Source organism: Streptomyces alboniger, from assembly GCF_008704395.1.
In the GTDB taxonomy this organism is placed as follows: Bacteria; Actinomycetota; Actinomycetes; order Streptomycetales; family Streptomycetaceae; genus Streptomyces; species Streptomyces alboniger.
In genome coordinates, this window is sequence record NZ_CP023695.1 from 3,244,651 (window position 1) to 3,301,964 (window position 57,314).

Below are 57,314 nucleotides of genomic sequence, written 5' to 3' on the forward strand. Positions count from 1 at the left end.
GCCACGGGTAGGGGTCCTGCTCGGCGAGGTGGTCGCCGAGGTCCGCGCCGTCGACGTACTGCATGACGAGGAAGAGGGCCCCGTCCTCGGAGGGCTCGCTGCCCGCGTCGTGCACGGTGACCAGGCCCGGGTGGTCGACCTGCGCGGTGACGCGGCACTCGCGTACGAAGCGGCGGCGCAGCTCCTCGGCCTCGGCGCCCGCGACCCGGTCGGGACGGAGCAGTTTCACGGCGACGCGGCGGTCCAGTCGCTGGTCGTAGGCCGTCCAGACCTGGCCCATGCCGCCCTGGCCGATGAGCGTGGACAGTTCGTAGCGTCCGGCGACGATCCGGCCGCCGGTTCCGTTCCCCGGTACCACGGTCAGCCGCCGCCCTGCTGCTTGCGCAGGTAGTCGCTCAGCTCGTCGAGTTCGGCGCGGACCTGGTGGATGCGGGCGGGCGCGGGGGGCGCGGACGGGGGCGGGGTCTGGTGGACGGGAGGCTGCTGGGCGGGGGGCTGCTGGGCGGGGGGCTCCGGTGCGGTCGGCTGCTGCGGCTGCGGCTGCGGCTGCGGCTGCGGGTAGCCGTACGCAGGCCGCGTCTGCTGGGTCGCGTACCCGTGGAAGGACGGCTGCGGGAGGCGGCTGAAGTGGCGTATCTCCGCGAAGAGGTAGTAGGCGACGGCGGCCATCAGCGTGCAGAGCAGGACCACCATGCCCGCGTTGCCGGGCCCTTGGAACTCCTCCTCGCCCGGGTCCACGCCGATCAGTACGAGCCCCGTGATGTCGAGCGCCGTCACGACGCCGAGGACGATCCAGTCGTGTGCCTTGCGGGTCACGATCGCGAGCCGCACAAGCGGCGCCCACGCGAGCAGGCCGCAGGTCACGACGGCGAGCACTACGAACATCACGCGCAGCGTCACCAGGGTGCCCCCCGGCGGGGGCGGCGGTTGCGGCTGCGCGTAGCCGTGGCCGTGCATGGCTGCTCCTGGTACCTGAAGGACGAACGAATCCGGATCGAGCGTATAGGCCGACCACCGGAAGCGATCCCGGGTTGTACGGAACCGTTGCCGTACTGGTCACGCCGCCGCGGCGGGCCCGCTCGCGTCACCGCGGCGGAAGCGTGCCCTCCGTCAGTCCGTCGTGCATGCCGCGCACCAACTGCTCGCCGAGCCTGCCCGCGAGCCGCAGCGCGTCCTCGAAGGCGGCCAGTTCACGGAACCGCTCGCTGTAGCCGCGCTGCCCGGCAAGCGGCAGCCGGGGCAGCCGGAGCCGGCGGACGTCGAGCCGGGCGGAGGTGGAGGCGTAGCTGCTGGCCCTGCGGTGGCCCGCGGTGCCGCGCAGGAAGCCCGCGACGAACCACGGGTCGAGCGCGGCCGGGTCGGGGCGCAGCAGGGTCAGACCGCGGCCGAGCGCGGCGCCCGCGGTGGCCTCGTCGATCACGCGGGCGGCGGCGCCGCCGCCGAAGACGGGCACGACGACGTCGCCTGGTTCGGTGCGCACGACGGCCTCGTCCGGGGTGCTTTCGTGGGCGCTTCCGGAGGGTGCGCCGCCGTTCAGGACGTCGTGGTCGGTGAGGACGGGCACGCCGGGGCCCCCGGCGCCGGTTCCGGTGTGCAGGGTGAGGGCGCCCGCCCTGGCCAGTTCGCCGACGGTGGTGGAGGGCGGGTGCGGGGTGTCCGCGGGCTCCCGCTCCGGGCAGGCCGTGAGGGGCGGGGTCAGGTCCGCGGCCCGGCGCAGCGCCTCGCCCAGGTCCTCCCGTACGGTCGCCAGCTCGGTGCCGCCGCCCGGGGCCGGGGGCGGCAGCCTGCGGGCGGGGGCCAGGTCGACCTCGTCGTCGAGGAGTTCGAGGACCGGCACCGAGCGGGCGAGGCCGGGGCGCTCCTCGGCCGTGCCGTGCCGGTCGAAGGAGCGCCAGGCGTCGAGGACGGTGTCCTGGACGGCGGGCCACAGCTGCTTGTCGCGGCCGTCGGCGGCGAGGATCCCGGCCGCCTCCACGAGGAGCAGTTCGGGCGCGGGCGGGGTGGCCGGGCCCGGCCTGCGCAGCACCCAGACGTGCAGGGGCAGGTTGTAGGGGGGTGCGGCGCCGGCCGGCAGGGCGATCACCGCGCGCAGGGCGCCGCGGCGCAGCAGGTCGGCGCGGATGCGGCGGCCCGAGCGGCGGGAGGCGGCGGCGGGCGGCATCAGCAGGACGGCGGTGCCGCCGTCGACGAGCCGGGCCAACGCGTGCTGGACCCAGGCCAGTTCGGACTCGGCGCGGGCCGGGAAGCCGTACTCCCAGCGGGTGTCGTAGGCCAGTTCGTCATGGCCCCAGTTGCGTTCGTTGAACGGCGGGTGGCAGAGCACGGCGTCGGCCCTGCGGTCGGCGTAGGCGTCGGCACGCAGGGTGTCGGCGGCCATGGTGCGCACGGTCGCGTCGGAGTGCAGGGCGAGGCGCAGCGCGGTGAGGGCGGCCAACTCGGGTGCGCTGTCCTGGCCGTACAGGTGCCGGCCGGGGCGCGGTGGCACGGCGCGCAGCAGGGCGCCGGTGCCGCAGGCGGGGTCGAGGACGGTGCGGGCGGGGGCCCCGCTCACGGCCAGCTCGGCCATGAGCGCCGCGGGGCCCGCCGGGGTGAGCGTGTACTGGCGGGGGTTGGCGTCGGTGTGCCGGCCGAGCAGGAACTCGTACGTCTGCTTGGCGCCCAGCTCGGCCGCCAGCTCCGCGACGCCGCGCAACAGCGGTACGGACGGCAGGAGTTCGGCGGGCTCGGGGAGGTGGACGGCGCGCTCGCCCCGCGCCCCGAAGCGCATCGCGACGACCTCGTCGAGCCGGTCGGGCAGGAGCTGGGCCATCCGCTCGTCCGAGACGGCGCTCACCGCGAGCCAGGCGGGCGGCCTGTCGCGGAGCAGGAGCAGGGCGCAGCCCGTGTGCAGGAGGGCGGTGACGGGCCCGGCGGGATGTCCGGCGAGCTGCTGCCAGACGCGTTCGCGCAGGGGGACCTCGACGAGCTTGCCCTGGGCGCGCAGCCAGCGTTCGACGTCGGCGAGCGCGAAGGAGGGGCTGGTCTCCGTGCCGCCGACGGGCCTCGGGAAGTCCCCATGCCTGCGGCGCCAGTTGCTGACGGCGGCCCGGCCCACCCCGGCCAGCCTGGCGATTCCGGCGGCGGTCACCTCGGTCGCGTCGTCCCGCGGCTTCATTGCAGCAGCTCCCCTCGTCGCGCGGGGTCAGTCGCGCGGAGTCGAGCATACCCAGAGCGCCCGCCGCACGGAGGGCTTCACGCGTGTTAACAACTGTTTCACATAGCGTCAGGTTGACTCGGTTCACAGCATTCTGCTGTGATGACTCCACCGAACGACTTCTCTGGGGGGTCCCCATGCGTCACCACCTGCGTCACCCGCGTCTGCGCCGTACCGCGATCGCCGCCGTCTGTCTCGCCACCGCCGCCACGGCGGGCCTCACGGCCTGCGGCAGCGAGGGCGGATCCGCGAAGAAGGCGGAGAAGGGCCCCTTCGCCGGCATGTCCGGCGGCGAGATCGCCGAGAAGGCCGTCGAGACGACCTCGGACGCCAAGTCCCTGCGCATCAAGGGCGATGTCCCGGACGGCGAGGGCGGGATGCTCGCGCTGGACATGGCCATGGACACCAAGGGCAAGTGCGCGGGCACCATGGGCATGAACAAGGAGGGGTCGATCGAGCTGATCGTCCCGGGCAAGACCGTCTACATGAAGTACGACGAGAAGTTCCTGCGCGCGCAGAGCAAGGGCGAGCCCGAGGCCGACGTGCAGGCCACCGTGGACATGCTCGCGGACCGCTGGGCGAAGACGAAGGCGACGAGCGCCGACGCGAAGGAGATCGCCGCGTTCTGCGACCTCGACACCGTGCTCGCCGACTTCAAGGGCGTCAGCTCCGTGGCCCGCAGGGGTGGGACGACCAAGGTCGACGGCACCCCCGCGATCAAGCTCACGGAGACCGACGGCAAGGAGAAGTACACCCTCTACGTCGCCACCGAGGGCAAGCCGTACCTGCTGCGGGTCGACACGGAGAAGGGCGCGAAGGTCGACACCCTGAACTTCCGTGACTACGACAAGCCGGTCAAGGCGACGGCGCCGACCGGTGACGTCCTCGACCTGGACAAGCTGTAAGGCTGACGCGCCTCGCTCACAGCGTGTACGGGGCCCCTTCGGGGCCTCGGGTATGCGCCCCGAAGGGGCGCGGGGAACTGCGCGATCAGCCCCACACGCCCGCAGAAATCGCCTCAGTCGGCACGGAAGCGTGGCGGCGCGCTCGTCGGGGCGGCGCCGGTTGGAAGCTTCCTGTCAGGGCAAGCCGACAGCACCTTCTTCATCGCGTCCCGTTCCGCCGCCGTCACCCACACCCCGTACTTCTTCTTCACCCCGACCTGCCCGGCCACGTACGCGCAGCGGTACGCCTTGTTCGGCGGCAGCCAGGTCGCCGTGTCGCCGTCGCCCTTGCTGCGGTTGGGGCCCGCGTCGACGGCGAGGAGGTTCAGGGGGTCGTTGGCGAAGGCGATGCGCTTGCCCGGCTCCCACCGGGCGGCGCCCTTCTGCCAGGCGTCCGAGAGCGCGACCAGGTGGTCGATGTCGACCTGGCTGCGACCGCGCCGGAACGTCACGTCCTTGCCGGAGTAGGGGTCGGGCGCCAGCCTGCCCGCGGCGACCTGGCAGTCCCCGCTCCGGTACGTGACGCCCTTCAGGTCCCGCTTGAGTATGTCGTCCCGGGTGGGGCAGCCGTTGGAGTCCGTGTCGGCCCAGGCGCTGCCGAACCGCGCCCGGTCGTAACCGGTCTTGGGCGCGCGGCCCTTGACGGTGAGCGTGTCGACGGCCGCCAGCGCGGACCCCGCCTTCGCGTCGGGCCCACCGGCGCCGCCCCCGCCCTCTTTGCCGGTGTCCAGCTCGCAGCCCGTGAGCAGCGCGGGCACGGCGACGAGCGCCAGCAGCGCGGACGTGGTGCGGCGGTTCACCGGGCCACCACCGTCGCGCCGAGGGCGAGCGGGGCGGGCGTGACGACCTCCGCGTAGACCCCGACGCACATGTCGCGGTCGGCGGTGAGGGTCTTCAGGACGCGGCTGTCCGCGGGCAGTTCGAGCTGCGCCTGGGTGGTCATCACACAGCGCTTGATCCGCTTGCCGACCCGCAGCCGCAGCGGATCCCCCGTGCCGGCGGCGCCGAAGGTGATCTCGCCGCCGACCCAGCTCTCCTCGATCCAGGGTTCGTCGGTCTCGACGACGATGTTCTTGCGCAGCCGCCGTACGTCCACGGGGTCGGCGTCGCCGAGCAGTTCGCCGAGCGCGCGGAGCGAGGCGGTGCCGACGAGGGAGACACCGGCGGCGTCCTGGTGACCGACCTCGCCCTCGCGCGCCAGCTCGGTGCCCTCGCCGAGGAGTTCGGGGATACGGGGGTCGCCGGGGCGCAGGGTCGTGCCGTCCGGCGCGGTGACGACGGGGATGCCGTCATCGTCGTACGCGGCGCGGTACTCCAAGAGGCCCGGGATGCGGCGGAAGCGGCGGCTGTTCTTGCCGCTGCCGAGCTTGCCGTCCGCGTGCCGCACGGCCCACAGCCGGTCGCCGACGGCGCCGCGAGTGTCGAAGACGAGGCGCTCGTGGTCCATACCGAGCATCGACTTCACCGGATAGCTGGCCAGACCGACGACCGTGAGCGGCACGGCGCTCCCCCTCCCCCGGGCGGAATCTCCCCCGGCCACCACCGTAACGGGCGGCCGGCCCGGACCGTTCGAGGGGCCCGGCCTCTTTACCCGCCGGGTAATCGACCGTCCCCCTCCTCCCCCGGCAGGATCAGGCACACCGCCTCAGCAGCCCACTTCCGAGGAGAGCGCCATGTCCGCCACGCCCACCGCCGCCAACGGCCCCGCCGACCGGGCGGACGCCACCCGCGCCACCGTCCAGGAGTTCCTCGCCGCCCGCATCGCCGGGGACACGGCGCGCATGACCGCCCTCTTCGCCGACGAGGTCGACTGGCTGCTCGCCGAGAACCCCGGCGTGCCGTGGATACGGCCGCGCTCCACGGCCGCCGAGTGCGCCGCCCAGTTCACGGAGTTGATGGCACACACCGTGCCCGAGGACGCCCGCGCCGACGTCGACACCTTCCTGGTGGACGGCGCCGACGCGGTCCTGATGGGCCACGTCTCGGGCACCGTACGCGCCACGGGCAAGTCCTTCGCGGGCCCCTTCGCGCTGCGGCTCACCGTGCAGGAGGGCCGGATCACCCGGCACCACCTCTACGAGAACAGCCTGTCGATCGCGCAGGCCTGCACCCCCGCGACCTGACGGCTACGACCCCAGGATCGACGTGAGGAACTCCCCGGTCCAGCCCAGCAGTTCGCGCCCGACCAGCGGCTTGCCGCCCACCTTCGCGGTCTTGGGACGCGGCACCAGGATCTGCTGGGCGTTCGCCTTGATGACCGTGCCGGGGTAGAGCCGCTTGAGCCGCAGCTCCTGCGACTCCCGCAGCTCCACCGGCGCGAAGCGGATGTTGTTGCCCTGGAGGACGATCTCTCCCACCTCGCAGGCGCGGGCGAGCATCCGCAGGCCCGCCACCAGCAGGAGGTTCTCCACCGGCTCGGGCAGCTTGCCGTAGCGGTCGGTCAGTTCCTCGCGTACCGCCCTGATGTCCTCCTCCGTGTTGGCGGAGGCGATGGCGCGGTAGGCCTGGAGGCGCAGCCGCTCGCCGGGGGCGTAGTCGTGCGGGACGTGCGCGTCCACCGGCAGCTCGATCTTGACCTCCAGGGGCGGCTCCTCCTCGACCCCGCCCTCCAGGGACGCGCGGTAGTCGGCGACGGCCTCGCCGACCATGCGTACGTACAGGTCGAAGCCGACGCCCGCGATGTGCCCGGACTGCTCGCCGCCGAGGAGGTTTCCGGCGCCGCGGATCTCCAGGTCCTTCATCGCCACGTACATGCCCGCGCCCATCTCCGTGTGCTGGGCGATGGTCGCCAGACGCTCGTGGGCGGTCTCGGTGAGCGGCTTCTCCGGGGGGTAGAGGAAGTAGGCGTAACCGCGGTCGCGGCCACGGCCGACGCGGCCGCGCAGCTGGTGCAGCTGGGAGAGGCCGAAGTTGTCGCCGCGCTCGACGATCAGGGTGTTGGCGTTGGAGATGTCGATGCCGGACTCGACGATCGTCGTCGAGACGAGCACGTCGAACTTCTTCTCCCAGAAGTCGACGACGACCTGTTCGAGGGCCTGTTCGGACATCTGGCCGTGGGCGGTCGCGATGCGGGCCTCGGGGACGATGTCCCGCAGCCTCGCCGCGGCGCGGTCGATGGACTCGACGCGGTTGTGGATGTAGAAGACCTGGCCCTCGCGCAGCAGTTCGCGGCGGATCGCGGCGCCGATCTGCTTCTCCTCGTACGGCCCGACGAAGGTCAGGACCGGGTGGCGCTCCTCGGGCGGGGTGGTGATCGTGGACATCTCGCGGATGCCGGTCACGGCCATCTCCAGCGTACGGGGGATGGGGGTGGCCGACATGGTCAGCACGTCCACGTTCGCGCGGAGCTTCTTCAACTGCTCCTTGTGCTCGACGCCGAAGCGCTGCTCCTCGTCGACGATGACCAGACCGAGGTCCTTGAACTTGGTCTCGGAGGAGAACAGGCGGTGCGTGCCGATGACGATGTCGACCGAGCCGTCGCGCAGGCCTTCGAGCGTCGCCTTGGACTCGGTCTCCGTCTGGAAGCGGCTCAGCGCCCGTACGTTGACCGGGAACTGGGAGTAGCGCTCGGAGAACGTGCCGAAGTGCTGCTGGACCAGGAGGGTGGTCGGGACGAGGACGGCGACCTGCTTGCCGTCCTGCACCGCCTTGAAGGCCGCGCGGACCGCGATCTCCGTCTTGCCGTAGCCGACGTCGCCGCAGATCAGGCGGTCCATCGGGACCGTCTTCTCCATGTCCTCCTTGACCTCGGCGATCGTGGTGAGCTGGTCGGGCGTCTCCGCGTAGGGGAAGGCGTCCTCCAGCTCGCGCTGCCAGGGCGTGTCGGGGGCGAAGGCGTGGCCGGGCGCGGCCATGCGGGCGGAGTAGAGCTTGATGAGGTCGGCGGCGATCTCCTTGACCGCCTTCTTCGCGCGCGCCTTGGTCTTCGTCCAGTCGGCACCGCCGAGGCGGTGCAGCGTCGGGGCCTCGCCTCCGACGTACTTGGTGATCTGCTCCAGCTGGTCGGTGGGGATGTAGAGGCGGTCGCCGGGCTGACCGCGCTTGGCCGGGGCGTACTCCACGACCAGGTACTCACGGGTGGCGCCCTGGACGGTGCGCTGCACCATCTCGATGTAGCGGCCGACGCCGTGCTGCTCGTGGACGATGTAGTCGCCGGCCTCCAGGGTCAGCGGGTCGATCGTCTTGCGGCGCCGCGCGGGCATGCGCTGGCCGTCCTTGCCGGCCGCCTTCTGACCGGACAGGTCGGTCTCGGTGAGGACGGCGAGCTTCAGCGCCGGGTCGACGAAGCCGTAGTCGATCGAGCCGCAGGAGACGTGCACCAGCGACGGCGTCAGCTCGGTGAGGTCGCCGTCCAGGCGGGCCGCGATGCCCTCGCCGCCGAGGACCTCGACGGTGCGGGCGGCGGGGCCGTGGCCCTCGGTGACGTAGACGGTGCGCCAGCCGTCGGCGAGCCAGCCCTTGGTGTCGGCGAGGGCCTTCGCGGTGTCGCCGCGGTAGGTCTCCGGGGCGTGCATGCCCAGCTTGAGGGTGTTCTCGTCCAGGCCCTCGTCGGCGGCGAAGGGGCTCACCGACCACCACATCATGCCGAGGTCGCGCGCGTGGTCCCGGACGTCCGCGATGCCCCACAGGGAGGCGGCGCCCACGTCGATCGGGGCCTCGCCGCCACCGGCCGTCGCCGCCCAGCTGGCCTGGAGGAACTCCTGCGAGGTCGCCACCAGGTCGGCCGCGCGCGTGCGCACCCGCTCCGGATCGCAGACCACGGCCATGCTGTTCCTCGGCATGACGTCGAGCAGCAGCTCCATGTCGTCCACCAGGACCGGCGCGAGGGACTCCATGCCCTCGACGGCGATGCCCTCGGCGATCTTCCCGAGCAGCTCGCCCAGCTCCGGGTGCTGTTCGGCGAGGGCCGCGGCCCGCTCCCGCACTTCGTCGGTGAGCAGCAGCTCACGGCAGGGCGGCGCCCACAGGCCGTGCTCGGCGACTTCGAGGGAACGCTGGTCGGCGACCTTGAAGTAGCGGATCTCCTCGACGTCGTCGCCCCAGAACTCGACGCGCAGCGGGTGTTCCTCCGTTGGCGGGAACACGTCGAGGATGCCGCCGCGGACAGCGAACTCGCCGCGCTTCTCGACCAGTTCCACCCGGGAGTACGCCGCTGCCGCCAGCGCCTGCACGATCTCGTTCAGGTCGGTGGTCTGACCGGAGCGCAGGGCCACGGGCTCCAGGTCGCCGAGGCCCTTGACCTGCGGCTGGAGCACCGAGCGGACCGGCGCGACGACGACGGAGACCGGGCCGGTCTCCGGGTCGTCCGGGCGGGGGTGCGCGAGGCGCCGCAGGACGGCGAGGCGGCGGCCGACCGTGTCGGAGCGGGGCGAGAGGCGTTCGTGCGGCAGCGTCTCCCACGAGGGGTAGTCGACGACGCCGTCCGGCGGCAGGATCGTGCGCAGCGCCGCGGCCAGGTCCTCCGCCTCGCGGCCCGTGGCCGTCACGGCGAGGACGGGGCGGCCGGAGTCGCGGGCCAGGGCGGCGACGACGAAGGGGCGGGCCGCGGGCGGTCCGACCAGGTCGACGTGCGCGCGGTGGCCGTCGGTGGCGGTCTTGACCGCCTCGGCGAGTGCGGAGTCCTTGACGACAGCGTCGAGCAGACCGTGCAGGCTCATGGAAGGCTTTCTCTCGGGCCGGGGGGCCTCCAGCCTACGACTCCGGGTCGGCCGGTGCGGGTCCTCCACTCGGGGCGCCTGGCGGGGGTGGGCTTTGCCTGACGCACAATGTTCCGACGGCGGGACTGTCGTCCTGCCGCGGGGCTCCGCCCCGGACCCCGCTCCTCCATCTCCCCCAGACTCCGTCCGGGGGGACCCCCAGGGGCTGAATTCTGCTCCCCTCTCCGACCAGAAAGCGCACCCCATGCCCGGAGCCAAGTCCGACGCCCCCGCCCCGGTGTGCGGCGACGGGCTCATACCGTCGCGGGACCAGACCTCTCCCGGCCCTCGCAAGGGGGCCCGCTCCGTCTGGGACCGCGTCCCGTATCTTCTCGCCGCCGCGCTGTTCCTCGCGTACGCCGCGGTGTCCGTCGGGCGCTACCGGCGCATGGAGAGCCGCTCCTGGGACCTCGGGATCTTCGAGCAGGCCGTGCGGGCCTACGCGCACCTCCAGGTGCCGGTCGCCGACCTCAAGGGGCCCGGCGCCAACATCCTCGGCGACCACTTCAGCCCCGTCACCGCACTCCTCGCGCCCGCCTACCGGCTCTTCCCCTCGCCCCTCACACTGCTCGTCGCGCAGGCGCTGCTCCTCGCCGTCTCCGCGATTCCCGTCACCCGCGCGGCGACGCGGCTGCTCGGGCGCGGCTCGGGGCTCGCCGTGGGCATCGCGTACGGGCTTTCCTGGGGGATCCAGCGCGCCGCCGACTTCGACTTCCACGAGATCTGCTTCGCCGTACCGCTCATCGCGTTCTCCCTCGAAGCCCTGCTGCGCAGGCGCTGGCGGGCCGCGCTGCTGTGGGCGCTGCCGCTGGTCCTCGTCAAGGAGGACCTGGGGGTGACGCTCGCCGCGATCGCGCTCGTCGTGGCGGTCCGGGCCCACCGCGGCGGCCACTCCCGGGCCGTGCCCTACGCCCTGGCCGTGCTGGCCTTCGGCGCCGTCGCGACGCTCGTCACGCTCACCCTGATCATTCCGGCGTTCAACTCGGGGGGCGCGTACGACTACTGGGACAAGGTCGGCGAGGGCGGCGCGGCCGCGGGGGCGTTCGGCGGGCTCGACACCAAGCTGCGCACGCTCGCCTGGCTGCTGATCCCCACCACCGGGCTGCTGGCCCTGCGCTCACCGCTGCTGCTCGTCGCGCTGCCCACGCTCGGCTGGCGCTTCCTCTCCGCCGACGACCACTACTGGGGAACCGACTGGCACTACAGCGCCGTCCTGATGCCGGTGGTCCTGCTCGCCCTCGTCGACGCCGTCGACATCCTCCGCCGAAGTGAGCGGCCGTGGCTGCGCCAGTACGCCGACCGGCTGCCGGCCTGCGCGGCCGCCGCCGCGCTGGCCCTGACGACGTCCCTGCCGCTCGCGGGCCTCACCGAGGCGAAGACGTACGAGAAGAGCGAGCGCGTCGTCGCGGTGGAGAAGATGCTCGACCGGGTGCCGGACGGCGCCACGGTCGAGGCGAACATAGGGCCCATCAGCAGGCTCACCTCCCGCGCCCGCGTCTTCTGGGTGGGCGCGGCCCGCCCGGTCGTCCCCCAGTACGTCGCCCTCGACGTGCGGTCCGGCTGGACGAAGGACCCGGTCGCCTACGCCGAGAAGCTGCACCCGGGCACCGAGTACGTGCCCGCGGACACCGCCTACGGATACGTCCTGCTGCGCCGGGACCGAGAGCCCGGCACCCGCTCCTGACCGGCGCACCGGCCCCGGTGGACGCGACTCGCGCGCCCGCCGGGGCCGGTGCTCCCCCGCACCCCCGTGGCGGTGGCTACTCGGTGGCGATCGCGTTCAGGACGTTCATCCGGCCCGCCCGGAAGGCCGGGACGAGCGCCGCGAACAGGCCCACGAACGCGGATCCGACGAAGACCGCGATGATCGTCGGCCAGGGGATCTCCAGGATCTTCAGCCCCTCCAGGGCGAGGAGCTGCTGCGCCGTCGCCCCCCAGCCCATGCCGAGGCCGAGGCCGAGCAGCGCGCCGAAGAGGGCGATGACCACCGACTCCATGCGGATCATGCGGCGCAGCTGGCGGCGCGAGAGGCCGATGGCCCGCATCAGGCCGATCTCGCGGGTGCGCTCGACCACCGAGAGGGCGAGGGTGTTCACCACCCCGAGGATCGCGACGATGATCGCGAGGCCGAGCAGGCCGTAGACCACGTTCAGCAACTGGCCGACCTGGTCCTTCAGGGTCTGCTTGAAGTCGGTCTGGTCCATGACCTTGTACTGCGGGTACGCGGCCAGGGCGTCCTTCAGCGACTGGTACGCGGCGTCCTCCTGGCCCTTGGCGGCCGTGGCGAACATGATGTCGTTCTGCGGCATCCGGTCCGCGGGGACGTACTCCTTGAGCGTCGCGATGTTCATGTACATCGCGCCCTTGTCGACGGAGCTGTCGTCCGAGGTGATCGCCGCGAGCCTCAGCTCGGCCGTCCTGCCGTGCTCGAAGGCGACCTTCAGCTTGTCGCCGACCTTCAGGCCGTGCTTCTTGGCGAACTCGTCGCCGGTCGACATGGCGTTCTTGCCGTACGCGGCGGACAGTTCACCCGCGACCGTCTCGCGCCGCAGGTCCTTGGCGTACGTCGGGTCGGCGGCGCTCAGGCCGACGCCGTCGACGGTCTTGCCGTCGGGGGTCGTCATGTCCGCGTTGATCTGCTTGTAGTGGGTGATGTGGCCGACGTGGTCGGCCTTCTCCAGCGCCTTGGCCGCCTTCTCCGTGATGGCGACGCCGGGCTGGGTGGGCTGGACGATGAAGTCCGCGCCGACCGACTTGTCGAGTTCGTCGGTGGCGGAGGCGACCATCGAGGAGCCGACCACGGAGAGGCAGGCGACGAGCGCGAGGCCGATCATCAGGGCCGCGCCGGTGGCGCCGGTGCGGCGCGGGTTGCGCAGGGCGTTGCGCTCGGCCATCCGCCCGACCGGGCCGAACGCGCGCAGCAGGACCACGCTGATCACACGGACCACGCCGGAGGCGAGCACCGGGCCGATGACGACGAAGCCGATGAGGGTGAGCACGACACCGCCGCCGAGGAGGAGCGAGCCCTCCTTGGCCTCGTCGGCCCGCGAGGCGGCGTACAGGCCGAGGCCGCCGACGCCGGTGAGGACCAGGCCGATCACGGCGCGCAGCACGCTCGCCCTGCCGTCGGCCGGGGTTCCCGCGTCGCGCAGGGCGGCCATCGGGGAGACCTTGGCGGCCCGTCGTGCGGGGAGGTAGGCGGCGAGGACGGTGACGACGACGCCGAGGACCATGCCGACCACGGGGGTCGTCCAGTTGACGGTGAGGTCGCCGGTGGACAGCTTCATGCCGATGCCGGACATGAGCTTCATCAGGCCGACGGCGAGACCGACGCCCGCGCCGACGCCGAGGACGGATCCGACCACGCCGAGCAGCAGCGCCTCGACGAGCACGGAGCGGTTGACCTGCTTGCGGCTGGAGCCGATGGCGCGCATCAGGCCGATCTCGCGGGTGCGCTGGGCGACCAGCATCGAGAAGGTGTTGATGATCAGGAAGATGCCGACGAGGAAGGCGATCCCGGCGAAGCCGAGCATCGCGTACTTCATGACGTTCAGGAAGCTGCTGACGTCCTTGCGGTTGTCGTCCGCGGTCTCCTTCTGCGTCTTGATGTCGTACGAGGCCTTGTCCAGGGTGCTCGCGACGTTCCGCTTCAGCGCCGTGTCGCTGACGCCGGCGTCCGCGGTGACGTTGATGTGCGTGAACCGGCCGGTGGCGCCGAGGAGTTCACGCTGGGCGGTGGCGGTGTCGAAGTACACGATCGCGGCGCCGGGGTTGGTCACCTTGAAGGTGGCGATGCCGCTGATCCTCGCGGTGTGGTCGCCGGTGGCGGCGATGGTCCGCAGCTTGTCGCCGATCTCCAGGTGGTGCTTGTCGGCGGTGTCGGCGTCGATCATCACCTCGGTGGGGCCGCGCGGGGAGTGGCCGGTGGTGATGTCCATCGAACGCAGGTCGTTGCGCGTCCAGTTGCCGGCGATGGTCGGGCCGCCGTTGCTCGGGCCCAGGTTCTTGTTGTCGGAGTCGACGACCGTCACGCTCTGGCTGGCGACCGCGCCCTCGGCGTCCTTGGCGCCGTCGGCCTTCCTCGCCTCGGCGACGACGGAGGCGGGCATCGATTCCGGCTTGCCGCTGCGCGGCGCGTCGTCGGAGTCCTCGGCGGACTTGGGGGAGACCGTGACGTCGGCGGAGGTCGCCGCGAAGAGCTTGTCGAAGGTGGTGTTCATCGTGTCGGAGAAGACGAGCGTGCCGCACACGAACGCCACCGACAGGACCACGGCCACGGCGGACAGCGCCATGCGGCCCTTGTGCGCGAGGAAGTTGCGCATCGAGGTCTTGAGGACGGTCATGAGGTGCGCCCCCGCGCGTCGAAGGACTTCATGCGGTCGAGGACCTGGTCGGCGGTCGGGTGGTACATCTCGTCGACGATCCGGCCGTCGGCGAGGTACAGGACGCGGTCCGCGTACGAGGCGGCGACCGGGTCGTGCGTGACCATCACGATGGTCTGGCCGAGGTCGGTCACCGAGCGGCGCAGGAAGCCCAGCACCTCCGCCCCCGCACGGGAGTCGAGGTTTCCGGTCGGCTCGTCACCGAAGATGATCTCGGGCTGCGAAGCGAGGGCGCGGGCCACGGCGACGCGCTGCTGCTGGCCCCCGGACAGCTCGGTGGGACGGTGCTTGAGGCGCCCGGCGAGGCCGACGGTCTCCACGACCTGGTCGAGCCAGGCACGGTCGGGCCTGCGGCCCGCGATGTCCATCGGCAGCGTGATGTTCTCCAGGGCGTTCAGCGTCGGGAGCAGGTTGAACGCCTGGAAGATGAAGCCGATCCGGTCCCGGCGCAGCCGCGTGAGCTTCTTGTCCTTCAGGCCCGTTATCTCGGTCTCGTCCAGGTGGATCCGGCCGGACGTGACGGTGTCGAGGCCCGCGAGGCAGTGCATCAGGGTGGACTTGCCGGAGCCGGAGGGGCCCATGATCGCGGTGAACTGCCCGCGGGCGATGTCCACGTCGATGTGGTCGAGCGCGACGACCCGGGTCTCCCCCGAGCCGTACGCCTTCACGACCTGGCGCGCCCGTGCCGCCACGGCCGTACGCCCTCCAGTGCCCCCGTGCCTGGGTGTGGTCACAGCCGTTGTCACGGTAAGTCTCCTATGTCGGTCATGCGGTGAGCCGGGTGTCTGCGCTGCGCGCTTCAGTCTGGTGTCCCGACGGGCCCCGGCGCGCTGGTGCTCAGCGCAGTCTCTTCCGGGGGTAAACCCCACCTTCCGAGGTGCGGTACGCCCGCCGCTCGGCCCCCGGGTGCGTCGTAAGGACAATCTAAGGACCGCCACCGGGACCTCTCATCCTCCAGTGGTACGAGCCCTCCCCCGGCCGTTCTACGGACTTCCCCCTAGGGGATCTCCCCCTCGCCCACGGAGATCTCTCAGGGTTGCCGCGACCCCTGCCCCGCAGCCCCACCGGATGGGAAGGTGGCCCGCAGCAACTGGTGCAGGGGGAAGGGATCGTCGTGGGCACACAGGACGCGATACGGACCGGTGGCGGGGGCGGCGGCCGGGGCGCGGTCGTCGCCGCGCTGATGCTGTCCATGGCGCTGGTCGCCGTCGACGCCACGATCGTGTCGACCGCGGTCCCGCAGATCGTGGGCTCCCTCGGCGGCTTCCCGATCTTCTCCTGGCTCTTCTCCGGGTACCTCCTCGCGGCCACCGTCACCCTGCCCGTCTACGGCAAGCTCTCCGACACCTTCGGCCGCAAGCCCGTGCTCATCGCGGGCAGCGTGCTGTTCCTGCTCGGCTCGGCGCTGTGCGCGCTCGCCTGGAACATGGAGTCGCTGATCGCCTTCCGCGTCGTCCAGGGCCTGGGCGGCGGCGCCCTCCAGGGCACCGTGCAGACGCTCGCCGCCGACCTGTACCCGCTCAAGGAACGGCCCAGGATCCAGGCGAGGCTGTCGACGGTGTGGGCCGCCTCGGCCGTCGCGGGCCCCGCGCTCGGCGGCCTCATCGCCTCCTGCGCCGACTGGCGCTGGATCTTCCTCATCAACCTGCCGATCGGTGCGCTCGCCCTCTGGCTGATCGTGCGCCACCTCCACGAGCCGGACCGCGAGAAGGTCCCGCGGGGCCGCGTCGACTGGCCCGGCGCGCTCACCGTCTTCGCCTGCGGCGGCGTCCTGCTGACCGCGCTCGTCCAGGGCGGCGTCGCCTGGCCCTGGCTCTCCGCGCCCTCGCTCGCGCTGTTCGCCGCCGGATTCGCGCTGGTGGCCCTCGTCGTCCTCGTCGAACGGCGGGCCGCGGAGCCGATCATCCCCGGCTGGGTGTGGCGGCGGCGCACCATCGCCGCGGTGAACCTCGCGCTCGGCGCGCTCGGGCTGCTGATGGTCGCCCCGACGGTCTTTTTGCCCACCTACGCCCAGTCCGTGCTCGGACTCGCCCCGGTCGCCGCCGGTTTCGTACTCTCCGTCATGACCCTGAGCTGGCCCGTCTCGGCCGCGCTCAGCCAGCACGTCTACCGCAGGATCGGCTTCCGGAACGCCGCGGTCGTCGGCAGCTCGGCGGCGGCCCTCATCCTGTTCGCCTTCCCCCTGCTGCCCTACCCCGGCTCGGCCTGGCAGCCCGCCCTGATCATGCTGCTCCTCGGCGCGGCACTCGGCGTCTTCCAGCTCCCGCTGGTCGTCGGCGTCCAGTCCACCGTCGACTGGGCCGAACGCGGCACGGCCACCGCGTCCATCCTCTTCTGCCGCCAGATCGGCCAGACGCTGGGCGCCGCGCTCTTCGGAGCGGTGGCCAACGGCGTCCTGAGCGCGCGGCTCGGCGGCTCCGGCTCCCTCGACTCGGTCGCGCGCGTCCTTGACGACCCCGGGTCCGTCTCCGGCCCGGACCGCGAGCGCTTGCGGCGAGCGGTGGACGGGGCGGTCGACGCGGTGTTCCTTGGGGCGGGGGCTGCGGCGTGCCTGGCCCTGCTTGTTCTCCTCGCCCTGGCGCCGAGACGCTTTCCGCTCCTTCCGGAGCAGCGGCGGACCCCTTCTGACCAGGTGTCCCCTGCGCGGCGGCCTGAATAGGCCCGGGGGGTGGGTCGTTGCCTGGTGCCGACTGCGGGGAACTGCGCGACCAGCCCGGCACGACCCGCACGTTGCCACGCCCACCCGGGAGGACCGGGACCTCGGCTAGGGGGCCTCTTCGGCGGGGGCGCGGCCGGTCAGGGCGGCCAGGCTGGAGCGCACGTGGTCCATGTGGGCCCGTACCTCGTCCCACCGCTCCCCGTGCTCCCGAAGGAGCCGCTCCGTCTCCCGGGTGATCCGATCCTCCCGCACCCTCGCCTCCGCGATGACCTCCGCGCCCCGCGCCGCCGCGTCCTCCTGGCCGTGCCGGGCGGACTCCTCCACCTCCGCGAAGGCCCGCTTGGCCTCGGACAGGCGGGCCTCCGCCGCGGCGATCAGCTCCGCGTCCCGCGCGTCGGACGCCGCCTCGCGCTCGGCGATCTCCCGCTCGGCCGCCTCCCACCGCTCGGCCTGCTCCTTCTGCTGCTCGGCGAGCAGACCCTCGCAGCGCTGCCGCATCTCCCGCAGCGCGGCCAGCGCCTCGCCGCGCCACTCCTTCACGTCCCGCCGCGCGGAGATCCGGGCGGCGTCGGCCGTGGCCCGGTCGTCCAGCAACCGCCGCCTGACCCATTCGTCGGCATCCGCGCCCACCTCATCGGCGTACGCGCGAGCCGCCTCCCGCACCCCGCGCGCCCCGGCCTCGGCCTCTCCGGTCACGGCCTGCGCCTGCGCGCGAGCCGCCTCGCGCACGGCGGCCGCCTCCGCCTCGGCGAGCGCGAGGATCCGCTGGGGCCGCTCCCCCAGCGTCTCGTACGTCTGGGGGGCGAGCCGCGACACCGCGTCCCGCAGATGCTCGGCCTGGACCTCCATGTCCTTGGCCAGGACGGTCAGCCGGGCGGCACGCTCCCACGCCCCGTCCCGCTCCTCGGAAAGTCCGGCGGCGTACGCCTCCACCTGCTGGGGACGGTAGCCGCGCCCACGCACGGTGGTGAAGCCGTGCGGCGACGACGATGCACCGCTGCTGCTCATCCTGGGAACCCCTCTCCGACGTACCTCGCACGTACAGCGCGATTGGCGCACATCTTGATGGATCAAGCGGAAGCGCTCATAACGCGACACTCCGCCCACTCCACCCGGTCAAGGATGCGGCAATCGCCGCCGGAAGCCGGAACCGGGATGGCGGAAGGCGCCCGCCCCGTCACGCGGGCCGAGCGCCTTCCGCGTACGTCCGTACGTACGCCCGTACTTCACACCCCCGCTACAGGAGCCCGTCCCACATCTGCTCCAGCAGCACCGACCACCAGCCCTCCGGCGACGCGAGCGCCGCCGGGTCGAGGGCGGCCAGCTGGTTCTGGAAGTCGACGGTCCAGCGGCCCGCCTGCTCCTGGTTGAGCCCGAACCGCAGCCGCCACATCCGGCCGAGCAGCGCCAGGCAGCGCGCGAACTCGGGCAGCCCCGTGTTCACGAACTGCGGCGGCACGGGAGCACCGCCGGGCCCCGCCTCCACCGGCACGGCCACGATGTTCGCCGTCCCGTACTGGACGCAGAGCGCACGCCCGAAGTCGCTGCCCATCACCAGGTACGAGCCCGCGTCGGACGCCGGCTGCACGCCCCGCTCCTGCGCCAGCTCCGCCAGCGTCGGCACCGGCCGGCCCGGCTGGGCCTGCGCCCAGAAGAACGGCCCGAAGTCGACGGGCAGACCCGCCACCACGAGGGTGTGCGCCACGATGTCCGGCACGCCCTGCCGGGACACCGCCCGCTGGTCGAAGCGGAAGACGCCCGGGCCGAAGGCCGCGACCAGCTCCTGCGCGACGCCCTCGGGCGGGATCGGGGGCACGGGCGGCATCTGCTGCAACGGCGCGCGCACCGGCGCCGGGCGGGCCGGGCCGTCCGCGACCTGGTGCAGCTCGCCCTGGTGCGCGAGCAGCTGCCGCATGCCCTGCTGACGGGACGCGTGGTCCCTGCCGTACGGGGCGATGGACGTGATCCGCGCCTGCGGCCAGGTCTCACGGATCATGCGGGCGCAGTACGCGCCCGGCAGCTCGCAGGACTCCAGCTCGGTGTGGAGCTCAAGGACCTGCTGCGGGGGCACGTTCATGCCGCGCAGCTCGTGCAGGATCTGCCACTCCGGGTGCGGGGTGCCGGGCGCCGAGCGGCGGATGACCTGCTGCTCGGAGCCGTCGGCCGCGCGGTAGCGGAGCACGGCCTGGTAGCCGGGGCCCACGGTCGGCATGCCGACGGGCGGCTGCGGATAGCCGTACGGCTGTCCGGGCGGGCCGGGCTGTACGGGTGCCGGAGCGGGCGCGGGCGGAGGCGGCATACCGGGACCGCCCGGGCCGCCGACCGCGGGGCCCGCGAGCATCGTCGCGGCGTGGTGGACGCCGCCACCCGGGGGCGGCGGGGTGCCGGGAGCACCCGGGGCACCGGGAGCGCCGGGAGCCCCCGGAGGCTTGGGCGCGCTCGGACCGCCGATGCTCGCGTCGGCGAACATCGTCGCGGCGTGATGCACACCCCCCGGAGGCGTACCGGGAGCACCGGGCGGCCCGGGAGGCTGCGGAGCACCAGGCGCACCAGGCGCACCGGGCGCCGCGGGCGCGGCAGGCGGCTTGGGTCCCTCGGGGCCGAGCGCGGAGACGAGCTGCGTCGGCACGTACCCGCCGGCGGGGGTACCTGGTGCTCCGGGCCCGGAGGGCGGCGGCGTACTCCCGGCGGGCGGCAGCGGCGCACCGCCCCCAGAGGCGCCCGGAGCACTGGCAGCACCGGGCCCCTGCGGATAGCCGTATGCCGAGGCGTCCGGCGCACCCGGCGGCGGAGGCGGAACCGGCGAACCGGCGGGCGGCAGCGGCGCGTTCGCCCCGGCGGCACCCGGCGGCGGCGTGGCCGGTCCCGCGGGCGGGGGCGGGGTGTCCAGAGCGGGGGCGATGGCGGTCGCCGGGAGGTGGCTGCCTCCGTGCATCAGGGCCGTCTTGGCCTCCGGCGCCACACCCGGCGACGGCGGGCCGTCCCCGTCCCCGGAGACCAGCGGCGGCGCGAACACCGTCGCGGGCGCCGCCACCGAAAGGTCCTCGCCACCATCGGCGTTGGTGTCCGTACCGGCCCACGGAGTCGCGCCCACCGGCACGCCCGGCGAGGTCGCGGGCAGGCTGTCGTCGCGGGCGGGCACGGCGTCCTCCACCTGAGCACCGGCCGCGGGCCACGCCGTACCGCCGTCCGGCGCTACGGGAGCCGCGCTCCCCGAGCCGGGCTCCGAGCCGGGCTCCGCGCCGGACACCACCTCGGCGGGAACCGAGTCGGCGGGAACCTCGTCGCCGGAAACCGCCCCGTCCCGCGAACCGGACCCCGAACCGGACTCCCGCCGATCGGGGATCCCCATCTTGTCCGCCGCCTCCTGGAGCCACTCCGGAGGCGTCAGCAGGAACGACGTCTGATTGAGGTCGACCCGCTCGGGCGGCGGCACCACCGCGTCCTCCGGTGCCGCGTCCGGGAGCCCGTACTCCTCCTCGTACCGGCGGATCACCTCGCCCACGGGAAGCGCGGGCCAGAGCGTGGCCTCGCCGCTGTCCCGGGCGATGACCAGCCGCTGGCCGCCGCCGTCGGACACCGGGCCGTCCTGGCGGTCCTCGGCCCAGACGACGAAACCGAGGTCGAACTCCCGGACCCGCACCTCACGGTGCTGGTAGCCCGGCACTTCGCCGTTGATCCACTCTTCGGCGCGCTCCTGCGCCTGCGCGAAGGTCACCATCGCCTAGTCACTCCCCAGCCGAGGACACGGGGACGGCGCGCGCGAAGCCGCCGTCCACCATCAGGTTCGCCACGGTCTCCAGCTCCGGCGGATTGCCGGCGAGCCGCGTCAGGAACGCGTCGAAATCGTCGCCGCACGGCAGCAGCAGCCGCCGCACCCGCTCCGCGGGAGGCCACGCCGCCGCCTCCGAGACGTCCCGCACGTCGTCGTACGCGCAGAACCACACCGAGCCGACCCGGTCCCCCTTGACCTTCACCGCGAGCAGCCCGCCCTGCACGAAGCCGACTCCCAGGTAGTCCTTGGTGAGGTGGTCGCGCAGGCACTTGTTGACGTACACCAGGTCGTTGACCGCGGCCTCGTCCCGGACCGTGAAGAACGGCTGGTCCACCAGGAGACCCAACTCGGCGTCCAGCGCCGCGCCGACCGGCGCGCAACCGCCCGCCGCCTTCAGGAAGGAGCGGTAGGCGCCCGGCAGCCGGTAGCCCAGCTCCTCCTCGACCCCCTGGACCTGCTGCTCCGTCACCGCGACCGCGGCCTTCGGCAGCCCGAAGTGCGCGGGACGCGTCTCCTGGAGCGGGCGCGTGCCCCGCTTGTCCTGGTCCACCGCCGTCGTCGCGAGGCCGCCGTGGTGGCGCAGCAGCGCCTTCACCTCGACCGGTACCAGCTCCAGGCGGCGGCTGCCCGGCGCGTGGTGCCAGGTCCAGCCGTGCGGGGTCGCCACCGGGGGGATCGTGTCCCACAGGTCATGGCCGTCCGCCGCCAGCGCCGCGTTCGCCGACACGTAGTCCGTCAGGCGCAGTTCGTCGACGCCGAAGCCCTCCGGGGGCTCCGCGATCTCGGCGGCGGCCCGCGCGTAGGGCGAGAAGTCCGGATAGCCCCGCTCGTCAACCCGCACCCCTCTGGGATGGCGGGCGGCGCGGACCGGATCCGGGAAGTGCACGACCTGCCCGGCGTAGGCCGCGTTCGGCGGCGCGGACTGCTGCCCCAGCCGACCTGTCGTCATGGCGGTTGCCCCCTGCGGCACTGTGAAAAGTTCTGATTCTGCGGATTTGGTTCCGCGGATTTTCGTTTCCGCGGCTTCCGGTACTGCGGATGCCGACACAGCCTATGCGCAAGGACGGCACCGGTCACCGGGCCTCCGGTTCCATGACCAGCAGCCACCGGACCGTCACCGTGCGACGAATCCCGACGGAAAGCCAGGCGTGTCGCAGTGCCCCAGCTTCCGCACCACCCGCCCCATTTGGCAGGCTGTCCCCCGCGACGCGGGGGCGTGGCACACACGCGGTGACGACCGCGAGCGCAAGGGGGAGGGGAACAGCACGATGCACACGGCACAGAGCACGACCGGCCACACGCTGTCCACGACGGCATCCGCCACGGGGCACGGCATGGCCGCCACCTCGGGATCCGTCCCGAAGGCCACCGCGGGAACCGTCCCGAAGGCCACCACGGCATCCGCCTCGGCGAGCGGGGCGGCGTCCGGCGACCCACGCGTCGGCTGGAGCAGCACCGCCGCCCACGCGCCGATCCTGCGCCAGCGCCGCGACGGCATCCTGCCGACCGTCGCCGCCGCCCTCTCCGTACGCGGCCAGACCACGCTCACCTGTACCGCGGGCCGCGGCGAGGAACCGCCCGCCCTCCACCCGCTCGTCCAGGACTTCCTCGACACCCTCACCAGCGGCCAGCGCGAACGCTTCACCGGCCGCTGCGCCGAGGCCATCCTCATCTCCCGCCACCTGACGGCGGCCGACGCGGGCCGCTCCAAACGGGCCTCGCGCAAGCCCATGACCAACGGCGAGGCCCGCAAGGCCCTCAAGCACGCCAAACTCACCGCGCGCCGCATCCGCGAGGACGGCGACCCCCTGCACGGCTCCTTCGCCCAGCCCTGCCGCTCCTGCACGGCCCTCACGGCGCACTTCGGCGTACGGGTCGTGGACCCGACGAACACCGAGACCTGACCGTCACCGGACACCAGCCGGACCGACGCCCCACCGTCCTCCGCCCGTCCACCCGACCGTCTCGGGCCGATACCGACCGTCTCCGACCGTCTCCGACCGAACAAGGGCCACCCCCATGCACGCCGACCACTCCGCCACCACCGCCGCGCCCGCGGGCGGCAGCACCCGCTTCCCCGTCCCGGTGGACGCAGCCCTGCGCGCGGCCGGCTGGCGCCAGGGGCGCTGGGACATCAAGCAGGCCGAGATCTGGGCCGACGTCCTGCGCCGCCACACCTCACCGGCGGGACACCGCCACGCCGTCTTCCCCGCCGCCGTCGAGGCCTGGGCGGAGTTCGGCGGACTGCACCTGACCCCGCAGGGCCCCGGCCGCCAGATAGCGCCCGCCACCGTGCACTTCGATCCCATGTACGGCCTGCACCTGGCCCGCACCCTCGGCGACCTCGGCCGGGCCCTCGACTCCGCGGTGTGCCCCATCGGCGAGGAGACGGAGACCCAGGCGCTGCTCGCCATCGACACCGAGGGCCGCGTCTACAGCCTCGACCACAGCGGCGACTGGTTCCTCGGCGCCCATATCGACCAGGCCCTGGCCACCCTCGTCACCGGCGCCCAGCCCACCCGACTGACGGCGAGCTGACCCCGCCCCGCTACCCCGCGGCCGCCGGGAGCACTGCGGAGACACGGAAGCCGCCGCCGTCCGTGGGGCCCGAGACGAACACCCCGCCCAGCTCCGTGACCCGCTCCTTCATGCCCACCAGGCCGTTGCCCCCGCTCGGCAGCCCGGCGTCGGCCGAACCGGCCTCCGGCGGCGGTTCGTTCTCCACCTGCATCGCGATCTCCGCCGCGCGGTGCGCGAGCCGCACGTACGTCTTGGCGCCCGCCGCGTGCTTGTGCACGTTGGTCAACGCCTCCTGCACGACGCGGTACGCGGTCTGCTCCACATCGGCGGCATAACCGCGCGGCTCGCCCTCCACCGACAGGTCGACCGCCATGCCCGCGTCCCGCGACTGCCCCACCAGCTCGTCCAGCTCCGCCAGGCACGGCCCGTCCTCGTCCTGCGCGCGCGACGCCGCCGCGGCCGCCGCGTGCGCCACGGCGGCCAGCGGCACCGGCTCCACCGGCTTCGCGCTCTTCACACCCTCACCCGTCCGCAGCACCCCGAGCATCTGCCGCAGCTCCGTCAGCGCCTGGCGCCCCATGTCGCCGACCAGCGCCGCGTTCTTGACGGCCTTCTCGGGGTCCTTCCTGGCCACCGCCTGCAACGCCGCCGCGTGGACGACCATCAGACTCACCCGGTGCGCCACCACGTCGTGCATCTCACGGGCGATCCGCGTCCGCTCTTCGTTACGCGCCCACTCCGCGCGCTCCTCCGCGCGCTCGGCGAGCAGTTGCAGCTCCCGCTCCAAGTCGTCCGCCCGCTCCCGCAGGCTCTCCATCAGCCGCCGCCGCGCCCCCACGTACAGGCCGAGCAGCACCGGCGGAGCCGTGACGCCTATCGACGCCGCGACGGCGAAGAACGGCACGAACTCGCTTCCGATCGGCGGATGCGTACCCTCCTTCGCCAGATCCTGACTGGCCCGCACCAGCGCGACGATCAGCGTGCCCGCCATCGACATGCCCGCGAGCGCGCCGGTGATCCGGCGGGGCAGCTCCGAGGCCGCCAGCGAGTACAGGCCGACGACCGTCAGCAGAACGCCCATCTGGGCGGGTGTTATCGCGATGGCTATGAGCACCACGGCGACGGGCCAGCGCCGCCGGAAGAGCAGCGAGGAGCCCGCGAGGACCCCGAAGCCGACCCCGACCGCCGTCGGCAGCCCCGCGTCCCGCGCGAAGACCACCCCCTCGCCCCCGCACTCCGCCGCGGACACCACCGCGAGCCCCACATCCAACGCGGCCCCAAGCCGCCTCTCCCACCACCACGGCCCGGTCATGGCCGTGGTGCGGTCGTCCCCCGTCGTGGTCATGCCTTCCAGCGTACGGGCGTTCCATGCCGGTTTTCCGGTGAGTTTCCGGCGCCCCCTGCCGTCGCACACAAGGCCCTTGGTGCGGCATAGTGTTGGATGCCTATTCGGCGGACCGGCCAGATGTCCGGTTCAGTCGGATTATTCCCCCGTGGTGTAATTGGCAGCACTGTGGCTTTTGGTGCCATCTGTCCGGGTTCGAGTCCTGGCGGGGGAGCCCTCATCGGTGCGGGTCCCGGCCTCAAGGTCGGGACCCGCCCCCATTTCCACCCCCCTACGCCCCGGTATCCTGCGGATGTCCACCCCACAGAGGCACAAGCCATCCGAAGCCGAAGGGCATCCCCGTGAGCGCAACCTGCCCGGCAGCCGTCGTCGTCCTCGCAGCGGGTGAGGGCACCCGTATGAAGTCGGACCTTCCCAAGGTCCTGCACGAGATCTGTGGCCGTTCGCTCATCGGTCACGTGCTGGAGGCGGCCTACGCGCTCACTCCCGAGCAGCTCGTCACCGTCGTCGGCTTCCAGAGCGACCAGGTCAAGGAGCATCTGCGCACCGTCGCCCCGCAGGTGCGCACCGCCTACCAGGCCGAGCAGAACGGCACCGGTCACGCCGTGCGCATCGGTCTCGAGGAGCTGGGCGGGCCGGTCGACGGCACCGTCATCGTCGTATGCGGCGACACGCCCCTGCTGACGGGTGCGACACTCCAGCAGCTCGCCGCCACGCACAGCGCCGACGGGAACGCCGTGACCGTGCTGACCGCCGAGGTGCCCGACGCGACCGGGTACGGCCGCATCGTGCGCGACGGCGAGAGCGGCGCGGTCACCGCGATCGTCGAGCACAAGGACGCCACCGACGCGCAGCGCGCGATCCGTGAGATCAACTCCGGGGTGTTCGCCTTCGACGGGCGGCTCCTCGCGGAGGCCCTCGGCAAGGTGCGCACGGACAACAGTCAGGGCGAGGAGTACCTGACGGATGTTCTGGGGATTCTGCGCGAGGCCGGGCACCGCGTGGGCGCGTCCGTCGCCGGGGACCACGAGGAGATCGCGGGCATCAACAACCGCGTCCAACTCGCGCAGGCCCGGCGGACGTTGAACGACCGGCTGCTGACGGAGGCGATGCTCGCGGGCGTCACCGTCGTCGACCCCGCCTCCACCTGGGTCGACGCCACGGTCACCTTCGAGCGGGATGCGGTCGTGCACCCGGGTACGCAGCTCCAGGGCGCCACGCACCTCGGCAAGGGCGCCGAAGTGGGCCCGAACACGCGACTGAGGGACACGAAGGTCGGCCCGGGCGCCCGGGTCGACAACAGCGTGGCGGACAGCGCCGAGATCGGGGAGCGGGCGAGCGTCGGTCCGTTCGCGTACCTGCGGCCGGGCACCCGGCTTGGGACGAGGTCCAAGGCGGGTACGTATGTGGAGATGAAGAACGCGACGATCGGCGAGGGTTCGAAGGTGCCTCACCTGTCGTACGTGGGCGACGCGACGATCGGCGAGTACTCCAACATCGGCGCGGCGAGCGTCTTCGTGAACTACGACGGCGAGGCCAAGCACCACACGACGGTGGGCTCCCACTGCCGCACCGGCTCGGACAACATGTTTGTGGCTCCTGTCACGGTCGGGGACGGCGCCTACACCGCCGCCGGGTCCGTGATCACGAAGGACGTGCCGGCGGGTTCGCTGGCCGTCGCCCGGGGCCAGCAGCGGAATATCGAGGGCTGGGTGGCCCGCAAGCGTCCGGGGAGCGCGGCCGCGAAGGCGGCCGAGGCGGCGTCCCGGGAGGCGGACAGCGCAAGCTGACCGGAAACAGGTGCGTCTGACACGGCGTACCGTGATAGGTGCACACATTCGGCCGACTCGACGCATATGGACGCGTGAGTACGGCAGCGGGAAGAACTCTCTGAGGAGACAGTGCTGTGACCGGGATCAAGACGACCGGCGAGAAGAAGTTGATGCTCTTCTCCGGCCGCGCCCACCCCGAGTTGGCCGAGGAGGTCGCACACAAGCTGGGTGTCGGCATCGTGCCGACGAAGGCCTTCGATTTCGCCAACGGCGAGATCTACGTCCGCTACCAGGAGTCGGCGCGTGGCGCCGACTGCTTCTTGATCCAGAGCCACACCGCTCCGATCAACAAGTGGATCATGGAGCAGCTCATCATGATCGACGCGCTGAAGCGCGCGTCGGCCCGCTCCATCACCGTCATCGTGCCGTTCTACGGTTACGCGCGGCAGGACAAGAAGCACAAGGGACGTGAACCGATCTCGGCGCGTCTGGTCGCCGACCTGATGAAGACCGCGGGTGCGGACCGCATCCTCACGGTCGACCTGCACACGGACCAGATCCAGGGCTTCTTCGACGGCCCGGTCGACCATCTCTTCGCGCTGCCGATCCTCGCGGACTACGTGGGCGCGAAGGTCGACCGCTCGAAGCTCACGGTGGTCTCCCCGGACGCCGGCCGCGTGCGCGTGGCCGACCGCTGGTGCGACCGTCTCGGCGCGCCGCTGGCGATCGTCCACAAGCGCCGCGACAAGGACGTCGCGAACCAGGTGACCGTGCACGAGGTCGTCGGTGAGGTCAAGGGCCGCGTCTGCGTCCTGGTCGACGACATGATCGACACGGGTGGCACGATCTGCGCCGCGGCCGACGCGCTGTTCGCGCACGGCGCGGAGGACGTCATCGTGACGGCGACGCACGGCGTGCTCTCCGGACCGGCGGCGGACCGGCTGAAGAACTCGAAGGTGAGCGAGTTCGTCTTCACCGACACGCTGCCCGACCCGGGCGCGCTCGAACTCGACAAGATCACGGTGCTCTCGATCGCGCCGACGATCGCGAACGCCGTGCGTGAGGTCTTCGAGGACGGCTCGGTGACGAGCCTCTTCGACGAGCAGTAGAAGCTCAGCGGAAGATCAATAGAAGATCCTTTTGGTGCGGCCTCCGTCGCCGAGTAGACTGCTGAAGTTGCTCGGCGAGGGAGGCCGCACACGCTTCTGATGAGGCGCGGTGTGGCGGTCCGTTATCGACGCGCTCTTCGTAGCAGGCCAGTCGTATGGCCGGGTAACCCCATCCGACACCTGTTGTACGAGGAGTGCACATGTCCGAGGTCAAGATCACCGCTGAGACCCGCACCGAGTTCGGCAAGGGCGCCTCGCGCCGCGTCCGCCGCGAGAACAAGGTCCCCGGTGTCCTGTACGGCCACGGTGCCGACCCGGTCCACCTGACGCTGCCGGGCCACGAGCTGCTCCTGGCGCTGCGTACCCCGAACGTCCTGATCTCCCTGGACGTCGACGGCAAGACCCAGCTGGCCATCCCGAAGGCCGTGCAGCGCGACGCCCTCCGTCAGGGCATCCTGAAGCACGTCGACCTGCTCCTCGTCCGCAGCGGCGAGAAGGTCACGGTCGAGATCCCGGTCCACACCGAGGGCGAGCTGGCCCCGGGCGCCAACCTCCTTGAGCACGTGCTGAGCACGCTGCCCGTCGAGGCCGAGGCCACGCACATCCCGACCGAGGTCACCGTCTCCATCGCGGGCCTGGAGGCCGGCGCGTCCATCCTCGCGAAGGACATCCCGCTGCCTTCCGGTTCCAAGCTGGCGATCGACGAGGACGCGGTCGTCCTCCAGGTCCTGGCCGCGCAGGCCGAGGAGGCCCCGGCCGAGTCCGCCGAGGGCGACGCGTCCGCCGAGGCCTGATCCTCGCGACGTACATTCGGCACGGCAGCCGCCGCTCCCTCGGGGGGCGGCGGCTGCCGCGTATGAAGGAGACATGCACGTGACGACCGACGCCAACGCCCCTTGGCTGATCGCGGGCCTCGGCAACCCCGGCCCCGAGTACGCCATGAACCGGCACAACGTGGGCTTCATGGTGGCCGACCTGCTCGCGCAGCGCGTGGGCGCCAAGTTCAAGCGGGCCGCCAAGGCGCAGGCCCAGGTGGTCGAGGGGCGGATCGGCGCGCCGGGTCCGGCGAGCCGCCGCGTCATCCTGGTGAAGCCGATGTCGTACATGAACGTCTCGGGCGGTCCCGTGACGGCGCTGCGCGACTTCTACAAGGTGCCGACCGAGCAGATCGTGGCGGTCCACGACGAGCTGGACATCGACTACGGCACGCTGCGGCTGAAGCTGGGCGGCGGCGACAACGGCCACAACGGTCTGAAGTCGATGACGAAGGCGATGGGCCCCGACTACCACCGGGTGCGGTTCGGGATCGGTCGCCCGCCGGGCCGGATGCAGGTCGCGGACTTCGTACTGAAGGACTTCTCCTCGACGGAACGCAAGGAACTCGACTACCTGGTGGACCGGGCGGCGGACGCGGCCGAGGCCCTGATCATCGAGGGCCTGGAGCGGGCGCAGAGCACGTACAACTCCTGAAACGCTTAAGGGGCGCCCCGGGGAGCGCCCCTTAAGGGGCGCGGGGAACTGCGCGACCAGCCCCCACGCGCCCGCAGAAAATCAGCCGGTATTCCGCAACCCGGCCGCAACACCGTTAACGGTAAGAAGCAAGGCCCGCCCAAGCAACGGATCAGGCTCCTGGCCGGCGGCCTGCGCGTCCCGCTGCCGCTTGAGCAGCGCGACCTGGAGGTACGAGATCGGGTCGAGATACGCGTCCCGGATCGCGAAGGTCTGCCGAAGCGCCGAGTGGGAGCCGAGAAGCTCGTCCTCCCCGGTGACCCGCAGCACCTCGCGAACGGTCAGCTCATGCTCTTCCTCGATCGTGGCGAACACGTGCTTCAACTCGTCCGGGACGAGCGTGTCCACGTAATGCCGCGCGATGCGCAGATCCGTCTTGGCCAGCGTCATCTCGACGTTCGAGATGAAGTTCTGGAAGAAGTGCCAGCGCTCGTGCATCTCGTCGAGCACGGAGTCGAGACCGGTCTCGCGCAGCGCCTTGAGGCCCGAGCCGACGCCGAACCAGCCGGGCACGATCTGCCGCGACTGGGTCCAGCCGAAGACCCAGGGGATGGCGCGCAGGCCGTCGAGCGAGACGCCCGAGCCGGGGCGGCGGGACGGCCGGGAGCCCAGGTGCAGGTCGGCGAGCTGGTCGACCGGCGTCGACGCGAGGAAGTACGTCGGCAGGTCCGGGTCCTCGACCAAGCGCCGGTACGCGGAGTGCGCGGCGTCCGAGACGACGTCCATGGCGGCGTCCCAGCGGGCGAGGGCCTCGTCTGACTGGCGGGGGGCGGTGTGCAGCGCGGAGGCCTGGAGCGTCGCCGCGACGGTCAGCTCCAGGTTCTCCCGCGCCAGGGACGGCACGAGGTACTTGTCGGAGATGACCTCGCCCTGCTCGGTCACCTTGATCTCGCCCTCCAGGGTGCCCCAGGGCTGGGCGAGGATCGCGTCGTGGGAGGGGCCGCCGCCGCGGCCCACCGTGCCGCCGCGGCCGTGGAAGAGGCGCAGCCGCACGCCGTAGCGGTGCGCGACGTCGCGCAGCCTGCGCTGGGCGCGGTGGATCTCCCACTGGCTGGTGGTGATGCCGCCGAACTTGGAGGAGTCCGAGTAGCCGAGCATGACCTCCTGGACGTCACCGCGCAGCGAGACCAGTCGGCGGTAGGAGGGGTCGGCGAGCATCTCGTCGAGGATGACGTCGGCGGCGCGCAGCTCGTCCGTGGTCTCCAGGAGCGGCACGATGCCGATCTTCGCCCAGCCGGCGTGCAGGTCGATGAGTCCGGCTTCGCGCGCGAGGACGGCGGCGGCGAAGACGTCGTCGGCGCCCTGGCACATCGAGATGATGTACGACTCGATGACCTCGGGTCCGAAGACCTCAAGGGCCTTCTTGACGGTGAGGAAGACGCCGAGGGTCTTCTCACCGGCGGCGTCGAGCGGGGCCGGGGACGGCGCGAGGGGCCGCCGCGAACGCAGCTCCTTGGCGAGCAGCTTCTGGCGGTACTCGCGGGGCATGTCCGCGTAGCGCCAGGACTCCTCCCCGAGGCGGTCGAACAGCTGGCCGAGCGCGTGGTGGTGGGCGTCGGCGTGTTCGCGTACGTCCATGGTGGCCAGCTGGAGGCCGAAGGCGGCCAGCGTGCGGATGGTGCGGTTCATCCGGCCGTCGGCGAAGAGGGCGCCCTTGTGCTCACGCAGGGAGGTCTGGATGAGCGTGAGGTCGTGCAGCAGTTCGGCGGTGCCGAGGTAGTCGCGGCCTTCCTCGTGGGCCGTGCCCTTGGCGAGGCGCTGCTTGGTGTTCTCCAGCTTCTGCCGGATGCAGGTGGCCTTGAGGCGGTACGGCTCCTCGGCGTTGAGCCGCTTGTAGCGGGGGCTGATCTCCGGCAGGCGCTCCAGGTCGCTCTGGAGGGAGGTCTTCAGCTCCTCGGTGGCCCCGGTGTAGCGGATGGAGTTGGAGAGGAAGCCGCGCAGCTCGTCGATCATGTCGAGCGCGTCGTTGATGCCGTGCTCGTGCTGGAGGATCAGGACGTCCCAGGTGACGGCGGGCGTCACGTTCGGGTTGCCGTCGCGGTCGCCGCCGATCCAGGTGCCGAAGCTGAGGGGGCGGGTGCCCTCGGGCAGCTGGACGCCGACGCGCTCCAGCTCCGAGGTGAGGTCCTCCAGGACGTCGCCGACGGCGCCGGCGTGCAGCTCGTCGAGGTAGTAGATGGCGTTGCGGGCCTCGTCGGTGGGCTCCGGGCGTACGACGCGCAGCTCGTCGGTCTGCCACACCAGGTCGATGTTCTCGGCCAGACGGGTGTCGTGGCGGCGCCGGTCGGACTCGATGACCGGGGTCTCAAGCAGTTCGGCGACGCGGCGGAGCTTGTTGAGGACCGAGCGGCGGGCGGCCTCGGTGGGGTGGGCGGTGAAGACCGGCCGCACGTTGAGGTGCTGCACGGTCTCGCGCAGGTGTTCGGGATCGGCGTCCTTGAGGCGGTCCGCCGTGCGGGCCAGCAGACCGCCCTCGGCGGCACGCCGGGCACGCAGCTCGCGGCCTCGGTGGACCTGCTCCGTGACATTCGCCAGATGGAAGTACGTGGAGAAGGCGCGGACCAGCTTGGCCGCGGTCTCCAGTTCCGTACCGCCGAGCAGCTTGGCGGCGGCCTCGCCGTCCTCGCGCGTGAGACGGCGGACCTTCTCGACCAGTTCGAGGAGTTCGGGACCCTCCTGGCGTACGAGGGTCTCGCCCAGCAGGTCGCCGAGGCGGCGGATGTCGGCGCGCAGCTCGGTGCTGGCTGTACTGGTGGCCTGACGGCCCTGGTCGTCGGCACTGCTCACAGGTGCGGCTCCTTGCAGTGTTTGAAGCACGTCTGGGAGGGGTCCCGGTAAGGATCCGGGGAGATTCAGAGCGGACCGCGCTGTCCGACCGTTTCCAAGGATAGGTGTCACTTCGGGGCACGGAAGTTTCGGCCACTTGCCGAGACGCTCCGCGCTGCCATACTTACGTCGCCGTAGGTTACGGAACCGTAGGAACGTGGGTAGTGCAGCGGAAGTGGCTGCCGGAGTCACAGCGCCCTGCGTCACCGTGCCCGTGCGCCTCTCCCACCCCAACCTTCGACCCCACAGGGGACGTGCCCATGACGACAACGTCCGATGCGCCTTCCGAGCCCGATGTGATCGACGCCGCTCCCGGCCGGGAGAACGGCTCCCCCGCAGACCTGCCGCCCGCGACCCTGGGCGGTGAGCAGAAACGGTCCCTGGAACAGCTGACGCTGCTCCTGTTCATCGTCGTACCCTTCGTCGCCCTGCTCGGGGCGGTGCCGCTCGCCTGGGGCTGGGGGGTGAGCTGGCTGGACCTCGGCCTGCTCGTCTTCATGTACTACCTGGGCTGCCACGGCATCACGATCGGCTTCCACCGCTACTTCACGCACGGCGCCTTCAAGGCGAAGCGGCCGCTGCGGATCGCGCTCGCGGTCGCCGGTTCGATGGCCGTGGAGGGCCCGGTCGTGCGCTGGGTGGCCGACCACCGCAAGCACCACAAGTTCTCCGACGCGGAGGGCGACCCGCACTCCCCCTGGCGCTTCGGCGAGACGGTCCCGGCGCTGATGAAGGGCCTGTGGTGGGCGCACATCGGCTGGATGTTCGACGAGGAGCGGACGTCGCAGGAGAAGTACGCGCCCGACCTGGTCAAGGACCCGGTGATCCGCCGCATCTCCCGCCAGTTCCTGTTCTGGACGATCGTCTCGCTCGCCATTCCGCCGCTGGTCGGGGGCCTGGTGACGATGTCGTGGTGGGGCGCCTTCACGGCGTTCTTCTGGGGCTCCCTGGTCCGCGTGGCGCTGCTGCACCACGTGACCTGGTCGATCAACTCCATCTGCCACGCGGTCGGCAAGCGGCCCTTCAAGTCCCGGGACCGCTCGGGCAACGTGTGGTGGCTCGCGGTGCTGTCCTGCGGCGAGTCCTGGCACAACCTCCACCACGCCGACCCGACGTCGGCGCGGCACGGGGTCATGAAGGGGCAGCTCGACTCCTCCGCGCGGATCATCCGCTGGTGCGAGCGGCTCGGCTGGGCGTACGACGTGCGGTGGCCCTCGAAGTCCCGCATCGACGCCCGCCGCCAGCCGCAGGCCGCTGACGCGGCATGATGGACGACGTGGCGACCGACTCCAGTAATTCCAGCCCTGCCGGCAAAGAGAAGCAGCCCCGGCGCACCCGCCGGACCCGGATGACGGGTGCCGAGCGCCGGGAGCAGTTGCTGGACATCGGCCGCACGCTCTTCGCCGCGAAGGGGTTCGAGGGCACGTCGGTGGAGGAGATCGCGGCGAAGGCCGGGGTCTCGAAGCCGGTGGTGTACGAGCACTTCGGCGGCAAGGAGGGGCTGTACGCGGTGGTCGTGGACCGCGAGATGCGGCAGCTCCTCGACATGGTGACGAGCGCGCTGACCGCCGGGCACCCCCGGGAACTCCTGGAACAGGCCGCGTTCGCCCTCCTGGACTACATCGACACGTATACGGACGGCTTCCGCATCCTGGTCCGCGACTCCCCCGTCGCCCAGTCGACGGGCACCTTCGCCTCCCTCATCTCCGACATCGCGACGCAGGTGGAGGACATCCTGGGGCAGGAGTTCAAGGGCCGCGGCTTCGACCAGAAGCTTGCCCCGCTGTACGCGCAGGCGCTGGTCGGCATGGTGGCGCTGACGGGCCAGTGGTGGCTGGACGTCCGCAAGCCGAAGAAGGCGGAGGTGGCGGCGCACCTGGTCAATCTGGCCTGGCACGGCCTGGACGGCCTGGAGCCGAAGCCACGCCTGATAGGCCACCGGAAGAGCTGAGGCCGATCAAGCCATGGCCACATATTGACCACAAGATTAACATCGTGCACTCTTGATGCATGACCGAGATTGCGATCAGCGCAGCCCGTGCACAACTCGGCGACCTGGTGCGCCGCGCCGCCCACGGGCGCGAGACCATCGCCCTCACCGACCACGGGCACGTGGCCGCGCTGCTCGTCTCGCCCCAGGTGATAGAAGACCTCGAAGACGCCCTGGCACTCGCCGACTTTCAGCGCCGCAAGGCGGAAGGGACCCTCGAAGAGGGCATCCCGCACGAGGAAGTCGGACGAATGCTGGGGCTGCGTACGTGACCTACCAGATCATCTGGGAGCCGGCCGCCACCAACGCGGCCGTCCGCTTCCTCAAGGACGACCCCATGGGCCTCGCCGCGCTCTACGAAGCCGTCGACGCGCTCGCCGAGCAGCCCCGCCCAGCCGACTCCACGGCGTACGGACCCACCGCGCGGCGCCTCCGGGTCGGCGACTACCGCGCCCTCTACCTCATTGACGACGACGTCATCCGCATCCTCGTCACACACCTCGGCCGGACGCCGTAGCCACCGCGAACACCCTGCGGAAGGGGAGGACCGTGCCATGAGCCGTGGCCGGGTAGGCCTTCCGCAGGAGTGCGCGGTACACCGCGAGGAACGCCTCCGTCGCGCCCAGGTCGTCCGCCAGGGCCGTCAGGACCGGGCGCAGGCCCGTGCCCTTGACCCAGTCGAGGACCGGGTCCTCGCCGGTCAGCAGGTGGTGGTACGTCGTCTCCCAGGCGTCGACCGCGCAGCCCAGGTCCGCGAGCCGTGCCAGGTACGCCCCCGGCGGGAGCACCGCGTCGCCGTGGCGCAGCACCCCGCCGAGGCGGTCGCGCCAGCGCCGGGACGCGGCGAGGTCACGCATCAGCGTGTGGCTGGGGGCATCGAAGTTGCCCGGTACCTGGAAGGCGAACGTGCCGCCGGGGGCGAGGGCGGCGATCCACGCCGGGAAGAGGTCCGGGTGGCCCGGCACCCACTGGAGGGCCGCGTTGGAGAGGATCAGGTCGTACGTGCCGGGGGCCGGTGTCCAGTCCGTGGCGTCGGCCGGGGCGAAGTCGAGGCGTCCGCCCCCGGCGGTGGGGCCCGTCAGCGGCTCCGCGCGGGACAGCATCTCCGGCGAGTTGTCGAACCCGGTGATGTGCGCGGCGGGCCATCGCTCGGCGAGGAGCCGGGTGACGTTGCCGGGCCCGCAGCCGAGGTCGGCGACGCGGTGCGGCCGGTCGGCCGTAGCGGGGAGATCCGGCACGCGGGCGAGCAGGTCGACGAAGGGGCGGGACCGGTGGTCGGCGTGGCGGAGGTACTGGAGCGGATCCCAGGTCGGGGTGGCTGCGGGCACGGGGCGGGCCTCCTCGGGTGACGGGGGTCTGGCGCCATCCTGAACGCTAGGTATCTTGACGTCAAGAGACTTCACGTCGACAGACCCCCTACACTGATCGTCATGGAGGACGAGGTCGATCGGCTGGTCGCGGCGTGGCGCCGGGAGCGCCCGGACCTCGACGTGGAACCACTCGAGGTGCTCAGCCGCGTGAGCAGGCTCGCGCGGCACCTGGACCGGGCCCGCAGGCTCGCGTTCTCCGAGCACAATCTGGAGCCCTGGGAGTTCGACGTCCTGACGTCGCTGCGGCGCGCGGGCGCCCCCTATCAGCTCTCCCCCGGCCAGCTCCTGACGCAGACCCTGGTGACGTCCGGCACGATGACGAACCGCATCGACCGCCTCGCGAAGAAGGGCCTCGTCGAGCGTCTGCCCGATCCGAGCGACCGGCGCGGCGTGCTCGTACGGCTCACGACCGAGGGCCGGGACCGCGCGGACCAGGCCCTGGCCGGACTCCTGGAGCAGGAGCGGGCGATCCTCGCGGAGCTGTCCCGCGCTCAGCGGGGGGAACTGGCCGGGCTGCTACGCCAGTTGACCGCCCCGTTCGACAACATCCCCGGCTAGGTCGACCGGGCCGACTCCCGCGCGCCGGGCGAGCGCGACCGCCGCCAGCGTGGAGTGGACGCCGAGCTTCCCCAGGACGTTCTGCATGTGTGTGCGCACCGTGTGGGGGGAGAGGAAGAGGCGCTCGGCGACGGCTTTCCTGCCCAGGCCCGCCACCATGCAGCGCAGCACCTCGCGCTCGCGCGGGGTCAGGGACTCCACGAGGCGCTCGGACTCGGTGCGGTGCTTGCGGGCGGCGGTCAGCTCGCGCAGGACGCCGGTGAGCAGGGCGGGCGGCAGGTGCGTCTCCTCCCGCAGCACACCGCGTATGACCGTCAGGAGGCGGGAGAGCGAGCAGTCCTTGGCGACCCAGCCCGAGGCGCCGGCCTGGAGCGCGAGGGCCGCGCGACGCGGGTCGTCCTTCTCGGCGAGCACGACCGTGCGCACGGCGGGCTGGCCGGAACGGACGCCCGCGACCAGGGAGATGCCGTCGACGAGACCGTCCGCGCCGCCGTCCTGGACGGGGGCGGCGATGGGGGTCCCCCCTGTTCGAGCGAAGCCGAGAGCCTGGGGGAGGGTGCCCTGGAGCGCGTCGGCTGTGGCGCCGAGATCGGCGTCGACGAGCAGCACGTCGTATCTGCGGCCTTCGGAGACCGACCGCTCCAGGCAGCGCAGCGCGGCGGGGCCGCTGCCCGCCGCGGAGACCTCCACGTCGGGCTCGGCCGCCAGCGCGGCCGCGAGCGACTCGGCGAAGATGCGATGGTCGTCGACGACCAGAACTCGGATGCGAACCACAGAAACCCCCTTCCCCGCGCCCCGCAGGGAGCAGGGGACACCCCCGTCGGATACCGTCCGAGAACGATCGGCGCGGGTACGGCGCCCGGAACGGGGGTCGCCGAATCGCCCGGCCGCCGCCGCGCGATGACTGCCACCCCCGCCGGGCGTCGTACCCGACTGTCTCGCCCCCTGATCGGCGCCGGCCCCCACCGGCACTGTTCTTCAGAGTAGAGCCGCGGGCCACGAGCGGAAGGCAATTTGCAGAACTGATGGGCGGGCGCGTTTATGGTGAGCCGTATGTTTCGCATGGAGACAGGAGTCGACAAGGAGCGGCTGGCTCTGCTTCGTTCGCGGCTCGCCGCGACGAATACGGCGGCGTCCCCGGCGATCCGCGCCCTCCGCGGCACGGCCGACGACGAGGAAGTGCCCCTGGCGCTCTGGGCGTTGGACCAGGCGGGCGGCCTCGCGGCGGGTCTCGCCGCGCACACCTGGGGCCGCTGGCTGCATGTGAACCACCTCTGGGTCGACGACCGCCATCGCGGGGCGGGTCTCGGCTCCGGGCTGCTCGCCGAGGCGGAGCGCGTGGCCCACGAGGACCGCGGCTGCCGCAACTCCCGTGTGGAGACGTGGGACTTCCAGGCGCCGGGCTTCTACCGTGCTCAGGGATACGAGCTGGTGAGCGTGATCCCCGACTACCCGGAGGGCGTCAAGGAGTTCACGCTCACCAAACGGCTGGGGTGAGAGTCCGCCGGCTCAAGCCGCGAGTCCCCCGGCTCAGGCCGCGAGTCCCAGGGCGAGCGCGGCGACCACCGGCGCCGCGTACACCAGGGGGAAGGGGATGTGCGCGTACCAGCGGGCCCGTACCACGGCGACGACCGCCCCGGTGAAGTACAGGACCAGGCCGATCCCGGCGGCGGCCCCGACGTACGGCACGAACAGGCCGACGACGAGGCCCGCGGCGCCCGCGGCCTTGGCGGCGCCGAGCCAGGGCAGCCACGTCATGGGGATGCCGTAGTCGGCCATGGGCCCGACGACCCACTTCGAGCGCAGGAAGACCGAGGCGGCCGAGAAGCCGGTCATCGCGGCGGCCAGGAGCGTGACGACAACGTGAGCGGTGGACATCGGGGATGCTCCTCTTCAGGCAGGTGCCGGTGCGTCTGTGCGCCTCGGCCGGGGTGTCGTTCACTGCCATGACGAGCCGCTCCCCGCGGATGTGACCGCTCGGCGGCACCTATTTCTCCCGGCGCGCTCCCGCCGACGCCACCGCCGGGAACACCCGGGGCGCCGTGTGGCCCGCCTCGGCCGAGGCCCCCAGGACCGCCTCGGTCACCGCGTCGGTGTCGCCGCTCTCCACCAGGACGATCACCGAGCCGCCGAAGCCGCCGCCGGTCATCCGGGCACCGAGCGCCCCCGCCGCGTTCGCGGTGCTCACCACCAGGTCCAGCTCCGGGCAGGAGATGCGCAGGTCGTCGCGGAGCGAGGCGTGGCCCTCGGTGAGGACGGGGCCGATCGCGCGGACGTCACCGGCGTCGAGGAGGCCGATGACCTGTGCGACGCGGTGGTTGTCGGAGACGACGTGGCGCACATAGCGGCGGACCTTGTCGTCCGGCAGCCGCTCCAGCGCGGCGGGCAGTTCCTCGTACGGGATGTCGCGGAGGTGGCTGACGCCGAGGGCCCGCGCACCCGCCTCGCACCCGGCGCGGCGCTCGGCGTAGGCGCCGTCGCCGAGCGCGTGCTTGACGCGGGTGTCGACGACGAGCAGCCGCAGGCCCTCGGCGGCCAGATCGAAGGGGACCTGGCGCAAGGACAGGTCGCGGCAGTCCAGGTGCAGGGCGTGGCCTTCGGCGCAGCACGCCGACGCCGTCTGGTCCATGACGCCGCAGGGCACGCCGACGAAGGCGTTCTCGGCGCGCTGGGCGAGGACGGCAAGCTCGGGCCGGGTCAGCCCGAGCCCGAACAGTTCGTCGAGGGCGAGCGCGGTGACGACCTCCAGCGCGGCCGACGAGGACAGGCCCGCGCCCGTCGGGACCGTCGAGGCCAGGTGCAGATCGGCGCCGGTCACGGGGTGTCCGGCGTCCCGCAGCGCCCAGACGACCCCGGCGGGGTAGGCGGCCCAGCCTCCGTCGGACAGCGGGGTCAGCTCGTCGACGCGCAGTTCGGCGAGCGGGGCGTCGATGTCGGCGGAGTGCAGCCGCAGGATGCCGTCGGTGCGCCGGGCGACGGCGGCGACCGCGGTGTGCGGGAGGGCCAGCGGCATCACGAAGCCTTCGTTGAAGTCCGTGTACTCGCCGATGAGGTTGACGCGGCCGGGGGCCGACCAGACCCCGTCCGGCGCGTACCCGTACAACTCCTCGAACCGCGCGGCGACTTCGGATGCCGTGGCCATGAACTATCCCTCCCGCCGGGCGGACCGCTGGGCGAACGCCCAGGCGTCGGCGACGATGCCCGCGAGGTCCGCGCGGGACGGCTGCCAGCCGAGCTTCTCGCGGGCGGTGGCGGCGGAGGCGACGAGCACCGCCGGGTCGCCGTCGCGGCGCGGGGCCGTCACCTCGGGGACGGGGTGGCCGGTGACCTGGCGGACGGTCTCGATGACCTGGCGCACGGAGAAGCCGTTGCCGTTGCCGAGGTTGCAGATCAGGTGCTCTCCGGGGGTGGCCGCCCCGACGGCGAGGAGGTGGGCCTCGGCGAGGTCGGCGACGTGGATGTAGTCGCGTACGCAGGTGCCGTCGTCGGTGGGGTAGTCGTCGCCGAAGACGCTGATCGCCTCGCGCCTGCCCTGCGCGACCTGGAGGACGAGCGGGATGAGGTGCGACTCGGGGTCGTGGCGCTCCCCGAACTCCCCGTACGCGCCCGCGACGTTGAAGTAGCGCAGCGAGACGGCGGCCAGGCCGTGGGCGGTGGCCTCGCCGCTGATCATGTGGTCGACGGCGAGCTTGGAGGCGCCGTAGGGCGAGGTGGGGGCGGTGGGGTCGGTCTCCGTGATGGGGGTGCTGACGGGCTCGCCGTAGGTGGCGGCCGTGGAGGAGAAGACGAGCTTGCGCACGCCGGCGTCGCGCATGGCGGCGAGCAGCGCCATGGTGCCGCCCACGTTGTTGTCCCAGTACTTCTCGGGCTTGGCGACAGACTCGCCGACCTGCGAGAAGGCGGCGAAGTGCAGGACGGCGTCGAAGGAGGGGTCCAGCCACTTGGCGGCGTCGCGGATGTCGCCCTCGATGAAGGCGGCGCCGGCGGGAACGCCCTCGCGGAAGCCGGTCGAGAGGTTGTCGAGGACCGTCACCTCGTGCCCGGCCTCGATCAGGTGCTGGGCCACCACGCTTCCGACATAGCCCGCTCCACCGGTGACCAGGTACTTACCGCTCATGAACTCGCTACCTCTCGCAGTCGATCGGCCGCGGCTTCCGGCGGCACGTCGTTGATGAACACGCTCATGCCGGATTCGGAACCCGCGAGGAACTTCAGCTTGCCCGAAGTGCGGCGGATCGTGAAAAGTTCGAGGTGGAGGGCGAAATCGTCGCGGCTGATGCCGCCGTATCGGTCGAGCGTGCCGAACGGCGCCTGGTGCCAGGCCGAGATGTACGGGGTGGGGGTCTCCCCGGCGCCGAAGATCCGGTCGAAGCGCCTCAGGAGTTCCAGGTAGAGGCGCGGGAACTCCGTGCGCGCGGCCTCGTCGAGCCCGAGCAGGTCGGGCACCCGGCGCTTGGGATACAGGTGCACCTCGTAGGGCCAGTGGGCGGCGTACGGCACGAAGGCCACCCAGTGCTCGCCCTCCAGGACGACCCGCTCACCGGCGCTCTCCGCGGCGACGATGTCGTCGAAGAGGTTCTGGCCGCCCGACGACTCCTTGAACGCGGCGAGCGAGCGCAGCATCAGGTCGGTGCGCGGGGTGACGAACGGATAGGCGTAGATCTGCCCGTGCGGGTGGCCGAGGGTCACGCCGATCTCGGCGCCGCGGTTCTCGAAGCAGAACACCTGCTCGACGGAGGGCAGGTGGGACAGCTCGGCGGTGCGGTCGGTCCAGGCCTCCAGGACGAGGCCGGCCTGCTCGGGGGTGAGGTCCGCGAAGGACGAGTCGTGGTCGGGAGTGAAGCAGACCACCTCGCAGCGGCCCGCGTCGCCCGCGAGCGAGGGGAAGCGGTTCTCGAAGACCACGACGTCGTAGGAGGACTCGGGGATCTCGCTGAGCCGCTCCCCGGCGGACGGGCACAGGGGGCACTCGTCGGCCGGCGGGTGGTAGGTGCGCCCCTGGCGGTGCGAGGCGATGGCCACGGCGTCGCCCAGGAGCCGGTCCGCGCGGATCTCCGACGTCGTGGAGACGGGTCCGAGCGGGCGCCGGTCGACGGCCGCGCGGACCGCGTCGTCGCGTGCGTCGTAGTAGATGAGCTCACGACCGTCGGCGAGACGGGTCGAGGTCTTCTTCACGTCCGGGGCTCCTCACCACCCACCCAACAGAATCAAACATAAAAAACCACACACCAACAGCTACGTCAATGTCCGATCACAGTCAAACAAAAAACTTCAACAGAACTGTTCATTTATTGAAGCGAGGGGCGTAGGTTCCCGTCTGATCCGTTCGCGCAACGAAGCGAGTTCACCCATGCAGTCCCCCACTGAAACCCTGGCCGAGGGACTTCGGCTGCCCACCAACGGCCTCGACTACGCGATCCTCGCCATCTACTTCGCCGTCGTCCTCGGCATCGGATTCGCCGCCCGGCGCTCCGTGCGGACCAGCCTGGACTTCTTCCTCTCGGGCCGCTCGCTGCCCGCCTGGGTCACCGGCCTCGCCTTCGTCGCCGCGAACCTCGGCGCCACCGAGATCCTCGGGATGGCCGCCACCGGCGCCCAGTACGGCGTCGCGGTCGTCCACTGGTACTGGATCGGCGCCATCCCCGCCATGGTCTTCCTCGGCCTGGTCATGATGCCCTTCTACTACCGCAGCAAGGTCCGCTCCGTCCCCGAGTTCCTGCTCCAGCGCTTCGACAGGTCCGCGCACCTGCTCAGCTCGGCGCTCTTCGCGTTCGCGGCGATACTCATCGCGGGCGTGAACCTCTACGCCCTGTCGATCGTCGTCGAGGCACTGCTCGGCTGGCCGCAGTGGGTGGCGATCGTCGTCGCGGGATTCTTCGTGCTCGCGTACATCACCATCGGCGGTCTCTCCTCGGCGATCTACAACGAAGTGCTCCAGTTCTTCGTGATCCTCGCCGCGCTCATCCCGATCTGCGTCATCGGCCTGAAGAAGGTCGGCGGCTGGGACGGACTCACCGGCTCGATCGAGGAGCAGCACGGCGGGAACTTCATGACCGCCTGGGGCGGCACCGGCATCGGCGACGCCAACCCGCTCGGCGCCAACTGGCTGACGATCATCCTCGGACTCGGCTTCGTCCTCTCCTTCGGCTACTGGACGACCAACTTCGCCGAGGTACAGCGCGCGCTGTCCGCGAAGAACCTGAGCGCGGCGCGGCGCACCCCGCTGATCGCCGCCTTCCCGAAGATCTTCATCGTCTTCCTGGTGATGATCCCGGGCCTGGTCGCCGCCGTCCTCGTGCCGAGGATCGGCACGGCCGGTTCCGACCTGACGTACAACGACGCGATCCCCTACCTGATGCAGGAGTTGCTGCCCAACGGCGTCCTCGGCATCGCGGTCACCGGTCTGCTCGCCGCGTTCATGGCGGGCATGGCGGCGAACGTCTCATCCTTCAACACCGTGTTCACGTACGACATCTGGGCGAAGTACGTGGTCAAGGACCGCGAGGACGGCTACTACCTGAACTTCGGCCGGCTCATCACGGCGATCGGCGTGCTCGCCTCGATCGGTACGGCGTTCATCGCCTCGTCGTTCTCGAACATCATGGGCTACCTCCAGACCCTCTTCTCCTTCTTCAACGTCCCCATGTTCGTGGTCTTCGTCATCGGCATGTTCTGGAAGCGGGCCTCGATGAGGTCCGGTGTGTGGGGCCTGGTCGCGGGCACCACCGCCGCGATGGCCAACTACTTCTGGATCTACAAGCAGGGCGTCATCGACATCCCGACCGACCAGGGCGCCAACTTCGTCTCGGCGATCGTCGGCTTCGCCGCGGGTGCCGTCGTGATGGTCGTCGTCACCCTCTTCACCGCGCCCAAGCCGGAGGCCGAACTGGCCGGGCTGGTCTACGGCACGGTCGCACCCGGCCTGGCGGACGAAGGAGCCGAGGCGGGTGACGACGCCTGGTACCGCAAGCCCGCGCTGCTCGGCTGGGGCGCCGTCGTACTCGCCGCCGCCTGCTACCTGCCGTACTCGCTCTAGGACCTGTCCGGCGGATCATGCCGCGGGCCGCGGGGTCTGGCACGCCGATCTGCGCAGAAAAGTGACCGCCGCCCAAGTACGGCCTGATCCGCCGGACAGGCCCTAACCCCGATCGGAGGACCCAATACCGTGTCCGACCTGCACAAGCACGTCTCCGACCTGGAGGCGAAGTCCGCGACCGCGGCCCGCCTCTTCGACATCCGGCGCATCATCGGCGGCCTGTTCGTCGTCTACGGGATCATCGTGACGACCGCCGGGATCACCGCGTCCGACGCCGACCTGCGCAAGGCCGAGGGCATCAACATCAACCTCTGGACGGGCCTCGGCATGCTCGCCCTCGGGCTCTTCTTCCTCGGCTGGCTGTGGCTGCGCCCCACGGCGGCGCCCACCGCACCGGCAGCCGAGAGCGAGTAACCCCCTTGCGGCCGGGCCCGGTTCACCGCGGTGAGTCGGGCCCCGCCCGCGTGTCCCTGTTCTCGGCGTTCTCGGCGTTCTCGGCGTTCTCGGCGTTCTCGGCGTTCTCAGCACCCTCGGAGTACACCGACGCGGGCCGCTCGGCGCGGTCCAGCAGGCCCGTGCGCGCGGCGAGCGCGGCGGCCTCAAGGCGCGAGCCGACCCCCAGCTTCATCAGGACCCGCTGCACGTGCGTACGCGCCGTGCTCGGGGCTATCCCCATCCCCGCCGCGATCAGCCGGGTGTCCTCGCCGTCCGCCACCCGCACCAGGACCTCGACCTCGCGGGGCGTGAGCATCTGCAACAGGCGCTGCCCCTCGTCGTCGGGCTGCGCGGCCGGATTCAGCAGTTCGCCGAAGGCCCCTTGCAGCAGCTGGGGCGCCACGGCGGCCTCCCCCGCGCGCGCCTTCATGATGGCGCGCTCCACTCCTTCGATGCGCTCGTCATGGCGTACGTACCCGGAGGCACCGGCGGCGAACGCCGCGGCGATCCCGCGCGGGCTCGGCACCGGGCCGAGCACCAGGACCGCCACCTGCGGGCGCTCCCGCTTGATCTTCACCACCGGGTCGAACATGCCCGGCTCGGCAGGTGTGGCCGTACCCAGCAGGCACACCTCCGGCGCCCTGCTGATCACCAGCTCGGCCGCTCCCGCCGCGGGCGCCGCCGCGGCCAGCACGCGGTGCCCGCGCAGCTTCAGCGCCGAGGCGAGCGCCTCGGCGAGCAGTCGGTGGTCGTCGACCACCATGAGCCGCACACCCATAGAAACCCCCCAGTTCCCGCAGGCCCCCCGGCCCTCCATCTCCCGGAAGCTACACGCTTGTTCGACGTTGCGCGCCCCCTACCCGCCAGAAGCGGCCCGGAATGCCGAAAGCCGTGCCCTTCGGGGGTGACTGGGAGTACGGGACGGCGCGGCAACGGCAGCGGCCGCCCCCTCGTGGTGCGAGGGGACGGCCGCGTGCGCTGGACGGGAGTGCTACTTCGCGACGAAACCGAGCGCCACGAACTTCTTGTCGTCCTTCGAGTAGGGCCTGCTGAGCAGCTCCTTGCCCATGAACAGGTGCCCGTTGGCGTAGAGCAGTTCGTTCGACTCCGGGACCATGCCGCTGATCGCGTCGGTCACGGTCTCGGACGACGGGGTCTCCAGAAGCTTGGTCTCCTTCATCGTCTTGCCGTCGAGCGAGACGATCTGGGCGCCCTTCTGGTAGCCGTGGGCCTTGTACGCGATGACGTTGCCGCCGTCCATGCGGAGCGGGAAGATCTCGCCGTTGTCGCCCGCGACGGCGCGGTCGCTGGTCGACTTTCCGGTGGCCAGCGAGAAGGAGACGATCTCGTTCGTCCGGTTGTAGCTCTCGCCGCTGCCGTCGTGCTGGCGGGTCGGGACGTACAGCCGGTCGTTGCCGACCGTGATCGACGTGCAGTCGTGGACCACGTTGACGCCGCAGTCGTGGTCGTACTTGCCGTCCTCCAGCGAGATCTTGGCGCGCAGCTTGCCGTTGCTGCCGAGGGAGAAGACGTCGGTGACGCCGCTCGAGGTGATCTCGGTGGTGTCCTGGCCGAAGACGACCGGGTTCGTCGAGATGATCTTGGCGTTGTCGATGCCGGCGGCCAGCGGGTACGTCCACTTGTCGTCGCCGGTCTTCGGGTCGAGGAGCTGGATCTTCAGCTTCTCGTCACCGTACGAACCGCACTTGCGGACCGCGACCAGCTGGTCGCCGCCGGCGTAGCCGACGTCCTGGCACTGGCCGACCTTCGGCTTCCACAGGGACTTGCCGGTGACGTCCCAGGCGGCGCCGCCGTTGCTGGTGCCCGCGCCGGCGGCGATCGTCGTACCGGAGATGGTGACCTCCTTGAAGGTCGCCTTCATGCCGTTCGTCTCGATGCTCTCGGTCCAGAGCTTCTTGCCGGACTTCAGGTCAACGGCGGAGACGTTGGTGCACTGTTGGTAGTCACCCTTCTTGTTCCGCTTGGCCTCTTCGGTGATGATCGCCGCGATGCCGTCCTTGGTGGTCTCCCGCGACATCGCGCAGGTCTGACCGGAGAGCGGGAGCGACCACTTCTCCTTGCCGGTGTCCGGGTCGTAGCCGTTCAGTTCGTTGATGCCCGACTTGGCGTAGGTGTCGTCGGTCAGCAGCGACCCCGTGGCCTGCCAGATCTGGTCCTTGGGGACCGCGGGCTGGGGCAGCTGCATGACGACCTTGGCCGTGGGGTCGGCCGGGGCCTTCTCCTTGGCCGGACCCTGGCCCGCCGGGGCGTCGCCGCCCCCGCCGCCCTTGCCCTTCTTGCCGCCGCCCTTGCTGTCGGAGCCCTGCGCGGTGTTCTTGGAGTCGTCGTCCTTGGACGAGGCGTACCAGACGCCGCCGCCGACGATCAGCGCGATCGCGACGACCGCCGCGACGATGATCGCCATCTGGCCGCTGAACTTCTTGCCGCCGCCGGAACCGGTGCCGCCGGGCTGCGGCTGCATCGGCATGGTCGGCGGCTGCTGGTAGCCCTGCGGGTACCCGGGCTGCTGGTACTGCGGCTGGGCGGGCTGGGTCGGGTAGCCGTAGCCCTGCGGGGCCTGGGGTGCCTGAGGCGCCTGCGGGTAGCCGTAGGTCGGCTGGCCCGCGGGCGGCTGCGTCTGCGGCGGCGGGCCCGGAGGGGCCGGGGGCGCGGCGGGCGGCGGCGTCTGCGGGGCCGGCGGCTGCTGCGGGTAGCCGTAGGACGGGTCCGGGGCCTTGCCGAAGCCTCCGGGCGGAGGGTCCTGCGGGGCGCCGAAACCGCCGGGCGGGGGGTCCTGGGGCGCGCCGAAGCCGCCCTGCGGGGGCTCGTTCGGTGGCTGCTGCGGGGGCTGGGGCGGCTGGGTCATGAGGTCGTCTATTCCTTGGGGACGCTGAGGGGCGAGAGGGTGAACGGGGCGGCTCGGAAGGTCACTTGCCGTAGGCCAGCATCAGCTTCCCGTCGCCGATGGAGCTGCCCGTGATGCTGGTGGTCGAGATGTAGAAGCGCCCGTCCACGTAGTCGACGTCCTTCGAGTAGAAGCCGCTCTCGATCTTCGATGTGCCCGCCGGGTGCTGGAGCAGGGTCTTGGGCTTGTGCGAGCCGGACGTGGGGATGGAGACGACGCGGCCGCCGGCGTCGTACGACGGTTCGACGTACGCGACCAGCTCACCGTTCTCGACCTTCAGCGGGAGCATCGTCTCCTCCAGCGGCGACTTGGTGCGCCAGGCCTCCTTGCCGGTGGCCAGGCTGATCGCGACGATCGAGTTGGCGCCCGTGTCGTCGGTCGGCAGGTAGAGGTACTTGTCGTCGGACGCCACACCGAGACAGCCGTCCAGCTGGTCGTTGATGATCGAAGTGCCGCACTGGGGAGCGAAGTTGTCCTTGCTGCTGACCTCGGAGCGGGTCTCGTCGCTGTTCCCCTTCAGCACCGAGATGTTCCACTGCTTCTTGTCCTCGTTACGGAGGTACACGATCGTCGGGCTCGTCCCGTAGACCTTGCGGACCTGCCAGCCCTTGGGGAACTTCTTGGTCCACAGGGCCTTGCCGGTCTTCGGGTCGAGCTGCTGGAGCTCGTCGTGCTCCTTGGGACCGGCCGCGCCGCAGGACAGCGACATCAGAAGCTTGCCGTCACCGCCGGCGAACCCGCTGGGGAAGCAGGTGCCCTCTTCCTTCTTGTCCGCTACGTACAGCTTCTTGCCGTCGCTCATGCGCAGCGCGGTACCGGACTGGTCGCGGCCCACCATGAGCACGTCACCGATGAGGACGAGCTGACTCTGCATGGAGAAGTCGAAAGCGCCCTCCTCCTTGACCGGCTTGCCCCAGCCCCTGTCACCGGTCTTCAGGTCGACGACCTGGATCTGGTTGCACTTGGCGGTGCTCTTGGTGCCGTCCTTGAACGCGACGACGATCTTGCCGTCGTCAGTGGCCGTCTTCGTCGCGGCGCAGATCTTCTGCGGGAACTTGATGGCGGGCCACGCGGTCTTGCCGGTCTCGGCGTTGTACGCGTACAGCTCCTTGTACGCGGCCTTGACCACGGTGTCGCCGTCGATCCACATGCCCGGGGCGTCGCCGCCGGAACCGGGCACCTTGGGCGCCTCCTTGTACCAGAGGACCTTCGCCTCGCCGGCCTGACGGCCTTCGTTGAGGTCCTCCTCGCCCTCGGTGGCGTCGTCCTCGTCGGGGCCCGGGCTCGACGGGGCGGTGGCGGAGGGCTTGGGGTCCTTGTTCTTCGCCTCGGACTTCTTCTTGCCCTCGTCGTCACCGCCGACGACGGCCCAGGTGACACCGCCCGCGACGAGCAGTGCGGCCACGGCCGCGGCGCCGATCACCAGAAGCTTCTTGCGCTTGCCGTTGCCGCCGCCGGGCGCACCGGGTCCCGCCGGGAACTGCGGCTGCGTGGGCGGCTGCTGGGGGTAGCCGTACTGCGGCTGGCTCGCGTAGGGGCCGGGCTGCTGGGGCTGGGAGCCGTAGGGACCGGGTTGCGCGTACGGGCCCGGCTGCTGGGGCTGACCGTAGGGGCCCGGCTGCTGCGGCTGGCTCGCGTAGGGGCCGGGCTGGGCCGGCTGCGCGTACGGGTTGCCGGCCGCGGGCGGCGTCTGCGGATAGCCGTAGCCGGGCTGCGGCTGCGGCTGCCCCGGTGGCTGCTGGGGCGGCTGCCCCGGCGGTGGATCCTGCGGAGCTCCGAAACCGCCGTGCGGCGGCTGGTTGGGCGGCTGAGTCATCAGCGCTTCCCCCTTCACTGATTTTCGGCACGCCAAATGGTGCTCAGGTCAGCCTTTCTATCACCCTGAGCCCGTTCGAGACGGGGCCGGTCCTGCCCCTGTTCCCAAGGGAGGACCGGCCCGTGATGCGTCCGTTACGCGAGCTGCACGAGAGCTCTACGCGTCCTCCGCCAGCTCCAGCCAGCGCATCTCCAACGCCTCGCGCTCAGCGGTCAGTTCACGCAGCTCGGCGTCCCATTTGGCCACTTTCTCGAAGTCCGTGGCGTTATCGGCGATCTGGGTGTGGAGCTTGGTCTCCTTCTCGGAGATCTTGTCAATCTGCCGCTCGATCTTCTGGAGTTCCTTCTTCGCCGCGCGGACGTCCTTGGACGACCCCGTCACGGCGGTCTGCGCGGGGGCGGGCGCCGCCGGTGCCGAGGCGGAGGCGGTCTCGGCCATCCGCCGGCGCCGCTCCAGGTACTCGTCGATGCCGCGCGGCAGCATCCGCATGGTGGCGTCACCGAGGAGGGCGAACACCTTGTCCGTCGTCCGCTCGACGAAGAACCGGTCGTGGGAGATCACGACCATGGAGCCGGGCCATCCGTCGAGGACGTCCTCCAGCTGCGTGAGCGTCTCGATGTCGAGGTCGTTCGTCGGCTCGTCGAGGAAGAGGACGTTCGGCTCGTCCATCAGCAGCCGCAGCAGCTGCAACCTGCGCCGCTCGCCACCGGAGAGGTCGCCGACCGGCGTCCACTGCTTCTCCTTGTTGAACCCGAACGTCTCGCAGAGCTGCCCCGCGGTCATCTCCCGGCCCTTGCCGAGGTCGACGCGCTCGCGCACCTGCTGCACGGCCTCCAGCACCCGCAGCGTCGGCTTCAGTTCGGCGACCTCCTGCGAGAGGTAGGCCAGCTTCACGGTCTTGCCCACGACGACCTTGCCGCCCGCGGGCTGTACGTCACCCTGGCTGCGGGCCGCGTCGGCCATGGCGCGCAGCAGCGAGGTCTTGCCCGCGCCGTTCACACCGACCAGGCCGATGCGGTCGCCGGGGCCGAGCTGCCAGGTCAGATGCTTGAGCAGCAGCTTCGGGCCGGCCTGGACGGACACGTCCTCCAGGTCGAAGACCGTTTTGCCGAGCCGCGTCGTCGCGAACTTCATCAGCTCGCTGGTGTCCCGCGGCGGCGGCACGTCCGCGATCAGTTCGTTGGCGGCCTCGATGCGGAACTTCGGCTTGCTGGTGCGGGCCGGGGCGCCGCGCCGCAGCCAGGCCAGCTCCTTGCGCATCAGGTTCTGCCGCTTGGTCTCCTCGGTGGCGGCGATGCGCTCACGCTCGGCGCGGGCGAAGACGTAGTCGGAGTACCCGCCCTCGTACTCGAAGACGGAGCCCTTCTGCACGTCCCACATGCGCGTGCACACCTGGTCGAGGAACCACCGGTCGTGCGTCACGCACACCAGCGCCGAGCGCCGCGTCCGCAGGTGCTCGGCGAGCCAGGCGATGCCCTCCACGTCGAGGTGGTTGGTCGGCTCGTCCAGCACGATCAGGTCCTGCTCGGCGATGAGCAGCTTGGCGAGCGCGATGCGGCGCCGCTCGCCACCGGAGAGCGGGCCGATGACGGTGTCGAGCCCCTGCGGGAAGCCCGGCAGGTCGAGGCCGCCGAAGAGGCCGGTCAGCACGTCCCTGATCTTGGCGCTGCCCGCCCACTCGTGGTCGGCGAGATCACCGATGACCTCGTGCCGGACGGTGGCGGCGGGATCCAGCGAGTCGTGCTGGGTCAGCACGCCGAGCCGCAGCCCGCCGTTGTGCGTGACGCGCCCGGTGTCGGCCTCCTCCAGCTTGGCGAGCATCCGGATCAGGGTGGTCTTCCCGTCACCGTTGCGCCCCACGACACCGATCCTGTCCCCCTCGGACACGCCGAGTGAGACGCCGTCGAGCAGGGCACGGGTGCCGTACACCTTGCTGACTGCCTCGACATTGACCAGATTGACGGCCATTTCTCTCCTGACAGGGGGGACGATCGATCCTCAAGCGTAGTCGCCCGCGCGGGAGCGCCCCGCCCGCTCCACCAGCACCCACCCGGCAAGGGCCATCGCCACCGCCGCCGGAGCCGTCACATGGACGGCGACCAGCATCGCCGTGCGCCCCTCCAGCAGGCCGCCGAAGCCGACCATCGACAGGCCGAGCACCCCGAAGAGGCAGAGCGTGACGCCGAGTGCCGCCGTCGGGCCCGAGGCCGTTCCCGCGGGGCCGGGCTCTCCCGTCGCGCCCGGCCGCTCGAAGCGGCGGAAGGCCGCCACGAGCGCCGCCGTCAGGGCCGCGGCCACCGCCATCCGCAGCGGCACCTGCGCCCACCACCCGGCGCTCGCGGGCTCGGGCAGCGGGACGTCGAGGGCGAGCAGGGTCCCGTACACCCCGAGCATCGCCGTCAGGTGCCACAGGAACGCCGTCATGGAGATGCCGTTGGCCGCCACCACGCCGCGCCAGACTCGGGGCCGCGCCAGCCACCGGCTCGCCGGGGCGCGCAGCAGTTCCACCGCGCCGACCAGCCACATGCCGTGGCAGAGCAGGGCGAAGGTGGGCGGTGCCATGTTCGAGACGCGTTCGCCGGGCATGCCGACCATGGAGAGGGGATAGGGGCCGAGGGCGACCAGGAGCGAGGCTCCCGTGAGGCCTGCGCCCGCCAGGGCGTACGGCAGTCGCAGCTTGCCGTCCGCCCGCAGGAAGCCCAGCTGGTGCACCGCGAGCCAGACGAAGGCGAAGTTCAGGAACTCCACGTACGGCACGTCGAAGGTGAAGCGCGCGACGTCCACCGCGGCTGCGGCCGCCACCAGCGCGCCGAACGCGCCCCACCCCCATCGCTCGTGCAGCCGCAGCAGCGGGGGCGTGAGGGCGACCATCGCCAGATAGATGCCGATGAACCACAGCGGCTGGGCGACGAGCCGCAGCGCCACGTCGAGCAACCCGCCTCCTTGGCCGCCCAGTTGGAGGACCAGGGCGAGCGCGCCCCACACGCCTATGAACACCATCGTGGGCCGCAGCAGCCGCTGGAGCCGTGCCCGCAAGAAGGCGGAGTAGACGGAGCCGCCCCCGGCCCCCCGGCTCAACGAGCGGTACGACAGCGCGTGCGCGAAGCCGCCGACGAAGAAGAACACCGGCATGATCTGCAAGGCCCAGGTGAGGAGTTGCAGCTCCGGTACGACGGCGAGGAGGTTGCCGACCTCGGCGCGGCCGTCGTCGCCGACGGTCACGGCCGCCATCAGCCAGTGCCCGAGGACGACCGTGCCCAGCGAGGCGACCCGCAGCAGGTCGATGTACCGGTCACGCCCGGCGGGCGTCTTCTCGGCCAGTTCGCGAACGCTTGATCCCATGGACGTACGGTCGCGCGCGATCGGCCCTCGGCGTCAGCGCGCCCGTACTCATCCGGGAGTGAGTACCTGCGCGCCCCGCGCCGGGGAGGTCGCCACCCGCGCCGTGCGGCACGTCCCCGAGGCCGTCAGCGCGTCGGCCACCTTGTGCGCGGACGCGGCGTCGGCCGTGAGGAACGCCGTCGTCGGCCCGGACCCGGAGACCAGCGCGGCCAGGGCGCCCGCCGCCGTGCCGGCCGCGAGGGTGTCGGCGAGGGAGGGGAAGAGGGAGAGGGCGGCGGGCTGGAGGTCGTTGGTGGCCGTCGCGGCGAGCGCCTCTGTGTCGCCCGTGCGCAGGGCTTCGAGGAGCGCGGGGGAAGCCTCGGGGGCGGGCGCGTCCGGGGTCAGCCGGTCGAACTCGCGGTACACGGCGGGCGTGGAGAGCCCGCCGTCGGCGACGGCGAACACCCAGTGGAAGGTGCCGCCGACCTCCAGCGGCTGAAGCTTCTCGCCGCGCCCCGTGCCGAGCGCGGCGCCGCCCACCAGGCTGAACGGCACATCGCTGCCCAACTCGGCGCAGATGTCGAGCAGTTCCTCGCGGGACGCCTGCGTCCCCCACAGCGCGTCGCACGCCACGAGCGCGCCCGCCCCGTCCGCGCTGCCGCCCGCCATGCCCCCGGCGACGGGGATGCCCTTGGCGATGTGGAGGTGGACGCGGGGCGGGATGCCGTACCGCGCGGCGAGCAGTTCGGCGGCGCGGGCGGCCAGGTTCGTACGGTCCAGGGGTACTTGATCGGCTCCGGGCCCCTCGCAGGTCACCCGCAGCTCGTCGGCGGCCGTGACCGTGACCTCGTCGTAGAGGCCCACGGCGAGGAAGACATTGGCGAGGTCGTGGAAACCGTCGGAGCGGGCGGCGCCCACCGCGAGCTGGACGTTGACCTTCGCGGGGACCCGGACGGTCACGGTCGCGCTCACGCGCCCGCCTCCTTGTGCTCCGCGATGCGGGCGAACTCCTCCACGGTCAGCGCCTCGCCGCGCGCCTGCGGCGAGACCCCGGCGGCGACCAGGGCGGCCTCCGCGGCGGCCGCGGATCCCGCCCAGCCGGACAGGGCGGCCCGCAGCGTCTTCCTGCGCTGGGCGAAGGCGGCGTCGACGACGGCGAAGACCTCGCGCTTGGAGGCGCTGGTCTTCACCGGCTCGGCGCGGCGCACCAGGGAGACGAGCCCGGAGTCGACGTTCGGAGCGGGCCAGAAGACGTTGCGGCCGATCGACCCGGCGCGCTTCACGTCCGCGTACCAGTTGGCCTTCACGGACGGGACTCCGTACACCTTCGAGCCGGGGGCGGCGGCGAGCCGGTCGGCGACCTCGGCCTGGACCATCACGAGCGTGCGCTCGATGGTCGGGAAGGTGTCGAGCATGTGCAGCAGGACGGGTACGGCGACGTTGTACGGGAGGTTCGCCACCAGCGCGGTCGGGGCGGGGCCCGGCAGCTCGCGCACGAGCATGGCGTCACTGTGCACCAGCGCGAAGGAGCCTGCCTTCTGCGGCAGGCGGGCCTCGATGGTCGCGGGCAGCGCGCCGGCGAGTACGTCGTCGATCTCGACGGCGGTGACGTGCGCGGCGGTCTCCAGCAGGGCCAGGGTCAGGGACCCGAGGCCGGGCCCGACCTCGACGACGACGTCGTCCGGGCCGACCTCCGCGGTGCGGACGATGCGGCGGACGGTGTTGGCGTCGATGACGAAGTTCTGGCCGCGCTGCTTGGTGGGGCGTACGCCCAGGGCAGCGGCCAGTTCGCGGATGTCGGCGGGGCCGAGGAGGGCGCCGTGCTCAGTGCTCACCGCACCAGGTTACGGTGCCTGGCCTGGCCCCTGGGCCTTGGGCGGAGGCTGCGTCTCGTTGTCGGCTGGCCGCCGGTGGGGGCTGGTCGCGCAGTTCCCCGCGCCCCTGACGGGGCAACGGTCGAGGTCGCTACCCGTGGAGGCGTCGCCCGCAATGGGGCCAGGGGCTGGCCCCGCGCTGAACGTAGAGTTTTTTCGCTCGGAACGTCTGTTCCGAGGGCGACGCGTCCTGGGGGCGGCCCGAGCCGCCGAGGCCCTGCCAGGTCCGCGTGTCGAACTGGTAGAGGCCCCCGTACGTGCCCGACGCGTCGACCGCCCCCGGCCGTCCCCCCGACTCGCACTGCGCGAGCGAGCCCCAGTTGAGGCCGTCCGCCCCGGCCACCGACGACGGCATCTGTCTCGTGCCGACCTTCACGATCCGGTTCTGCGGCTCCCGCACCACCTCGGAGCCGATCATCCGCGGCTTCTGCCTGACGCCGTTGACGGTCCGCAGCGCGTAGGTGACGCGCCGCGCGCCCTGCCGCCCGGCCTGCACCACGACCTCCGTACCCCGGAACAGCGTCGGGTCCTGCGTCCTCCTGACCTCGAAGGGGATCGCCTCCTCCCGCACCTCCCGGGAGCCGGTGATCCGCATGACGGTGACTGTCATCCCGTCGCGCGGAAAGCTGTCGGGATCCACCGACGTGGTGTCCTGCCCGCGCAGGGTGACCCCGGCCTCCGCGACGGCCTCCCCCACGGTCGCCGCGTTCGTACGGATGGTCCGCTCCCGGCCGTCCGCCATGATCGTGACGGTGCGTTCCGTGCGGACGGCGAGGTCGAGGCCGCCCCTGCCGATGCGGCGGCTGCGCGAGGCCGACAGGTGGGCGCCCTCCGCGCGCACCCCGAGCTGGCGCAGGGCGCCGTCGACGGTGCGTGCCGTCGTCCACACCTTGCGCCGCTCACCGTCGAGAGTGAGCCGTACGGGCCGCCCGTAGCGGACGGCGATCTCGTCGCCGCTGGCCAGTGCGGTGCCCGTCGCGGGCGCGACGATGTCGTGGGCGCCGACCGCGACGCCTTCGTCGGCGAGCAGCTCCCCGACGTCGTCGGCGAAGGTGTGCAGGGTGCGCGGCTCGCCGTCGACGCTGAGCCGCACGGCCTTGTCGTCGGCGACGAACGCGGAGGTGCCGCCCGCGAGGAACGCGACGACGAGGGCCTGCGGAACCAGGCGGCGCAGCGCCTCGGCGGACCGCTCGGGGACTGCCTGCTCGTCGTCGGCGGCCGTCTTCCCGCGGCGAGCGGCCCGCCGCGCCTCGGCCCGCCCGCCGCCGGAGACAGCGGTCGCCTGCCGGGGGATGCCGCCCTCGGGCTCGACGTTCTCGTAGTTCTCGTAGTTCTCGTTGTTCTCGTTGTTCTCGTACACGTACGCCTGGTCGTACGGGACGGTCGGTGCGTACGCCGTCTCATACGGCGGCGCGTACGGCACTTCATACGTCTCGTACTGCGAATTGCTCACGATGACGCTCCAGGGGTCCGGACCGGGCGGACAGAACCTAGCGGAGCTTTCGTCACTCTCCAAAGTCGAGCGACTACGTTGTGTCGTGGCGTTATCGGTTAGTAATCGTCAGTATCCGAAGGCGCGCGCGGTGTTCGAGGCGAGTGCCGTGGCCATCGCGTCCTCGTCGATTCCGCGGACCTCGGCCATGGCGCGCACTGTGACCGGAATGAGATACGGAGCGTTGGGCCGTCCGCGATAGGGGGCGGGCGTGAGGAAGGGCGCGTCCGTCTCGACGAGGACGAGGTCGAGCGGCGCGACGGCCAGGGCGTCCCGCAGCGGCTGCGCGTTCTTGAACGTGACGTTGCCCGCGAACGACATGAAGTAGCCGTGTTCCGCGCAGACCTGGGCCATCGCGGCGTCACCGGAGTAGCAGTGGAAGACGGTGCGCTCGGGGGCGCCCTCCTCCTTCAGGACGCGCAGCACGTCCTCGTGGGCCTCGCGGTCGTGGATGACGAGGGCCTTGCCGTGCCGCTTGGCGATCTCGATGTGGGCGCGGAAGGACCGCTCCTGGGCTGCCATGCCCTCCGGTCCGGTGCGGAAGTAGTCGAGGCCGGTCTCGCCGACGCCCTTGACGTGCTCCAGCGCGGCGAGCCGGTCGATCTCGGCGAGCGCCTCGTCGAGCGCGCCGTCGCCGCCCGCCTCGCGCGCGCCCTGCCGGGACCAGCCGTCGGGGTCGCCGAGCACGATGCGGGGCGCCTCGTTGGGGTGCAGGGCGACGGTGGCGTGGACCCGGTCGTGCTCGGCGGCGGTGCGCGCCGCCCACTGGGAGCCCCGGACGTCGCAGCCGACCTGGACAAGCGTCGTGACCCCCACCGAGGCCGCCTTGGCGAGGGCCTCCTCCACGGTGCCCGACTGCATGTCGAGGTGGGTGTGCGAGTCGGCGACCGCCACCTGGAGCGGTGCGGGCAGGGGCGGCGGCGCGTCGGAGTTCTTCGAAGGCATGCTCCGATCCTACGAAGCGGCGGCGCGCGCCGGATCGCCCGCGGTGTCAGCGCGCCTTGCGGTGCTGGAAGGGGTGCAGCAGATCGGACAGGTGCCAGTGGTGGCCCCGTCCGCCCGCCTCCGTCACCGGCACCGGCCCGGGTCCCGGCACCGTCACCGCCCCGGCTCCCCGGGCGCCGGCCTCGGTCGCGCCCGCAGAACCGGTCTCGCCACGCCCGGCCTCGTACTGGCGCCGCATCGTGTCGAGCACCGACGAGACCTGGCCCGCGCGCATGATCCGCACGACGTGGCCGCCGCAGTTCAGGCAGGTGGGGCGGGAGAGCGGGGAGGGCACGTGATGGCCGTCCGCCCGGTACACCACGTATTCCTGGCCGCCGGCGTCCACGTGATGCTCGATCTCGTACGACTGTTCCCAGCCGTGCCCGCAGCGCATGCAGGCGAACGCGTAGGACTCGTGAACCACATTCAGTGCCGTGCGGGGGTGACCGGTGTCCGCGATCTCACTCATGCCGCTGCTCCTCTTGTCCGAGGGACGGGCACTGCCGTCCCTTCGACCAGTGGACGCCTTTCCCGGAGCGAGCGCATCAGACCTGTCGAGCGTTGGAGCCGATTTGGCCTTTCCTTAGGAAAGAGGCCTGGCGCGCGGCCCGCGCTTTGCCTTTCACGATAGTCCTTTGCCCTCCGATGGGCCGCTTCGATCCGCGTTCTTTGCCGCGACGACGGCATCGAACACCTCGCGCTTGGGAAGGCCCGCCTCGGCGGCGACCGCGGCGATCGCCTCCTTGCGCCGCTCCCCCGCCTCCTCGCGCACCCGCACCCTGCGCACCAGCTCCGCGGGGCCGAGGTCGTCCGCGCTCTTCTCGGGGGCGCCCTCGATGACGACGGTGATCTCGCCGCGCACGCCGTCGGCGGCCCACTCGGCGAGGTCCTTCAGCGAACCGCGCTTGACCTCCTCGTACGTCTTGGTCAGCTCGCGGCAGACCGCGGCCCTGCGCTCATCGCCGAACGCCTCGGCCATCGCGGCGAGCGTGTCGTCGATGCGGTGCGGGGCCTCGAAGTAGACGAGCGTCCTGCGGTCCTCGGCGACCTCCTTGAGGCGCGAGAGCCGCTCGCCCGCCTTGCGCGGCAGGAAGCCCTCGAAGCAGAACCGGTCGACCGGCAGGCCCGACAGGGCGAGCGCGGTGAGCACGGCGGACGGGCCCGGCACGGCGGTCACCTTGATGTCCCGCTCCACGGCGGCCGCGACCAGGCGGTAGCCGGGGTCGGAGACCGACGGCATCCCCGCGTCCGTCACGAGCAGGACGCGCGCGCCGCCCGCCAGCGCCTCGACCAGCTCGGGCGTGCGGGCCGATTCGTTGCCCTCGAAGTAGGAGACGACACGGCCGCCGACCTGCACCCCGAGCGCCTGGGTGAGCCTGCGCAGGCGCCGCGTGTCCTCGGCGGCGACCACGTCGGCGGACGCCAGCTCGGCGGCGAGGCGCGGCGGCGCGTCGGCGACGTCGCCGATGGGGGTGCCTGCCAACACGAGGGTTCCGGGGGAATCTGCGCTTCCTGTCACGGATCCATCCTCGCAGGGCCGACGGGCGGGACTCGCACAGTCTGGTTCCCTACGATGGCGCGGTGACCAGTACCGCGCCTTCCCCGGACACCCGCGAGAGCCAGGCGGCCGAGGGGCAGCAGCCCTCCTGGCAGCGGCGGCTGCGCCGATTCGGCTACGTGGCGCGGCCCAGAGAGGACGTCACGGCGCGGCTGGTACCCCCGTACACGCGGCCGAGCCCCCGCCTGTGGACGACGCTCGGGCTGTCCAGGGCGGACGCCGACCTGGTGGTGCGCTGGTCGGCG

The 57,314-nt window shown here is 71.8% G+C and carries 49 protein-coding genes and 1 tRNA gene (2 of these 50 only partly in view); 20 read left to right on the forward strand and 30 right to left on the reverse strand.

Features of this window, described 5'->3' with window-relative positions:
• The 3 genes from CP975_RS14220 to CP975_RS14230 all read right to left on the reverse strand — a co-directional run.
• Positions 1–307, reverse strand: the beginning of a protein-coding gene (locus CP975_RS14220; RefSeq protein ID WP_281292905.1) for a serine/threonine-protein kinase. 1,193 nt of this gene lie to the left of the window's left edge; only the first 307 of its 1,500 coding nucleotides appear in the window; the start codon lies at positions 305–307; its stop codon lies beyond the left edge, outside the window.
• 53 nt (positions 308–360) lie between these two features.
• Entirely contained in the window at positions 361–957 is a 597-nt protein-coding gene (locus CP975_RS14225; RefSeq protein ID WP_150476946.1) for a hypothetical protein, read from the reverse strand.
• A gap of 127 nt (positions 958–1,084) precedes the next feature.
• Positions 1,085–3,154 (reverse strand): N-6 DNA methylase, encoded by a 2,070-nt coding sequence (locus CP975_RS14230; RefSeq protein ID WP_150476947.1) that lies wholly within the window; start codon positions 3,152–3,154, stop codon positions 1,085–1,087.
• 203 nt (positions 3,155–3,357) lie between these two features.
• On the opposite strand from CP975_RS14230, the gene CP975_RS14235 reads away from it, so the two are divergent.
• Positions 3,358–4,098, forward strand: a complete 741-nt coding sequence (locus CP975_RS14235; protein WP_055529757.1) for a hypothetical protein — start codon at positions 3,358–3,360, stop codon at positions 4,096–4,098.
• 113 nt (positions 4,099–4,211) lie between these two features.
• On the opposite strand, the gene CP975_RS14240 is transcribed toward CP975_RS14235, so the two are convergent.
• A complete protein-coding gene (locus CP975_RS14240; protein ID WP_425474251.1) occupies positions 4,212–4,937 on the reverse strand; it encodes an HNH endonuclease family protein in 726 nt (241 codons plus the stop codon).
• Positions 4,934–5,638 carry an MOSC domain-containing protein gene (locus CP975_RS14245; RefSeq protein ID WP_246201505.1) on the reverse strand — a complete coding sequence of 235 codons (705 nt, stop codon included), beginning with the start codon at positions 5,636–5,638 and terminating at the stop codon, positions 4,934–4,936. The genes CP975_RS14240 and CP975_RS14245 overlap by 4 nt, the downstream gene beginning before the upstream one ends.
• A gap of 172 nt (positions 5,639–5,810) precedes the next feature.
• On the opposite strand from CP975_RS14245, the gene CP975_RS14250 reads away from it, so the two are divergent.
• Entirely contained in the window at positions 5,811–6,260 is a 450-nt protein-coding gene (locus tag CP975_RS14250) for a nuclear transport factor 2 family protein (RefSeq protein WP_055529743.1), read from the forward strand.
• A gap of 3 nt (positions 6,261–6,263) precedes the next feature.
• Here the strand turns inward: CP975_RS14250 and mfd are convergent, their stop codons facing one another.
• Complete coding sequence (mfd, locus tag CP975_RS14255; protein ID WP_055529741.1) at positions 6,264–9,794, reverse strand: transcription-repair coupling factor; 3,531 nt, start codon at positions 9,792–9,794, stop codon at positions 6,264–6,266.
• 244 nt (positions 9,795–10,038) lie between these two features.
• On the opposite strand from mfd, the gene CP975_RS14260 reads away from it, so the two are divergent.
• Positions 10,039–11,517, forward strand: coding sequence for a DUF2079 domain-containing protein (locus CP975_RS14260; RefSeq protein ID WP_150476948.1), 1,479 nt, complete (start codon positions 10,039–10,041; stop codon positions 11,515–11,517).
• A gap of 76 nt (positions 11,518–11,593) precedes the next feature.
• Here the strand turns inward: CP975_RS14260 and CP975_RS14265 are convergent, their stop codons facing one another.
• Both CP975_RS14265 and CP975_RS14270 read right to left on the reverse strand, forming a co-directional pair.
• Complete coding sequence (locus CP975_RS14265; RefSeq protein WP_055529739.1) at positions 11,594–14,176, reverse strand: ABC transporter permease; 2,583 nt, start codon at positions 14,174–14,176, stop codon at positions 11,594–11,596.
• Positions 14,173–14,961 carry an ABC transporter ATP-binding protein gene (locus CP975_RS14270; RefSeq protein ID WP_055529737.1) on the reverse strand — a complete coding sequence of 263 codons (789 nt, stop codon included), beginning with the start codon at positions 14,959–14,961 and terminating at the stop codon, positions 14,173–14,175. Before CP975_RS14270 ends, CP975_RS14265 begins: the two co-directional genes overlap by 4 nt.
• 368 nt (positions 14,962–15,329) lie before the next feature.
• On the opposite strand from CP975_RS14270, the gene CP975_RS14275 reads away from it, so the two are divergent.
• Complete coding sequence (locus tag CP975_RS14275) at positions 15,330–16,874, forward strand: MFS transporter (RefSeq protein WP_246201506.1); 1,545 nt, start codon at positions 15,330–15,332, stop codon at positions 16,872–16,874.
• A gap of 105 nt (positions 16,875–16,979) precedes the next feature.
• Here CP975_RS14275 and CP975_RS14280 read toward each other — a convergent pair whose 3' ends face one another.
• From CP975_RS14280 to CP975_RS14290, 3 genes are all read right to left on the reverse strand, one after another.
• A complete protein-coding gene (locus CP975_RS14280; protein WP_055529735.1) occupies positions 16,980–17,882 on the reverse strand; it encodes a hypothetical protein in 903 nt (300 codons plus the stop codon).
• 229 nt (positions 17,883–18,111) lie between these two features.
• Positions 18,112–20,595: an SUKH-4 family immunity protein gene (locus CP975_RS14285; RefSeq protein ID WP_150476949.1), complete on the reverse strand. Its 2,484-nt coding sequence runs from the start codon at positions 20,593–20,595 to the stop codon at positions 18,112–18,114.
• A 7-nt stretch (positions 20,596–20,602) separates the two neighbouring features.
• Positions 20,603–21,598 carry an SMI1/KNR4 family protein gene (locus CP975_RS14290; protein WP_055533663.1) on the reverse strand — a complete coding sequence of 332 codons (996 nt, stop codon included), beginning with the start codon at positions 21,596–21,598 and terminating at the stop codon, positions 20,603–20,605.
• Positions 21,599–21,917: 319 nt separating this feature from the next.
• On the opposite strand from CP975_RS14290, the gene CP975_RS14295 reads away from it, so the two are divergent.
• Entirely contained in the window at positions 21,918–22,553 is a 636-nt protein-coding gene (locus CP975_RS14295; RefSeq protein WP_246201507.1) for a YwqJ-related putative deaminase, read from the forward strand.
• A 115-nt stretch (positions 22,554–22,668) separates the two neighbouring features.
• Positions 22,669–23,187 carry an SUKH-3 domain-containing protein gene (locus tag CP975_RS14300; RefSeq protein WP_055533659.1) on the forward strand — a complete coding sequence of 173 codons (519 nt, stop codon included), beginning with the start codon at positions 22,669–22,671 and terminating at the stop codon, positions 23,185–23,187.
• Between the two features lie 10 nt (positions 23,188–23,197).
• On the opposite strand, the gene CP975_RS14305 is transcribed toward CP975_RS14300, so the two are convergent.
• Positions 23,198–24,514, reverse strand: a complete 1,317-nt coding sequence (locus tag CP975_RS14305; protein WP_055533654.1) for a sensor histidine kinase — start codon at positions 24,512–24,514, stop codon at positions 23,198–23,200.
• Positions 24,515–24,656: 142 nt separating this feature from the next.
• On the opposite strand from CP975_RS14305, the gene CP975_RS14310 reads away from it, so the two are divergent.
• The 5 genes from CP975_RS14310 (at position 24,657) to pth (ending at position 28,865) form a co-directional block, all read left to right on the forward strand.
• A tRNA-Gln gene (locus CP975_RS14310) sits at positions 24,657–24,728 on the forward strand.
• 127 nt (positions 24,729–24,855) lie between these two features.
• Positions 24,856–26,304, forward strand: coding sequence for a bifunctional UDP-N-acetylglucosamine diphosphorylase/glucosamine-1-phosphate N-acetyltransferase GlmU (glmU, locus tag CP975_RS14315; RefSeq protein ID WP_150476950.1), 1,449 nt, complete (start codon positions 24,856–24,858; stop codon positions 26,302–26,304).
• Between the two features lie 116 nt (positions 26,305–26,420).
• Positions 26,421–27,395, forward strand: a complete 975-nt coding sequence (locus tag CP975_RS14320) for a ribose-phosphate diphosphokinase (protein ID WP_055533647.1) — start codon at positions 26,421–26,423, stop codon at positions 27,393–27,395.
• A 200-nt stretch (positions 27,396–27,595) separates the two neighbouring features.
• A complete protein-coding gene (locus CP975_RS14325) occupies positions 27,596–28,189 on the forward strand; it encodes a 50S ribosomal protein L25/general stress protein Ctc (protein WP_055533645.1) in 594 nt (197 codons plus the stop codon).
• A 73-nt stretch (positions 28,190–28,262) separates the two neighbouring features.
• Entirely contained in the window at positions 28,263–28,865 is a 603-nt protein-coding gene (gene pth / locus CP975_RS14330; protein ID WP_055533641.1) for an aminoacyl-tRNA hydrolase, read from the forward strand.
• A gap of 81 nt (positions 28,866–28,946) precedes the next feature.
• Here the strand turns inward: pth and ppc are convergent, their stop codons facing one another.
• Positions 28,947–31,691 carry a phosphoenolpyruvate carboxylase gene (gene ppc / locus CP975_RS14335; RefSeq protein ID WP_055533639.1) on the reverse strand — a complete coding sequence of 915 codons (2,745 nt, stop codon included), beginning with the start codon at positions 31,689–31,691 and terminating at the stop codon, positions 28,947–28,949.
• Between the two features lie 299 nt (positions 31,692–31,990).
• Here ppc and CP975_RS14340 point away from each other — a divergent pair, with 299 nt between their 5' ends.
• Genes CP975_RS14340 through CP975_RS14355 form a run of 4 tightly spaced genes read left to right on the forward strand, consistent with a single transcriptional unit; the run spans position 31,991 to position 34,237 of the window.
• Complete coding sequence (locus CP975_RS14340) at positions 31,991–32,998, forward strand: acyl-CoA desaturase (protein WP_150476951.1); 1,008 nt, start codon at positions 31,991–31,993, stop codon at positions 32,996–32,998.
• Positions 32,995–33,681, forward strand: a complete 687-nt coding sequence (locus CP975_RS14345) for a TetR/AcrR family transcriptional regulator (protein ID WP_055533636.1) — start codon at positions 32,995–32,997, stop codon at positions 33,679–33,681. Before CP975_RS14340 ends, CP975_RS14345 begins: the two co-directional genes overlap by 4 nt.
• Before the next feature lie 59 nt (positions 33,682–33,740).
• A complete protein-coding gene (locus CP975_RS14350; RefSeq protein ID WP_055533635.1) occupies positions 33,741–33,992 on the forward strand; it encodes a type II toxin-antitoxin system Phd/YefM family antitoxin in 252 nt (83 codons plus the stop codon).
• On the forward strand, positions 33,989–34,237 hold the full coding sequence (locus CP975_RS14355) for a type II toxin-antitoxin system RelE family toxin (protein WP_055533633.1): 249 nt from the start codon (positions 33,989–33,991) through the stop codon (positions 34,235–34,237). The genes CP975_RS14350 and CP975_RS14355 overlap by 4 nt, the downstream gene beginning before the upstream one ends.
• Here the strand turns inward: CP975_RS14355 and CP975_RS14360 are convergent.
• Entirely contained in the window at positions 34,212–35,048 is an 837-nt protein-coding gene (locus CP975_RS14360; protein ID WP_055533632.1) for a trans-aconitate 2-methyltransferase, read from the reverse strand. The two genes, CP975_RS14355 and CP975_RS14360, sit on opposite strands and share 26 nt — an antisense overlap.
• A gap of 102 nt (positions 35,049–35,150) precedes the next feature.
• Between CP975_RS14360 and tamR the strand changes: the two genes are divergently transcribed.
• Entirely contained in the window at positions 35,151–35,648 is a 498-nt protein-coding gene (gene tamR, locus CP975_RS14365; protein ID WP_030788757.1) for a MarR family transcriptional regulator TamR, read from the forward strand.
• Here the strand turns inward: tamR and CP975_RS14370 are convergent.
• Positions 35,607–36,422 carry a response regulator transcription factor gene (locus CP975_RS14370; RefSeq protein ID WP_055533631.1) on the reverse strand — a complete coding sequence of 272 codons (816 nt, stop codon included), beginning with the start codon at positions 36,420–36,422 and terminating at the stop codon, positions 35,607–35,609. The two genes, tamR and CP975_RS14370, sit on opposite strands and share 42 nt — an antisense overlap.
• A 267-nt stretch (positions 36,423–36,689) precedes the next feature.
• Here CP975_RS14370 and CP975_RS14375 point away from each other — a divergent pair, with 267 nt between their 5' ends.
• Complete coding sequence (locus tag CP975_RS14375; protein ID WP_150476952.1) at positions 36,690–37,145, forward strand: GNAT family N-acetyltransferase; 456 nt, start codon at positions 36,690–36,692, stop codon at positions 37,143–37,145.
• Between the two features lie 33 nt (positions 37,146–37,178).
• On the opposite strand, the gene CP975_RS14380 is transcribed toward CP975_RS14375, so the two are convergent.
• The 4 genes from CP975_RS14380 to galT all read right to left on the reverse strand — a co-directional run bounded on the left by CP975_RS14380 (position 37,179) and on the right by galT (position 40,823).
• The gene (locus tag CP975_RS14380) at positions 37,179–37,526 is read right to left on the reverse strand and encodes a DoxX family protein (protein WP_055533629.1); all 348 of its coding nucleotides are present in this window, start codon (positions 37,524–37,526) and stop codon (positions 37,179–37,181) included.
• A 109-nt stretch (positions 37,527–37,635) separates the two neighbouring features.
• Complete coding sequence (gene galK / locus CP975_RS14385) at positions 37,636–38,790, reverse strand: galactokinase (RefSeq protein ID WP_055533628.1); 1,155 nt, start codon at positions 38,788–38,790, stop codon at positions 37,636–37,638.
• Between the two features lie 3 nt (positions 38,791–38,793).
• On the reverse strand, positions 38,794–39,765 hold the full coding sequence (galE, locus tag CP975_RS14390; RefSeq protein WP_055533626.1) for a UDP-glucose 4-epimerase GalE: 972 nt from the start codon (positions 39,763–39,765) through the stop codon (positions 38,794–38,796).
• Complete coding sequence (gene galT, locus CP975_RS14395; protein ID WP_055533624.1) at positions 39,762–40,823, reverse strand: galactose-1-phosphate uridylyltransferase; 1,062 nt, start codon at positions 40,821–40,823, stop codon at positions 39,762–39,764. The genes galE and galT overlap by 4 nt, the downstream gene beginning before the upstream one ends.
• Before the next feature lie 175 nt (positions 40,824–40,998).
• On the opposite strand from galT, the gene CP975_RS14400 reads away from it, so the two are divergent.
• Positions 40,999–42,684, forward strand: coding sequence for a sodium:solute symporter family protein (locus tag CP975_RS14400; protein ID WP_055533622.1), 1,686 nt, complete (start codon positions 40,999–41,001; stop codon positions 42,682–42,684).
• Between the two features lie 129 nt (positions 42,685–42,813).
• Positions 42,814–43,098 (forward strand): hypothetical protein, encoded by a 285-nt coding sequence (locus tag CP975_RS14405; protein ID WP_055533621.1) that lies wholly within the window; start codon positions 42,814–42,816, stop codon positions 43,096–43,098.
• A 22-nt stretch (positions 43,099–43,120) separates the two neighbouring features.
• Here CP975_RS14405 and CP975_RS14410 read toward each other — a convergent pair whose 3' ends face one another.
• From CP975_RS14410 to rsmI, 11 genes are all read right to left on the reverse strand, one after another.
• Positions 43,121–43,897: a helix-turn-helix transcriptional regulator gene (locus CP975_RS14410; protein WP_055533620.1), complete on the reverse strand. Its 777-nt coding sequence runs from the start codon at positions 43,895–43,897 to the stop codon at positions 43,121–43,123.
• A 213-nt stretch (positions 43,898–44,110) separates the two neighbouring features.
• A complete protein-coding gene (locus CP975_RS14415) occupies positions 44,111–45,985 on the reverse strand; it encodes an outer membrane protein assembly factor BamB family protein (RefSeq protein WP_150476953.1) in 1,875 nt (624 codons plus the stop codon).
• A gap of 61 nt (positions 45,986–46,046) precedes the next feature.
• Positions 46,047–47,840, reverse strand: a complete 1,794-nt coding sequence (locus tag CP975_RS14420; RefSeq protein ID WP_055526525.1) for an outer membrane protein assembly factor BamB family protein — start codon at positions 47,838–47,840, stop codon at positions 46,047–46,049.
• A 156-nt stretch (positions 47,841–47,996) separates the two neighbouring features.
• Positions 47,997–49,808: an ABC-F family ATP-binding cassette domain-containing protein gene (locus CP975_RS14425; RefSeq protein ID WP_055526524.1), complete on the reverse strand. Its 1,812-nt coding sequence runs from the start codon at positions 49,806–49,808 to the stop codon at positions 47,997–47,999.
• Between the two features lie 30 nt (positions 49,809–49,838).
• Positions 49,839–51,182, reverse strand: coding sequence for an acyltransferase family protein (locus CP975_RS14430; protein ID WP_055526522.1), 1,344 nt, complete (start codon positions 51,180–51,182; stop codon positions 49,839–49,841).
• Between the two features lie 48 nt (positions 51,183–51,230).
• On the reverse strand, positions 51,231–52,133 hold the full coding sequence (locus CP975_RS14435; protein WP_055526520.1) for a 4-(cytidine 5'-diphospho)-2-C-methyl-D-erythritol kinase: 903 nt from the start codon (positions 52,131–52,133) through the stop codon (positions 51,231–51,233).
• On the reverse strand, positions 52,130–52,996 hold the full coding sequence (gene rsmA, locus CP975_RS14440) for a 16S rRNA (adenine(1518)-N(6)/adenine(1519)-N(6))-dimethyltransferase RsmA (RefSeq protein ID WP_055526519.1): 867 nt from the start codon (positions 52,994–52,996) through the stop codon (positions 52,130–52,132). The genes CP975_RS14435 and rsmA overlap by 4 nt, the downstream gene beginning before the upstream one ends.
• 130 nt (positions 52,997–53,126) lie before the next feature.
• Positions 53,127–54,488 (reverse strand): resuscitation-promoting factor, encoded by a 1,362-nt coding sequence (locus tag CP975_RS14445; RefSeq protein ID WP_055526517.1) that lies wholly within the window; start codon positions 54,486–54,488, stop codon positions 53,127–53,129.
• Between the two features lie 108 nt (positions 54,489–54,596).
• Positions 54,597–55,472, reverse strand: coding sequence for a TatD family hydrolase (locus CP975_RS14450; RefSeq protein ID WP_055526515.1), 876 nt, complete (start codon positions 55,470–55,472; stop codon positions 54,597–54,599).
• A gap of 46 nt (positions 55,473–55,518) precedes the next feature.
• Positions 55,519–55,980, reverse strand: coding sequence for a hypothetical protein (locus CP975_RS14455; protein ID WP_055526512.1), 462 nt, complete (start codon positions 55,978–55,980; stop codon positions 55,519–55,521).
• Positions 55,981–56,133: 153 nt separating this feature from the next.
• Entirely contained in the window at positions 56,134–57,030 is an 897-nt protein-coding gene (rsmI, locus tag CP975_RS14460) for a 16S rRNA (cytidine(1402)-2'-O)-methyltransferase (protein ID WP_055526511.1), read from the reverse strand.
• 62 nt (positions 57,031–57,092) lie between these two features.
• Between rsmI and CP975_RS14465 the strand changes: the two genes are divergently transcribed.
• Positions 57,093–57,314 carry the 5' end (the start) of a dolichyl-phosphate-mannose--protein mannosyltransferase gene (locus CP975_RS14465; protein WP_055526509.1) on the forward strand. 1,518 nt of this gene lie beyond the right edge of the window, so 222 of the gene's 1,740 nt are visible here — the first part of the coding sequence; it begins with the start codon at positions 57,093–57,095; its stop codon lies beyond the right edge, outside the window.

Excerpts from the sequence above, each read along its gene's own strand:
- CP975_RS14225 (WP_150476946.1), bottom strand. The coding sequence starts at position 957 with ATGCACGGCCACGGCTACGCGCAGCCGCAACCGCCGCCCCCGCCGGGG.
- CP975_RS14230 (WP_150476947.1), bottom strand. The coding sequence starts at position 3,154 with ATGAAGCCGCGGGACGACGCGACCGAGGTGACCGCCGCCGGAATCGCC.
- CP975_RS14250 (WP_055529743.1), top strand. The coding sequence starts at position 5,811 with ATGTCCGCCACGCCCACCGCCGCCAACGGCCCCGCCGACCGGGCGGAC.
- mfd (WP_055529741.1), bottom strand. The coding sequence starts at position 9,794 with ATGAGCCTGCACGGTCTGCTCGACGCTGTCGTCAAGGACTCCGCACTC.
- CP975_RS14260 (WP_150476948.1), top strand. The coding sequence starts at position 10,039 with ATGCCCGGAGCCAAGTCCGACGCCCCCGCCCCGGTGTGCGGCGACGGG.
- CP975_RS14265 (WP_055529739.1), bottom strand. The coding sequence starts at position 14,176 with ATGACCGTCCTCAAGACCTCGATGCGCAACTTCCTCGCGCACAAGGGC.
- CP975_RS14280 (WP_055529735.1), bottom strand. The coding sequence starts at position 17,882 with ATGAGCAGCAGCGGTGCATCGTCGTCGCCGCACGGCTTCACCACCGTG.
- CP975_RS14285 (WP_150476949.1), bottom strand. The coding sequence starts at position 20,595 with ATGGTGACCTTCGCGCAGGCGCAGGAGCGCGCCGAAGAGTGGATCAAC.
- CP975_RS14290 (WP_055533663.1), bottom strand. The coding sequence starts at position 21,598 with ATGACGACAGGTCGGCTGGGGCAGCAGTCCGCGCCGCCGAACGCGGCC.
- CP975_RS14295 (WP_246201507.1), top strand. The coding sequence starts at position 21,918 with ATGCACACGGCACAGAGCACGACCGGCCACACGCTGTCCACGACGGCA.
- CP975_RS14300 (WP_055533659.1), top strand. The coding sequence starts at position 22,669 with ATGCACGCCGACCACTCCGCCACCACCGCCGCGCCCGCGGGCGGCAGC.
- CP975_RS14305 (WP_055533654.1), bottom strand. The coding sequence starts at position 24,514 with ATGACCACGACGGGGGACGACCGCACCACGGCCATGACCGGGCCGTGG.
- CP975_RS14325 (WP_055533645.1), top strand. The coding sequence starts at position 27,596 with ATGTCCGAGGTCAAGATCACCGCTGAGACCCGCACCGAGTTCGGCAAG.
- pth (WP_055533641.1), top strand. The coding sequence starts at position 28,263 with ATGCACGTGACGACCGACGCCAACGCCCCTTGGCTGATCGCGGGCCTC.
- CP975_RS14340 (WP_150476951.1), top strand. The coding sequence starts at position 31,991 with ATGACGACAACGTCCGATGCGCCTTCCGAGCCCGATGTGATCGACGCC.
- CP975_RS14345 (WP_055533636.1), top strand. The coding sequence starts at position 32,995 with ATGATGGACGACGTGGCGACCGACTCCAGTAATTCCAGCCCTGCCGGC.
- CP975_RS14350 (WP_055533635.1), top strand. The coding sequence starts at position 33,741 with ATGACCGAGATTGCGATCAGCGCAGCCCGTGCACAACTCGGCGACCTG.
- tamR (WP_030788757.1), top strand. The coding sequence starts at position 35,151 with ATGGAGGACGAGGTCGATCGGCTGGTCGCGGCGTGGCGCCGGGAGCGC.
- CP975_RS14375 (WP_150476952.1), top strand. The coding sequence starts at position 36,690 with ATGGTGAGCCGTATGTTTCGCATGGAGACAGGAGTCGACAAGGAGCGG.
- CP975_RS14380 (WP_055533629.1), bottom strand. The coding sequence starts at position 37,526 with ATGTCCACCGCTCACGTTGTCGTCACGCTCCTGGCCGCCGCGATGACC.
- galK (WP_055533628.1), bottom strand. The coding sequence starts at position 38,790 with ATGGCCACGGCATCCGAAGTCGCCGCGCGGTTCGAGGAGTTGTACGGG.
- galE (WP_055533626.1), bottom strand. The coding sequence starts at position 39,765 with ATGAGCGGTAAGTACCTGGTCACCGGTGGAGCGGGCTATGTCGGAAGC.
- CP975_RS14400 (WP_055533622.1), top strand. The coding sequence starts at position 40,999 with ATGCAGTCCCCCACTGAAACCCTGGCCGAGGGACTTCGGCTGCCCACC.
- CP975_RS14410 (WP_055533620.1), bottom strand. The coding sequence starts at position 43,897 with ATGGGTGTGCGGCTCATGGTGGTCGACGACCACCGACTGCTCGCCGAG.
- CP975_RS14415 (WP_150476953.1), bottom strand. The coding sequence starts at position 45,985 with ATGACCCAGCCGCCCCAGCCCCCGCAGCAGCCACCGAACGAGCCCCCG.
- CP975_RS14420 (WP_055526525.1), bottom strand. The coding sequence starts at position 47,840 with ATGACTCAGCCGCCCAACCAGCCGCCGCACGGCGGTTTCGGAGCTCCG.
- CP975_RS14425 (WP_055526524.1), bottom strand. The coding sequence starts at position 49,808 with ATGGCCGTCAATCTGGTCAATGTCGAGGCAGTCAGCAAGGTGTACGGC.
- CP975_RS14430 (WP_055526522.1), bottom strand. The coding sequence starts at position 51,182 with ATGGGATCAAGCGTTCGCGAACTGGCCGAGAAGACGCCCGCCGGGCGT.
- CP975_RS14450 (WP_055526515.1), bottom strand. The coding sequence starts at position 55,472 with ATGCCTTCGAAGAACTCCGACGCGCCGCCGCCCCTGCCCGCACCGCTC.
- CP975_RS14455 (WP_055526512.1), bottom strand. The coding sequence starts at position 55,980 with ATGAGTGAGATCGCGGACACCGGTCACCCCCGCACGGCACTGAATGTG.